At 71.7% G+C, this 55306-nt stretch carries 57 protein-coding genes (1 of these 57 cut by a window edge); 22 read left to right on the top strand and 35 right to left on the bottom strand.

Annotated elements, in window-relative coordinates; genetic code table 11:
• Nucleotides 1-17 precede the first annotated feature (17 nt).
• Both DEJ17_RS07880 and DEJ17_RS07885 read left to right on the top strand, forming a co-directional pair.
• Nucleotides 18-956: an aldo/keto reductase family oxidoreductase gene (locus DEJ17_RS07880; protein ID WP_110892862.1), complete on the top strand. Its 939-nt coding sequence runs from the start codon at nucleotides 18-20 to the stop codon at nucleotides 954-956.
• A 37-nt stretch (nucleotides 957-993) separates the two neighbouring features.
• Nucleotides 994-1521 carry a GNAT family N-acetyltransferase gene (locus tag DEJ17_RS07885; RefSeq protein ID WP_110892863.1) on the top strand — a complete coding sequence of 176 codons (528 nt, stop codon included), beginning with the start codon at nucleotides 994-996 and terminating at the stop codon, nucleotides 1519-1521.
• Nucleotides 1522-1633: 112 nt separating this feature from the next.
• Here the strand turns inward: DEJ17_RS07885 and DEJ17_RS07890 are convergent, their stop codons facing one another.
• From DEJ17_RS07890 to DEJ17_RS07910, 5 genes are all read right to left on the bottom strand, one after another.
• Entirely contained in the window at nucleotides 1634-1858 is a 225-nt protein-coding gene (locus DEJ17_RS07890) for a hypothetical protein (protein ID WP_110892864.1), read from the bottom strand.
• A gap of 52 nt (nucleotides 1859-1910) precedes the next feature.
• A complete protein-coding gene (locus tag DEJ17_RS07895; protein ID WP_146239665.1) occupies nucleotides 1911-2135 on the bottom strand; it encodes a hypothetical protein in 225 nt (74 codons plus the stop codon).
• Nucleotides 2136-2175: 40 nt separating this feature from the next.
• Entirely contained in the window at nucleotides 2176-5328 is a 3153-nt protein-coding gene (locus DEJ17_RS07900; RefSeq protein WP_258366718.1) for a GH92 family glycosyl hydrolase, read from the bottom strand.
• 85 nt (nucleotides 5329-5413) lie between these two features.
• Entirely contained in the window at nucleotides 5414-7024 is a 1611-nt protein-coding gene (locus DEJ17_RS07905) for a serine/threonine-protein kinase (protein WP_110892867.1), read from the bottom strand.
• A 132-nt stretch (nucleotides 7025-7156) separates the two neighbouring features.
• Entirely contained in the window at nucleotides 7157-7975 is an 819-nt protein-coding gene (locus DEJ17_RS07910) for a phosphatase PAP2 family protein (RefSeq protein WP_110892868.1), read from the bottom strand.
• A 77-nt stretch (nucleotides 7976-8052) separates the two neighbouring features.
• On the opposite strand from DEJ17_RS07910, the gene DEJ17_RS07915 reads away from it, so the two are divergent.
• Nucleotides 8053-8598, top strand: coding sequence for a cysteine hydrolase family protein (locus DEJ17_RS07915; RefSeq protein ID WP_110892869.1), 546 nt, complete (start codon nucleotides 8053-8055; stop codon nucleotides 8596-8598).
• 37 nt (nucleotides 8599-8635) lie between these two features.
• Here DEJ17_RS07915 and DEJ17_RS07920 read toward each other — a convergent pair whose 3' ends face one another.
• From DEJ17_RS07920 to DEJ17_RS07955, 8 genes are all read right to left on the bottom strand, one after another.
• A complete protein-coding gene (locus DEJ17_RS07920; protein WP_110892870.1) occupies nucleotides 8636-10321 on the bottom strand; it encodes a bifunctional 3'-5' exonuclease/DNA polymerase in 1686 nt (561 codons plus the stop codon).
• Nucleotides 10322-10375: 54 nt separating this feature from the next.
• On the bottom strand, nucleotides 10376-10570 hold the full coding sequence (locus DEJ17_RS07925; protein ID WP_017887924.1) for a hypothetical protein: 195 nt from the start codon (nucleotides 10568-10570) through the stop codon (nucleotides 10376-10378).
• 34 nt (nucleotides 10571-10604) lie between these two features.
• Nucleotides 10605-11378, bottom strand: coding sequence for a hypothetical protein (locus DEJ17_RS07930; RefSeq protein ID WP_110892871.1), 774 nt, complete (start codon nucleotides 11376-11378; stop codon nucleotides 10605-10607).
• Nucleotides 11375-12235 carry a carbohydrate ABC transporter permease gene (locus tag DEJ17_RS07935; RefSeq protein WP_250893249.1) on the bottom strand — a complete coding sequence of 287 codons (861 nt, stop codon included), beginning with the start codon at nucleotides 12233-12235 and terminating at the stop codon, nucleotides 11375-11377. Before DEJ17_RS07935 ends, DEJ17_RS07930 begins: the two co-directional genes overlap by 4 nt.
• Entirely contained in the window at nucleotides 12232-13209 is a 978-nt protein-coding gene (locus DEJ17_RS07940; protein WP_110892872.1) for a carbohydrate ABC transporter permease, read from the bottom strand. Before DEJ17_RS07940 ends, DEJ17_RS07935 begins: the two co-directional genes overlap by 4 nt.
• A gap of 9 nt (nucleotides 13210-13218) precedes the next feature.
• Nucleotides 13219-14544 (bottom strand): sugar ABC transporter substrate-binding protein, encoded by a 1326-nt coding sequence (locus tag DEJ17_RS07945; protein WP_110892873.1) that lies wholly within the window; start codon nucleotides 14542-14544, stop codon nucleotides 13219-13221.
• A 23-nt stretch (nucleotides 14545-14567) separates the two neighbouring features.
• Nucleotides 14568-15809: a Gfo/Idh/MocA family protein gene (locus DEJ17_RS07950; protein ID WP_110892874.1), complete on the bottom strand. Its 1242-nt coding sequence runs from the start codon at nucleotides 15807-15809 to the stop codon at nucleotides 14568-14570.
• Between the two features lie 147 nt (nucleotides 15810-15956).
• Nucleotides 15957-16745, bottom strand: a complete 789-nt coding sequence (locus DEJ17_RS07955; RefSeq protein WP_027466817.1) for a DeoR/GlpR family DNA-binding transcription regulator — start codon at nucleotides 16743-16745, stop codon at nucleotides 15957-15959.
• Nucleotides 16746-16878: 133 nt separating this feature from the next.
• Here DEJ17_RS07955 and DEJ17_RS07960 point away from each other — a divergent pair, with 133 nt between their 5' ends.
• The 5 genes from DEJ17_RS07960 to DEJ17_RS07980 are packed head-to-tail and all read left to right on the top strand — an operon-like array spanning nucleotide 16879 to nucleotide 21617.
• Entirely contained in the window at nucleotides 16879-17757 is an 879-nt protein-coding gene (locus DEJ17_RS07960; RefSeq protein WP_110892875.1) for an SIS domain-containing protein, read from the top strand.
• Nucleotides 17757-18668 carry an ROK family protein gene (locus DEJ17_RS07965; protein WP_110892876.1) on the top strand — a complete coding sequence of 304 codons (912 nt, stop codon included), beginning with the start codon at nucleotides 17757-17759 and terminating at the stop codon, nucleotides 18666-18668. The genes DEJ17_RS07960 and DEJ17_RS07965 overlap by 1 nt, the downstream gene beginning before the upstream one ends.
• Nucleotides 18665-19783, top strand: a complete 1119-nt coding sequence (nagA, locus tag DEJ17_RS07970) for an N-acetylglucosamine-6-phosphate deacetylase (protein ID WP_110892877.1) — start codon at nucleotides 18665-18667, stop codon at nucleotides 19781-19783. Before DEJ17_RS07965 ends, nagA begins: the two co-directional genes overlap by 4 nt.
• On the top strand, nucleotides 19780-20784 hold the full coding sequence (locus tag DEJ17_RS07975; RefSeq protein ID WP_110892878.1) for a 1-phosphofructokinase family hexose kinase: 1005 nt from the start codon (nucleotides 19780-19782) through the stop codon (nucleotides 20782-20784). The genes nagA and DEJ17_RS07975 overlap by 4 nt, the downstream gene beginning before the upstream one ends.
• Complete coding sequence (locus tag DEJ17_RS07980) at nucleotides 20781-21617, top strand: class II fructose-bisphosphate aldolase (RefSeq protein WP_110892879.1); 837 nt, start codon at nucleotides 20781-20783, stop codon at nucleotides 21615-21617. Before DEJ17_RS07975 ends, DEJ17_RS07980 begins: the two co-directional genes overlap by 4 nt.
• Nucleotides 21618-21649: 32 nt before the next feature.
• Here the strand turns inward: DEJ17_RS07980 and DEJ17_RS07985 are convergent, their stop codons facing one another.
• From DEJ17_RS07985 to DEJ17_RS07995, 3 genes are all read right to left on the bottom strand, one after another.
• Nucleotides 21650-23056 (bottom strand): L-serine ammonia-lyase, encoded by a 1407-nt coding sequence (locus DEJ17_RS07985; protein WP_110892880.1) that lies wholly within the window; start codon nucleotides 23054-23056, stop codon nucleotides 21650-21652.
• A gap of 78 nt (nucleotides 23057-23134) precedes the next feature.
• Nucleotides 23135-23329 carry a PspC domain-containing protein gene (locus DEJ17_RS07990; protein WP_110892881.1) on the bottom strand — a complete coding sequence of 65 codons (195 nt, stop codon included), beginning with the start codon at nucleotides 23327-23329 and terminating at the stop codon, nucleotides 23135-23137.
• Between the two features lie 98 nt (nucleotides 23330-23427).
• Nucleotides 23428-24354: an NADP-dependent oxidoreductase gene (locus DEJ17_RS07995; RefSeq protein ID WP_258366720.1), complete on the bottom strand. Its 927-nt coding sequence runs from the start codon at nucleotides 24352-24354 to the stop codon at nucleotides 23428-23430.
• Between the two features lie 95 nt (nucleotides 24355-24449).
• On the opposite strand from DEJ17_RS07995, the gene DEJ17_RS08000 reads away from it, so the two are divergent.
• The gene (locus DEJ17_RS08000; RefSeq protein ID WP_110892882.1) at nucleotides 24450-25268 is read left to right on the top strand and encodes a shikimate 5-dehydrogenase; all 819 of its coding nucleotides are present in this window, start codon (nucleotides 24450-24452) and stop codon (nucleotides 25266-25268) included.
• A gap of 75 nt (nucleotides 25269-25343) precedes the next feature.
• On the opposite strand, the gene DEJ17_RS08005 is transcribed toward DEJ17_RS08000, so the two are convergent.
• From DEJ17_RS08005 to DEJ17_RS08030, 6 genes are read right to left on the bottom strand one after another with little or no spacing between them, the layout of a single operon-like run.
• Complete coding sequence (locus DEJ17_RS08005; protein WP_027466826.1) at nucleotides 25344-25787, bottom strand: SRPBCC family protein; 444 nt, start codon at nucleotides 25785-25787, stop codon at nucleotides 25344-25346.
• A 5-nt stretch (nucleotides 25788-25792) separates the two neighbouring features.
• Nucleotides 25793-27238: an NAD(P)/FAD-dependent oxidoreductase gene (locus DEJ17_RS08010; RefSeq protein WP_110892883.1), complete on the bottom strand. Its 1446-nt coding sequence runs from the start codon at nucleotides 27236-27238 to the stop codon at nucleotides 25793-25795.
• A 39-nt stretch (nucleotides 27239-27277) separates the two neighbouring features.
• Nucleotides 27278-27946: a hypothetical protein gene (locus tag DEJ17_RS08015; RefSeq protein WP_027466829.1), complete on the bottom strand. Its 669-nt coding sequence runs from the start codon at nucleotides 27944-27946 to the stop codon at nucleotides 27278-27280.
• A gap of 54 nt (nucleotides 27947-28000) precedes the next feature.
• The gene (locus DEJ17_RS08020) at nucleotides 28001-28528 is read right to left on the bottom strand and encodes a GNAT family N-acetyltransferase (protein WP_181421103.1); all 528 of its coding nucleotides are present in this window, start codon (nucleotides 28526-28528) and stop codon (nucleotides 28001-28003) included.
• 26 nt (nucleotides 28529-28554) lie between these two features.
• Entirely contained in the window at nucleotides 28555-29832 is a 1278-nt protein-coding gene (locus DEJ17_RS08025; RefSeq protein WP_110892885.1) for an ABC transporter permease, read from the bottom strand.
• Complete coding sequence (locus DEJ17_RS08030) at nucleotides 29829-30557, bottom strand: ABC transporter ATP-binding protein (protein ID WP_110892951.1); 729 nt, start codon at nucleotides 30555-30557, stop codon at nucleotides 29829-29831. The genes DEJ17_RS08025 and DEJ17_RS08030 overlap by 4 nt, the downstream gene beginning before the upstream one ends.
• An 80-nt stretch (nucleotides 30558-30637) precedes the next feature.
• Here DEJ17_RS08030 and DEJ17_RS08035 point away from each other — a divergent pair, with 80 nt between their 5' ends.
• The gene (locus tag DEJ17_RS08035; RefSeq protein ID WP_110892886.1) at nucleotides 30638-31267 is read left to right on the top strand and encodes a TetR/AcrR family transcriptional regulator; all 630 of its coding nucleotides are present in this window, start codon (nucleotides 30638-30640) and stop codon (nucleotides 31265-31267) included.
• Nucleotides 31268-31348: 81 nt separating this feature from the next.
• Here the strand turns inward: DEJ17_RS08035 and DEJ17_RS08040 are convergent, their stop codons facing one another.
• The 8 genes from DEJ17_RS08040 to DEJ17_RS08075 all read right to left on the bottom strand — a co-directional run bounded on the left by DEJ17_RS08040 (nucleotide 31349) and on the right by DEJ17_RS08075 (nucleotide 38260).
• Nucleotides 31349-32374, bottom strand: coding sequence for a glycine betaine ABC transporter substrate-binding protein (locus tag DEJ17_RS08040; protein ID WP_110892887.1), 1026 nt, complete (start codon nucleotides 32372-32374; stop codon nucleotides 31349-31351).
• Nucleotides 32371-33135, bottom strand: a complete 765-nt coding sequence (locus DEJ17_RS08045) for an ABC transporter permease (RefSeq protein ID WP_110892888.1) — start codon at nucleotides 33133-33135, stop codon at nucleotides 32371-32373. Before DEJ17_RS08045 ends, DEJ17_RS08040 begins: the two co-directional genes overlap by 4 nt.
• Nucleotides 33132-34403, bottom strand: a complete 1272-nt coding sequence (locus DEJ17_RS08050; protein WP_110892889.1) for an ATP-binding cassette domain-containing protein — start codon at nucleotides 34401-34403, stop codon at nucleotides 33132-33134. The genes DEJ17_RS08045 and DEJ17_RS08050 overlap by 4 nt, the downstream gene beginning before the upstream one ends.
• A complete protein-coding gene (locus DEJ17_RS08055) occupies nucleotides 34390-35037 on the bottom strand; it encodes an ABC transporter permease (protein ID WP_110892890.1) in 648 nt (215 codons plus the stop codon). Before DEJ17_RS08055 ends, DEJ17_RS08050 begins: the two co-directional genes overlap by 14 nt.
• Before the next feature lie 208 nt (nucleotides 35038-35245).
• Nucleotides 35246-35950 (bottom strand): DinB family protein, encoded by a 705-nt coding sequence (locus DEJ17_RS08060; RefSeq protein WP_110892891.1) that lies wholly within the window; start codon nucleotides 35948-35950, stop codon nucleotides 35246-35248.
• Nucleotides 35947-36558, bottom strand: coding sequence for a hypothetical protein (locus DEJ17_RS17755; protein ID WP_181421104.1), 612 nt, complete (start codon nucleotides 36556-36558; stop codon nucleotides 35947-35949). The genes DEJ17_RS08060 and DEJ17_RS17755 overlap by 4 nt, the downstream gene beginning before the upstream one ends.
• A 58-nt stretch (nucleotides 36559-36616) precedes the next feature.
• Complete coding sequence (locus DEJ17_RS08070) at nucleotides 36617-37492, bottom strand: aminoglycoside phosphotransferase family protein (protein ID WP_110892892.1); 876 nt, start codon at nucleotides 37490-37492, stop codon at nucleotides 36617-36619.
• 117 nt (nucleotides 37493-37609) lie between these two features.
• Nucleotides 37610-38260 (bottom strand): ScbR family autoregulator-binding transcription factor, encoded by a 651-nt coding sequence (locus tag DEJ17_RS08075; RefSeq protein ID WP_110892893.1) that lies wholly within the window; start codon nucleotides 38258-38260, stop codon nucleotides 37610-37612.
• 90 nt (nucleotides 38261-38350) lie between these two features.
• Between DEJ17_RS08075 and DEJ17_RS08080 the strand changes: the two genes are divergently transcribed.
• On the top strand, nucleotides 38351-38794 hold the full coding sequence (locus DEJ17_RS08080; protein WP_110892894.1) for a disulfide bond formation protein B: 444 nt from the start codon (nucleotides 38351-38353) through the stop codon (nucleotides 38792-38794).
• Nucleotides 38795-38854: 60 nt separating this feature from the next.
• Here the strand turns inward: DEJ17_RS08080 and DEJ17_RS08085 are convergent, their stop codons facing one another.
• Together DEJ17_RS08085 and DEJ17_RS08090 are read right to left on the bottom strand one after the other, a co-directional pair.
• Nucleotides 38855-40012, bottom strand: a complete 1158-nt coding sequence (locus DEJ17_RS08085; protein WP_110892895.1) for a PP2C family protein-serine/threonine phosphatase — start codon at nucleotides 40010-40012, stop codon at nucleotides 38855-38857.
• On the bottom strand, nucleotides 40009-40785 hold the full coding sequence (locus tag DEJ17_RS08090) for a ThuA domain-containing protein (RefSeq protein WP_258366722.1): 777 nt from the start codon (nucleotides 40783-40785) through the stop codon (nucleotides 40009-40011). The genes DEJ17_RS08085 and DEJ17_RS08090 overlap by 4 nt, the downstream gene beginning before the upstream one ends.
• Before the next feature lie 141 nt (nucleotides 40786-40926).
• On the opposite strand from DEJ17_RS08090, the gene DEJ17_RS08095 reads away from it, so the two are divergent.
• Both DEJ17_RS08095 and DEJ17_RS08100 read left to right on the top strand, forming a co-directional pair.
• Nucleotides 40927-42366: a DUF4832 domain-containing protein gene (locus DEJ17_RS08095; RefSeq protein WP_110892896.1), complete on the top strand. Its 1440-nt coding sequence runs from the start codon at nucleotides 40927-40929 to the stop codon at nucleotides 42364-42366.
• A gap of 80 nt (nucleotides 42367-42446) precedes the next feature.
• Nucleotides 42447-42902, top strand: a complete 456-nt coding sequence (locus DEJ17_RS08100) for a DUF3817 domain-containing protein (RefSeq protein ID WP_110892897.1) — start codon at nucleotides 42447-42449, stop codon at nucleotides 42900-42902.
• 75 nt (nucleotides 42903-42977) lie between these two features.
• Here the strand turns inward: DEJ17_RS08100 and DEJ17_RS08105 are convergent, their stop codons facing one another.
• Nucleotides 42978-45188: an NADP-dependent isocitrate dehydrogenase gene (locus DEJ17_RS08105; RefSeq protein WP_110892898.1), complete on the bottom strand. Its 2211-nt coding sequence runs from the start codon at nucleotides 45186-45188 to the stop codon at nucleotides 42978-42980.
• A gap of 193 nt (nucleotides 45189-45381) precedes the next feature.
• On the opposite strand from DEJ17_RS08105, the gene DEJ17_RS08110 reads away from it, so the two are divergent.
• The gene (locus DEJ17_RS08110; RefSeq protein ID WP_110892899.1) at nucleotides 45382-45747 is read left to right on the top strand and encodes a hypothetical protein; all 366 of its coding nucleotides are present in this window, start codon (nucleotides 45382-45384) and stop codon (nucleotides 45745-45747) included.
• Nucleotides 45748-45774: 27 nt separating this feature from the next.
• Entirely contained in the window at nucleotides 45775-47466 is a 1692-nt protein-coding gene (locus DEJ17_RS08115) for a sodium:proton antiporter (protein ID WP_110892900.1), read from the top strand.
• A 17-nt stretch (nucleotides 47467-47483) separates the two neighbouring features.
• Here the strand turns inward: DEJ17_RS08115 and DEJ17_RS08120 are convergent, their stop codons facing one another.
• Nucleotides 47484-47978 (bottom strand): hypothetical protein, encoded by a 495-nt coding sequence (locus tag DEJ17_RS08120; RefSeq protein ID WP_110892901.1) that lies wholly within the window; start codon nucleotides 47976-47978, stop codon nucleotides 47484-47486.
• Between the two features lie 162 nt (nucleotides 47979-48140).
• Here DEJ17_RS08120 and DEJ17_RS08125 point away from each other — a divergent pair, with 162 nt between their 5' ends.
• The 5 genes from DEJ17_RS08125 to DEJ17_RS08145 all read left to right on the top strand — a co-directional run bounded on the left by DEJ17_RS08125 (nucleotide 48141) and on the right by DEJ17_RS08145 (nucleotide 53511).
• Nucleotides 48141-49286, top strand: a complete 1146-nt coding sequence (locus DEJ17_RS08125) for a M23 family metallopeptidase (protein ID WP_110892902.1) — start codon at nucleotides 48141-48143, stop codon at nucleotides 49284-49286.
• Between the two features lie 159 nt (nucleotides 49287-49445).
• A complete protein-coding gene (locus tag DEJ17_RS08130) occupies nucleotides 49446-50720 on the top strand; it encodes a hemolysin family protein (protein ID WP_110892903.1) in 1275 nt (424 codons plus the stop codon).
• 428 nt (nucleotides 50721-51148) lie between these two features.
• A complete protein-coding gene (locus DEJ17_RS08135) occupies nucleotides 51149-52060 on the top strand; it encodes a helix-turn-helix transcriptional regulator (RefSeq protein ID WP_110892904.1) in 912 nt (303 codons plus the stop codon).
• Between the two features lie 30 nt (nucleotides 52061-52090).
• Nucleotides 52091-52804, top strand: a complete 714-nt coding sequence (locus tag DEJ17_RS08140; RefSeq protein ID WP_110892905.1) for a class I SAM-dependent methyltransferase — start codon at nucleotides 52091-52093, stop codon at nucleotides 52802-52804.
• Between the two features lie 224 nt (nucleotides 52805-53028).
• Nucleotides 53029-53511 carry an FBP domain-containing protein gene (locus tag DEJ17_RS08145; protein ID WP_110892906.1) on the top strand — a complete coding sequence of 161 codons (483 nt, stop codon included), beginning with the start codon at nucleotides 53029-53031 and terminating at the stop codon, nucleotides 53509-53511.
• A gap of 163 nt (nucleotides 53512-53674) precedes the next feature.
• On the opposite strand, the gene DEJ17_RS08150 is transcribed toward DEJ17_RS08145, so the two are convergent.
• Entirely contained in the window at nucleotides 53675-54661 is a 987-nt protein-coding gene (locus tag DEJ17_RS08150; RefSeq protein ID WP_110892907.1) for an aldo/keto reductase, read from the bottom strand.
• Nucleotides 54662-54772: 111 nt separating this feature from the next.
• Between DEJ17_RS08150 and DEJ17_RS08155 the strand changes: the two genes are divergently transcribed.
• Together DEJ17_RS08155 and DEJ17_RS08160 are read left to right on the top strand one after the other, a co-directional pair.
• Nucleotides 54773-55009: a hypothetical protein gene (locus DEJ17_RS08155; protein ID WP_110892908.1), complete on the top strand. Its 237-nt coding sequence runs from the start codon at nucleotides 54773-54775 to the stop codon at nucleotides 55007-55009.
• A 123-nt stretch (nucleotides 55010-55132) separates the two neighbouring features.
• Nucleotides 55133-55306 carry the 5' end (the start) of an acyl-CoA thioesterase gene (locus tag DEJ17_RS08160; protein WP_110892909.1) on the top strand. Its footprint extends 372 nt past the window's final position, so only the first 174 of its 546 coding nucleotides appear in the window; the start codon lies at nucleotides 55133-55135; its stop codon lies beyond the right edge, outside the window.

Below are 55306 nucleotides of genomic sequence, written 5' to 3' on the forward strand. Positions count from 1 at the left end.
GCTGGCAGGATCGATGCGTGAAGACACTGGAGTTGCCACAGACAGACCTCACCGCCTCCGACGTCGTCGTCGGACTGATGCGGATCAACGACATGAGCGACGAGGACATCCGCTCGCTCTACAGCGCCTCGCGCGACGCGGGCGTGAACATGTTCGACCACGCCGCGGTCTACGGCGAGTGGCACGGCTGCGAGGAGCGCTTCGGCGCTGCCGTCACGCTGACGCCCGCGGAACGCGCCGAGATCGTGCTGCAGACCAAGGTCGGCATCCGGCCGACGCCGAAGGGCGCGTACTTCGACTTCTCGTACGAGCACATCCTCGAGTCCGTGCACGAGTCGCTCGAGGCACTGCAGACCGAGTACGTCGACGTCCTGCTGCTGCACCGCCCCGACGCCCTGGTCGAGCCGGAAGAGGTCGCCAAGGCCTTCGACGAGCTGCACGCCGCCGGAAAGGTGCACCACTTCGGCGTATCGAACCACACCCCCGGCCAGGTCGACCTGCTCAAGAAGCACGTCCGGCAGCCGCTCGCGTTCAACCAGGTGCAGCTGAGCATCACGCACGCCAACGTCATCTCGCAGGGCATCACGGCGAACATGGGTGGCCTCGACCAGTCGGTCGACCGCGACAACGACATCCTCAACTACTCGCGGATCAACGACATCACGCTGCAGGCCTGGTCGCCGTTCCAGAAGGGCTTCTTCGACGGCGTCTTCCTGGGCGACCGCGAGCAGTACGCCGAGCTGAACGACGTGCTCGAGGAGATCGCCGCCGCACACGGGGTCACCCCGACCGGCATCGCGGTCGCGTGGATCACCCGCCACCCCGCGCACTTCCAGGTCGTCCTCGGCACGACGAACCCGCAGCGCGTGCGGGACTCGGCGGCCGGCTCGGACGTGCAGTTGTCGCGCGAGGAGTGGTACCGCATCTTCACCGCTGCCGGACACACCGTTCCCTGAGCAGGAACGGCCCGGTCGGGTCGGGCAGGGTGGGGTCGTGCTCCACGACCTCGCCCTGCCCGTCCGTCTGTCCGCCCGCAGCGGCGAGGTGACGCTGCGGAACGCCACGGAAGCGGACCTCGACGCACTCATGGCGCTGTTGTCCGACGGCCCGATCAGCGCTGCACGTGGTGACGTCGCTGCACCGGAGGACCGCCCGCAGTACGCCGAGGCACTCCGTTCGATCTCGGACGACCCGGCGAACGCGCTGCTCGTCGCCGAGGACGCCGACGGGCGGCTCGTCGGGACGCTGCAACTCACCCGGATCCCCGGCATGGCTCGTCGTGGTGCCACCCGACTGCTCGTCGAGGCAGTGCGGGTCAGTAGTGCTCTGCGATCCGGCGGCATCGGGAGCGCCCTGATGCGCTGGGTGACCGACGTCGCTGCGCCAGCCCTCGGGACCCCACTCGTGCAGCTCACGTCCGACGCTGCACGGACCGATGCGCACCGGTTCTACGAGCGCCTCGGCTTCACCGGCTCGCACGTCGGGTTCAAGTACCGGGTCTCCGACCCTTCCGCGCGATGAGGTTCCTTCCCAGAACGCGTGCAATGCAAGGTGCTTTCGGGCATACCTGGTCAGAAGTTCCGACCAGGTATGCCCGATTCGACCAGGTACGCCCGAGACAGCCGGGCGCGCGCTAGTCGTCGGAGGCGGAACCAGCAGACCTCGGCGTCGGCACGTTCACGTCGACCGGCGACACCCCGGCGGGGTCGGCGGAGGCACCACGCACGACGTCGAACGAGATCCCGAGCATCGCCGGGTCCTCGTCGAGTTCGAGCCCGTCCTGACGGACCTGGTCCTCCGGGATTGCACGGCCACCAGACGGGTCCCACGAGTTCGCGATCGACATGCGCACGAGCATGCCCGAGCCCCTTGGCAATCGCCCAAGAAACCCCGGAGGACCTCCGGAACGGTCAGAGGTCGTCCGGGTGCAGCCGCTCACCGGCGTGCGGACGCCGGAACACCGGGCCGCCGCCGGCCTCGTCCTCGTCGTGGTGGCTGACGGGCGAGACGCTCGGGTCGGCGGAGTCGCCGCCGACGTCGGCGCCGCGGTCCTCCTCCACCTCGAGCTCGGACTCGTCACTGCCGTCCACGGGGATGGACCGGCCCTGCTGTTCGGGATCGAACGGTGCGCTCATCGACATGACCCGAGCATGCTCCCGCTCGGTGAACGCCGGGTCAACGCTGTCCGTCGGCCGCGATGAGCTCGAGCTGCGTCAGCGCCAGGTCGGTGCCGGCGGTGAACGTGAACGACGAACCCCCGCCGAGGATCCGGAACACCCGGGTCTGGCCGGCCCACGTGAACTCGGCCCCGTCGACCGCGGTGACGGCGTCGTCGAGGGCGACCTGCCACGAGTAGGACCCCGGCGATGCGACCGACACGGTGTACAGCGAGGCGGCGGGGCACGACACGTCGAAGGACACGGATTCCCCCACGGCGAGCGCCGTGACGGTGCGGCCGGCGTCGTCGGTGAGCGCCGAGGCTCCGACGGGCAGGACGTCCACCGGGGCGTCCCGGTAGCCGTGCACGTCGGAGGCCGAGACGGGACGGGTGTCCGACGCCCAGCCCTGCGGTTCGTCGGACAGCGTGAACTCGATCCGCGACGCGGCCACGACCACGCTGTGCGGGATGGTGACCGAGGTCCAGGGCGAGCCGTCGACCGTCACCGACGCGACGTACGCGCCTGCGGAACCGGGGGCGACCTCGATGACGGTCTCCGCGCCTCCCGACCGGTGCAGCACCGTCCTGCGGACCGACGGCGGCACGAGCACGTAGGTACCGGTCGACGGCGCCAGCGGGTACAGGCCGATGGTCGCGAAGACGTACCAGGCGCTCATCTCGCCGTTGTCCTCGTCGCCCGGGTAGCCCTGGCCGAGGTCGGACCCGACGAACAGGCGCTCGAGCGATTCGCGGACGATGCGGTGCGCGTCGTCGTGCCGCCCGGTGAACATCGGGAAGAACGGGATGTGGTGCGCCGGCTGGTTCGACAGCCCGAGCATGCCCATCCGGACGTCGCGGGCCTCGGTCATCTCGTGGATCGGGAACCCGTACGAGCCGGACCGTGCCAGGGAGCCGGTCTCGGGGGTCGCGAAGAACGCGTCGAGGGCCGCGTCGAACCGCTCCGGGCCGCCGTGCAGGTCGACGACGCCGGCGCCGTCGTGCGGCGCCGTGAACGCGGTGCCCCACGCGTTCGTCTCCGTGTAGTCGTCGCCCCAGTCGCGCGGGTCGAACTCGGTGCCGACCCGCCACGAGCCGTCCGGGTCGCGGCCGATGAAGAACCCGCGCTCGGAGTCGAAGACGTGCCGGTACTGCAGTGACCGGCGGGCGAACCACTCGGCCTCGGCCTCGTACCGGGACAGGTCGGCGGGCGTCCGCGCCCGCGACGCGAGCAGGCCCGCCATGACGGCCAGACCCCAGTCGTTGATCGCCGCGTCCAGGGTCCACGACATCCCCTCGTGGGTCACCGTGTCGACGTGGCCGCGGAAGGCACCCGGGAGGCTCCCCTTGCGTCCGACGCGCTCGTCACGCGGCGGGACGGTCGCGTTCCGCACCGCGCTCCGGTACGCCTCGGCCAGGTCGAAGCCGCGCACGCCCTTCACGGCGAGGTCGGCGAAGACGGTGTCGCTCGTGGTGCCGGTCATGCAGTCCTCGGCGCCGGGGGCACTCCAGCGGGGCGTCCACCCGCCGTCGTGGTGGTGCTCGACGAAGCCCTGCGCGAGCTCGCCCGCGGTCTCCGGGGTCAGGAGTCCGAGGAGCGGCCAGGCCGTGCGGTAGGTGTCCCAGAAGCCGTTCGTGGTGGTGAACGGGCCCTCGACGATCTCCGGCCCGGGCTCGTCGCGGATCGGTTCCGCCAGGACGTCGCCGTACGGGGAGCGGTGTCGCGGGGTGCCGGTCAGGGCGGTCTCCCCGGCACGGTTCGGGTAGAGGAAGAGCCGGTACAGGCCGGAGTACAGGCTCGTCAGCTGGTCGGGGGTGGCGCCGTCGAAGGACAGCGTCGCGAGCTTCTCGTTCCACAGTGCCTCGGCACGGGAGCACATGGCGTCGAACGAGCCGGCGTCGTCGAGGTTCGCGCGGGCGTCCTCGATCGAGACGGTCGAGATGCCGAGCAGGACGTCGACCGGGCCGCCCGTGCCCCCGGCCTCTCCCATGGACAGCCAGCCGCGCAGCTCGTGCTCACCGATCGTCGTGTGGTCGGCGGTGACCCCCTCGATCCGCAGGTGCACGTGGTGCGGTGGGGTGCCGGGGCGGTCGTCGAGGACGGCCTCGACGACGGCGGTGCCGTCGGTGACCGTCACGGAGACGTCGGACACCCGGCCGTGGTGGTCGAGCACGACGCTGCGGGTGCCGGTGAACCGGAACCCGAGGGCGAACTCCCCCGCGGTCAGCTCGGCGGTGACGGCGTGGTCGAGGGCGACGCGGTACCGGTGCGGGCCGTCCTGCTCGTCGTCGTGGTCGAACCCGAGCGCGCGGGCGGACCGGTCGACATCGGGGGTGTCGAGTGGCGAGGGCATCACCTGGAACACCCCGCGGTCGCCCATCCACGGCGACGGGATGTGACTCGTCGCGAAGGCTTGGATCGCCGGGCGGAGCCACCCCTGGTCGTCGAGCCGGTCGTGCTCCTGGTACGCGTACGGCCAGCGGTTGCTCGAGGCGTCCGTCATCGGCAGGCCGAACACCCCGCCGTGCGGGACCCCGACGAGCGGAGCGTTGTTGCCGCGGGAGAACCGGGAGGACGCCTGGGTGCCACGGGTCGTCCGGACGTGGCCGAGCGGGGTCGTCGGGGTCGGACGCGCGGGACCGATCCGGACGGCGTCGAGCCAGCCACGCAGTGCCGGACGCTCGCCGTCGGTGGCCGCAGCCGGCGCGTCGGAGCCGAGCCGGGCCTCCAGGCGGTCGACGACCAGCCCCGCGAACGGCGTGAGATCGACGGCACGGCGGTTCCACTGGTCCACCCACTGTTTGCGGGCCGCGTCCTGCGCGTCCGGGGTGACCGCGTCGCCGTACTGGTCGCGGACCGCGGCGTGGTCACGCAGCCGCGAGCCGTCGGTGAAGACGACGTCGAGGGCGAAGGCCGTGGCGTCCCAGAAGTGCGGCAGGTCTGCTTCCGTCGGTTCCGATGCCCCGTCGGGCAGGGTCCGCTCGGGGAACCAGACCCAGGAGAGCTCGTCGCCGGTGGCGATGGTGCGTCCGGTGAAGCCGGGGACGATCGCCCCGGCCACCGGCGCGCTCGCTGGTCGTTCGACGAGCCAGCCCTCTGCAGCCCCGAAGCCGACACCGTTCCGAGCGGCCACGGCCGTCGTCGGACCACCGCTCCGTTGCAGTTCTCGCACGGGACGAGCCTATTTGCTCCAGGGACTGGACGAAAACCCCGGCGTGTCAGTGCCGGTCGCCAGTGTTGGTCGTCAGTGTTGGTCGTCAGCCCTTGTTGTGTCCCGGGGCGCTGCCGGAATTGCCGGGGGCGGTGTCCGACGTGGTGTCGACCGCGCCGGTGTCGACCGCGCCGGTGCCGACCGCGCCGGTGCCGTCCGCGCCGGTGCCGTCCTGCGGCTCCTGCACCGGGTTCGAGGCCGGGGTGCTCGGCTCCGGGCCGACGGGCGGGTCCTGCGTGGGCTGCTCCGGCTCGGTCGGTTCGCTCGGCTGCTCGCTCGGTTCCTCGGCGGGCTGCGACGGCTGGGGCTGCTCCTGTGAGGGCTGCTGCTCGGCCGGTTCGCTCGGCTGCTGTTCCTCGCCCGGGCCCTCGGACGGCTGCTGCTCGGTCGGCGCAGTCGACGTGGTGTCCGTCGGGGCCGGTGTGCCGTCGTCGTCGCCGTTCAGTGCGAACACCGCGATGCCGATGCCGATGAGCACCAGGACGATCACGATGATCGCGGCGATGAGGGGCCCGCGCTTCTTCTTCTCCGGCTGGTCCCCCCGGACCGGGCGGGGCGCGACCGGCGGCGGGGTCGGCCCGCTCGGACCTGATGCGCCTCGGTCGTTCGCCTGGGCGCCGAGGACGGTCGTCGAGACGTCGTCGGCCGGGTTCGGGCGCTGGGTGTCCAGGACGCGGGTGGCGTCGTCGCCCGGGCGCGCGCCCCCGTTCGGCAGCTCGCTCGCCGGCATCGCCTGTGTCCGGTCGTCGGCGTTCGCCGCAGCGGCGGCACCAGCCGCGGCACCCGCTGCGCCGGCAGCCGCAGCGGTCACCGCACCGGGCATCCCGGGCAGGAGCTGCGTGGCGTTCGTCGGCTCGTCGCGGCCCAGGGCACGCAGGCGCTCGGCGGCCTCGGCCGCCGTCGGGCGCTCCGCCGGGTCCTGCGCGGTCATCACGTGCAGCAGGGTCCGCCAGGCCGTGGGCAGGTGCCGGTCGATCTCGGGCGAACGGGTGAGCCGGGCGGTGGCCGACTCGACGGCACTGCCCGGGAACGGCTGGCGGCCGGTCAGGCACTCGAGCAGCACGAGCCCGAGCGAGTAGACGTCGGCCTTGCCGGTGATCTCCTTCGCCAGGACCTGCTCCGGGGCCAGGTACGCGGCCGTCCCCATGACGGTCCCCGTCCCGGTCACGCGTGAGGCGTCACGGAGCAGGGCGATCCCGAAGTCGGCGAGCTTGACGTGCCGGCCGTCGCTCTCGAGCAGGACGTTCGCGGGCTTCACGTCACGGTGGACGATCCCCTGCGCGTGCACGGCGGCCAGGCCGTCGGCGACCTGCGCACCCAGCCGGGCGGCGGTCGCGGGGTCGAGCGGGCCCTCGCGCAGACGAGTCGCCAGGTCACTGCCCGGCACGAGTTCCATGACGAGGTAGGAGTCGCCGTCGACGTCGTCGAGTGCGGCGTCGTAGAGCGTGACGAGCTCGGGGGCGCGCAGCGTCGCGAGGGTCTGGATCTCCGCCTCGGCGCGGGCGCGCTCCCCGCGGTCGACCGGGCCGATGCGGAACACCTTGACCGCGACCTCGCGACCGAGCTGCTCGTCGACCGCCCGGTACACGGACGCCATGCCACCGTGTCCGAGCGTGCCCGTGACGCGGTACCTGCCGCCGAAGACCCGTTCTTCCATGCCCGGCAACCTACCGGTCGCGGCTGACGGCGCTCTGCCGTTCGGGGCGGGCGGGGGGCGGCGGGGCGGCCCGGGCAGCCGTCGGGTGAGCAGAAGACGTCGAGTGCCCGCGCGCGACCCGACGTCTTCTGCTCACGAAGTGATTCGGTCGACGTCCGGCGCAGGCTCGGCACCGTGGTGGAGCGCCGTCAGGTACAACCGGTGCGCCGTGACCACGAGGGCGAGCCAGGCGAGCCCGAGCGCCCACGCCGCCAGCACGTCGGTCAGCCAGTGGTGCCCGAGGAACACCCGCGACGCCCCGACCGACAGCACGAACAGGGTGCCCACGATGATCGACCACACCCGGGTGACGATGCGCGACTGCCGCAGGAGCAGCAGGTACACGATGGTGCCCACGATCACCGTGGAGTTGAGCGTGTGCCCCGACGGGAACGACGGCGACGTCTCGTACGGCGGCACCGCGTCGGACAGCGGCGGACGAGCGCGACCGATCAGGTCCTTGCCCGCGATCGTCATGAGCAGCGAACCACCGCTCGCGGCGACCAGGAGCACCAGTGGCGTCCACGCACGGCGCTGGATCGTGAAGCCGACCAGGAACCCGAGCGCGACGATCGGCATCCCGATCGTGCCGGCGATGTCGGTCCACCACGTGACGAGGGTGTCGGCCGTGGGTGATCGGAGCGTGAGGGCCCAGTCGAGGACGGGTCGGTCGAGCACCGCGACGTCGTCGGCTTCCCGGACGGCGTCGTAGACCTCGGAGGCGATCCACGTGGCGAGGACGGCGACGCCCAGACCGATGGCGAGGGTCAGCAGCAGCACCGGCATGGCGCCGAAGCGCTTGCCGAGCGCGGTCCACGCAGCGGCGACCCTGCGGCCGGCGCGGGAGCGCCAGCGGGTCAGGTCGACTTCGCCGACGGTGCGGTCGGCGGCGTCCCCGCGTTCGGTGTGCATCCGTCCACCCTGCCCGAAGCCGCCGGGAGCCGTCCCGGGCAGTGCAGCACGGCGCGCCACACTGCCACACTCACGTCATGGCTTCCTCGACCGCACTCGTCGTCATCGACCTGCAGGCGGGCGTCGTGCGTGACTGCTTCGACGCCCGAGGCGTCCTCGAGCGGACCGCGGTGCTCGTTGATCGGGCACGCGCGTCGGGCATCCCGGTCATCTGGGTGCAGGACCACGACGACTTCGCGGTCGGCTCACCGGAGTGGCAGCTCGCCGCTCCGCTCGAACGCGTCCCCGGGGAGCCGCTGGTCCGCAAGACGTACCGGGACTCGTTCGCGGACACGGATCTCGCCGACGTCCTCTCGGTGCTCCAGGTGCGGCACCTCGTCGTCGCCGGCGCCCAGAGTGACTACTGCGTGCGCACCACGACCCAGGCAGCAGCGGTACGCGGGTTCGACGTCACCCTGGTCTCCGACGCGCACACGACGACCGATGCCGAGCACGACGGCGTCGTCATCACCGGTGAGCAGATCGTCGCGCACACCAACATGTACTTCGCCGGGCTGCGCTACCCCGGCCAGCGCTTCGCGATCGCGCGGCACGACCGGGTGGAGTTCATCACCGCCGGGTGATCGCCACCGGGGGATCGCCGTTCAGCGACGACACGTTTCAGTCCTTCGCCTCCGAGTACGCCCCGACCACCCCGACCGACAGCGGGAACGTCACCGGGAAGTCCTGGAACAACAGCCGTCCGGCATCGACGGCGGCCTCCCGGATCTGCTCTGCCACCCACTCGGCATGCTCCGTCGGGGCGTGCACCACGATCTCGTCGTGCACGAAGAACACCAGGTGCGGCCCGTCCGTCACGGCTCCCGGGAACCGTGCGAGCAACCGCGAGCGCAGGGACCCCATCCACGCGAGTGCCCACTCGGCCGCGGTCCCCTGCACCACGAAGTTCCGGGTGAACCGCCCCCAGCTCCGGGCACGGGACTCGACCGCACGCTGCATCGCCGGGGTCCCCTCGACCGTGTACGCCTGGTTCCGGGCCTCGAACCACGAGTCCTCGGGCACCGGTGATGTCCGCCCGAGCAGCGTCGTCACCGGCTCGCCGCGCTCCCCCGCACGCGCGGCCCGTTCCACCATGTCGAGCGCCTGCGGGAACGCCCGGACCAGGCGTGGCACGAGCCGACCGCCCTCGCCCTGGGTCGCCCCGTACATCGCACCGAGCATCGCCACCTTCGCCTGCTGCCGGGTCTCGACCGCACCAGAGGCCACCACGCCGTCGTACAGGTCGCGCCCGTCGCCGGCCGCGGCCATCGCCCGGTCGCCGGACATCGCGGCGAGCACCCGGGGCTCCAGCTGCGCGGCGTCCGCCACGACGAGCTTCCACCCGGGGTCGGCGATGACCGCGCCGCGGATGCCCTTCGGCAGCTGCATCGCTCCCCCGCCGTCGGCCGCCCAGCGCCCGGTGACGACACCGCCGACGACGTACTTCGGGTGGAACCGTCCGTCGCGGATCCAGTCGTCGAGCCAGGTCCAGCCGTTGGCGGTGAGCAGTCGCGCCAGGCGCTTGTACTCGAGCAGCGGCTCGATGACGGGGTGCTCGATCTCCTGCAGCTCCCACTTCCGCGTGCTCGTGACCATCAGGCCGGCCCGGCGCAGCGACTTCAGGACGTCGGCGGGTGAGTCCGGGTTGAGACCGGGGTCGTCGAGGCGCTCGCGCACGACGGCGGCGATCTCCTCGAGGCGTCGCGGCCGCACCCCGTAGGGCACGCGCGGCCCGAGGGCGTCCTCGAGCAGCCGCTCGTGCACGTCGGCACGCCACGGCAGCCCGGCGTGCAGCATCTCGGCCGCCACGAGCGCACCGGCCGACTCCGCGGTGAGCAGCAGGCGGAGCGCACCGGGAGCGCTCGACCCCGCCACCGCGGCGAGCTGCGCCCGGAACTCCGCCACCGGGTCGACCTCGTCGTCGGGCGCGGAAGCGGTGAACAGGGCGTCGTCGAAGAGCTGGGCCTGCGTCGGCCGGACCACGCGGGGTTCGGCGACCGGGGCGTCCAGGGCGTCGGGCGGCGCTGCGGCGAGCGCGGATCCCCGTGCCGCGAGCGCGGCCCGCAGGACACGACGACCGAGGCGCAGGTCGACGCAGCGACCGACCCGACCACCAGCAGCGAGCACGGCCGGGTACCAGCGCGCGGTGTCGTCCCACACCCAGCGCACGCCCGGTGCGTCGTGCGCCGCGACGAAGGCCGGGAGGCCCGGCTCGTCCAGGCGGATCGGCTCGCCCCCGGCGGTCCCCGCGTCGGTCAGGGGCGTCGCGAGGACGCCGCCGTCGACGCGGCGGAGGACGAGGTGCACGACACGATCATGCCGTGCCCCACCGACCCCGGCGGACCAGGGCCGGAACGGGTGTCACTCGCCGGGTCGGACCGCCGCGGTGTCGGCGACGTCGATGCGGACGTCGCCGTCCTCGGCACGGGAGACCTCGACCCGCGGATCGGCGTCGTGCTCGTCGGATCCGGACATGCGGCGGAACGTGTCCTGCCGGCGTTCCTCGAACGTCATGTCGACGCCGTCGTCGAGGTGGTCGTGGTCGGGCTTCGTCATGCCGTGCACGGTACGCGGCCGCGGCTGCGGGCGGTCACGCGACCGGTGCCGTGCCGGTCCGCTCGGTCCAGTGCCCACCCCTCGCCCACCGGTCGAGCACGGCCGCGCGCAACCGGCCGGACGGTGCCGCGGACCGTGCGGTCGCCAGCGGCACCCCGAAGACGAACTTCGCGACGCTGGCGTCCCCCTCGGTCGCGTCGTGCTCCCCCGGCGGGACGAGACGGAAGCGCCGGGCGAAGCGCACGAGGTTGGCATCGGGACCGAGCGCGGCCGACAGCCCCGGGTCGAGCATCCACGAGCGGCACTGCCACCGGTCCGCAGCCAGCTGCGGCGCGAGGCCGCGCAGGACCTCTGGGGCGCGGGCGAGCGAGCGGTCACAGGCCACCGGGTCGAGCGGCCCGGTCTCCGGCACGTGCACACCCCAGGCCGGCGTGCCGTCCGCCAGGTGGTCGCCGAGTTCGAACTGGAGGCGCCCCACGGCCACCACACGCCCGGTCGCCACGGCGACGAGCCACTCCGCCCCGGTGCCGCGCAGCCCGTAACGCGCGAGCTTGCGGTCGACGTCGGCAACGGAGGCCTCGGCGAGCGCGCGCGGGAGGCCCCGCTCTGCGAGGGCGTCCGCGCTGTCCGGCACCGCGGCGCGGAGTGCCGCCACCAGCAGCGCGTCCCGCTCCGCGGACCCGGCGTCGGCGACGGTGGCGGCCAGTTCGGCCGCCACCGTCGCGGAGTCGTCCGGTGACCCCACGGCGGCGGCGAGGACCGCGACGGACGCGGAACGGGCCTCCGGGACGGGGGTCGCGGTGGTCACTTCAGACCGGACGACGCGAGCCCGTCCATCACCCGACGCTGCAGCACGACGAACATGATGAGGACCGGCGCCATCGCCATCAGGCTGGCGGCCATCAGCACCGGGTAGTCGATCGTGCGGTCACTCGACAGCGTCGCGAGGCCGGCGGCGAGCGGCATGTCCTCGGCGCGGGTGGAGACCACGAGCGGCCAGAGCAGCTCGTTCCACGACCACAGCACGGTCGTGATCGCGAGCACACTGATCGAGGGACGGGCCAGGGGCAGCATGATCCGCCAGAACGTCTGGAACGGGTTCGCGCCGTCCATCCGCGCTGCTTCTTCGAGCTCGGGCGGCATGTTCAGGAACGCGGTCCGCATCAGGAACGTGCCGAAGGCGCTGAACAGCCCGGGCGCGACGATCCCCATCAGGGTGTCGAGCCAGCCGAGCCCCTGCACGATCTGGTACTGCGAGATCAGGTAGACCTGCGAGGGCACGAGCAGGATCGACAGCACGATCGCGAGCAGAGCCGCCCGTCCGCGGAACCGCATCCGAGCGAAGGCGTACCCGGCGAGCGTGCACAGGACGATCTGCGCGAGCGTGCGGATGATGGTGACGTACACCGAGGTGCCGAGCTGGCTGAGGAACGGGAGTCGTTCGAAGACCTGGGCGTAGTTCTGCCACTGCAGCTCCCCCGGCCAGAAGACCGGCGTGACCGACTGCACCTGCGCGTTCGTGGACAGCGACATGATGATCTGCCACAGGAACGGGAACGCCATCGCGAACCCGCCGACGCCGAGCACGACGTGGATCCACCAGTGGCTGCCGCCGCGACGGCCGGGCCGGCGTGCCGCCCGAGGAGGTGTGACGGTGGCGGTCATCCCTGCACCCACTTCCGTTGGACACGGAACTGCACGAGCGTGACGATGCCGATGAGCAGGAAGATCACCATCGCGATCGCGGCCGCGAAGCCCTTGTCGTTGTCGATGAACCCGGCGCTGTAGAAGTAGAAGACGAGCGACATCGTCTTCGGGATCACCGGGTTGGTGCTGCCGAGGATCGCGTACAGCAGGTCGAACAGCTGGAAGCTCGAGATCGTCGTGACGATCACCACGAAGAAGATGCTCGGGCTGAGCAACGGCACGGTCACCGAGCGGAACTGCCGCCACCGGCTCGCGCCGTCGAGCTCCGCGGCCTCGTAGAGCTCCGGCGGGATGTCCTTGAGCCCGGCGCCGAGGATGATCATCGAGAACCCGAGGGACGACCAGAGGCCGACCAGGCTGACCGCGATCAGCGCGAAGCCGGGGGTCGAGATCCAGTACGGGCCGTCGATGCCGAAGTTCCCGAGGAACCAGTTCACGATGCCGTAGTCGCCGTTGTACATGATGCGCCAGACCAGGGCGATCGCCGCGGGCATGGCGACGTACGGCAGGAAGAAGAGCACCCGGTAGAACTGGGCGAACCGCAGCCCCGGGGTGTTCAGCAGGCTGGCGAGCCACACCGCGATCGGGATCCCGGCGAGGACGATCACGGTGTAGATCACCGTGTTGAGCAGCGACTGGTAGAGCTGCGGGTCACCGACGAGTCGGACGTAGTTGGCGACGCCGGTGAACGTGGCGCCCCCGAAGACGCCCCAGCTGGTGAACGAGTACCAGAACGTCTGGATGATCGGCCAGATGTAGAAGGAGCCGACGCCGACGAGCAACGGGAGCACGAAGAGCCACGGCCACCAGCCGTCGGTCCGTCGTGGCGCTCGGCCGCCGTCGGCTCGCGGCGCGGGGGCACCCCGCCCGGACGAACGTGTCGTCCGGGCGGGGGTGGCTGCGGCCGGGGGCCGCTCGGTGTTGATCGTCACGCGCGGGTCCTACTTTTCCTTGGCGAGGGCGGCGTCCATCTTCTGTGCGAGGTCCTCTGCCACCTGGTCGACGGGCTTCGACCCGTCGAAGGCGCTCGGCAGCAGGGTGGTCTCGAGGGTGTTCCAGGCGGCGGTGTTCTTCGACACCGGCAGCGGCTTCGCGTAGTCCACCGCGTCGAGGAACACCTGCAGGTCGGCGTCGGGCATCGTCTTCGTGAAGGCACTCTGCGTGCCCTCGTACGCCGGGATGACCGCGCCCATGTCGCCCTGCTGCTGCTGGGCCGTCTCGCCGGCGAGGTAGACCTGCAGCGCCTGGGCGGCTGCCTTGTCCTTGCTCGCCTCGGACACGACGTTCGAGACGCCGTGGATGACGGTCGCCTGCTCCTTGCCCTTCGGCAGCGGGTAGGCGACGACGTCCTTCTCCATCTCCGTGCCGGTCAGCGCGGAGCGGAACCAGCTGCCGCCCTGGTACATCGCGAGCTTGCCCGAGGTGAACCACTGGTCGGCCGTGGTGTCGGTGAGCTGCTTGATCGAGGGCGATGCCCCCGAGTCGATCAGGTCGGTCCAGAACTGCAGGCCGTCCTCGGAGGCCTTCGTGGCGTACTCGGACTCGGTGCCGTCCTCGTTCACGACGGATCCCCCGGCCTGCAGGATCGTGTTGTAGTACGTCGTCTGGCCGTCCATGCCGCCGGCTGCCCCGTAGGCGCCCTTCGCCTTCAGCTTCTCGGACAGCTCGGCGCCGGTCTGCTGGAAGTCGTCCCAGGTCCAGTCCTTGGACGGCAGGTCCATGCCGGCCTGCTCGAACAGTGACTTGTTGACCCAGACGCCGATGGTGTCGAAGTCCTTCGGCACGCCGTACTGGGTGTCGTCGTACGTGTACAGGTCGTTGAGTGCGCTCGAGTACTTCGACGCGTCGATGTCACCCGACTCGACCTCGCCGGTGATCGGCGCGAGCTTGCCGTTGGCCGCGTACAGCTGGAAGTTCGGCCCGTTCATCCAGAACAGGTCGGGCAGGGTGTTGCTCGAGCCCTGGGTCTGCAGCTTCGTCCAGTAGTTGGCGAACGGCGTGACGTCGACGCTCACCTTGATGTCCGGGTACTCCTCGTTGAAGCCCTTCAGGTTGGCCTTGATCGCCTTGACCTGGTTCTCGTCCCAGACGGCGTAGGTCAGCGAGGCCTTGGTGTCCTTCGGCGCGGCTTCGTAGTCGCCGCCGGAGCCGGACGCCCCGGACGACGAGGAGCAGCCGGCCAGGAGTGCGGCCGCGCCGAGGGCGGCGACGGCGCCGAGGAGGACGCGGCGCACGCCGGTTCCTCGGGTGGGGATGTGTGCGGTCATCGGGGTGTCCTTTCGCACGGCCGTCAGGAGCCGACAGTCTGGGCGGGATGCGGGGTGGAGGGGGTGGAGTGCGGGGCGTTCGAGGTGAAGTGCGCGATGGTCTCGGCCGGCAGTGGGGGGACGTCGATGGGGACGGACCCGTTGCGGAGCGAGCGCGTGGCCAGCGCGCCGGCGGCGACCGCGGCTCGGGCCGCGATCGGGGACAGCTCCGACGGTTCGCCGAACGCGACGGACCGCAGGAACTCGGTCATGGTGAGCAGGTCGGCATCGGCGTGGCCGTCCTCGACGCCGTCGATCGGGTACTCGCGGTCCCCCGCGGTGTCCCAGCCCCGGCGGTGCGTCCAGACCTTCACGACACCGCCACCGGTGTCGCCGATGTTCTCGAGGCGTCCCTCGGTGCCGATGACGGTGTAGTTCCGCCAGTAGTCCGGGGTGAAGTGGCACTGCTCGTAGCTGGCCTGCACCCCGTTGTCGAGCGTCATCATCACCATCGAGACGTCCTCGACGTCGACGACGGGGTTCAGCCCGGTCTGGGCGAGCGGCGGCCAGTTGTCGTGGGAGAACCAGTCCCCCATGAGCTCGCCGCTGCGGTCGCGTCGGTCGGTCACGTCGCCGTACACGGACAGCGACCCCATGCCGACGACCCGGGCGGTGTCGCCACCACCGAGCGCGTGGATGACGTCGAGGTCGTGGCTCGCCTTCTGCAGGAGCAGGGAGTTCACCTTGCTGCGGTCGGCGTGCCAGTCCTTGAAGTAGTAGTCACCGCCGTTGCCGACGAAGTGCCGGCACCAGACGGCCTTGACCTGGCCGATCTCGCCACGGGCCACGATCTCGCGCATCAGGCGGACGACGGCGGCGTGCCGGAAGTTGTGCCCGACGTACAGCGGCGTGCCGGTCTCCGCCGCGGTGTTCAGGACGGCGTCGGCGTCCTCGACCGTGATGGCCAGCGGCTTCTCGAGGTAGACGGCGATGCCCGCGCGGAGCAGGTCGATCGCGATCTCGGCGTGGGTCCAGTCCGGCGTGGTGACGATGGCCGCGTCGACGTGACCGGTGAGGTCACGGTGGTGTTCGACCACCAGGGCGTCCGGGTACTCGTCGTGCCCGCGCCGCCGACCGGCCGCGGTGACGTCCGCGACGGCCACGACGCGGGCCTGCAGCGACGGGTCGTCGGCCGTTGCCTCGGCCACGTGACGGGCGATGGCGGACCGCTGGCCCATCCCGATCACCGCGACGCGGAGTCCTGCGTTGTCAGCGCCCATGCTCATCGCTCCCTTGCGTGAATGTGACGCCCATGATGCCGAATCGATCATGAATGCACAATAGGCGCTCACGGATCGCTCACGCATCCGTGCCGGGGAGGGTTTTACACGATCGAAACGTCCGGACCGCTCCGGGGTGGCCGCAGGGGGCGCTCAGTCGGCGACGACGAGCTCCACGCCGGCGCTGGCCAGGTCAGCAGCGAACGAGGCCGGCACCGGCTGGTCGGTGACCAGGACGTCGATGCGGTCGAGCGGGCAGATCCGGGCGAAGGTCGACCGTTCGATCTTGGTCGAGTCGGCGACCACGACGACCCGTCGTCCGACCGAGGCGAAGTGGCGGCTGACCTCGGCCTCGCCCTCGTGCATGGTCGTCGCACCGTACTGGCCGGTGAGGCCGTCGACACCGAGCACCACGAGGTCGAGGGCGAACTCGTCGAGGGTGTCCCGGACGAGCGGCCCGACGAGCTCGTAGGACTGCCGCCGCGCCACGCCACCGGTGACCACGATCTTCACGTTGGCGCGCACGGACAGCTCGTACCCGACGTTCAGGGCGTTCGTCACGATCGTGATGCCGAACTCGCCGTCGGCGCGGATGAACCGCTCGCTCTTGCCGAGTTCACGCGCGACCTCGGTCGTGGTCGTCCCACCGTTGAGGCCGACGGTCTCCCCCGGCTGCACCAACCGGGCGGCCGCGCGGGCGATCGCGGTCTTGGCCTCGGCCTGCCGGGCGATCTTGTACTGCAGCGGGAGCTCGTACCCGGCCCCGAGTGCTGCCGCGCCCCCGTGCGTGCGCGTGACGAGCCGCTGGTCGGCGAGGGTCGCGAGGTCACGGCGGGCCGTCGCGGCGGAGATCCCGAGCAGCTCCCCGATCTCGGCGATCGACACGTTGCCGCGTTCGCTCACCAGTTCGAGCAGGGCGTTCAGCCGCTGTTGGGGGGTCATGACGGTCATCCTACGGCGTCACCACCGTCGCTCGGTGATCGGAAATGACGTTTTCCCCTTCCCTTGCGCACGATCGCTCGCTACGCTTCCTGATCATCGATCACCCGGATCGATCCGGACCCGGAAGGCTCCCATGACCGACACCTTCGTGAGCGCTGAACTGGCCTCGCAGCCGGAGACCTGGCGTGCAGCCGCCGCGCTCCTGCCGACCTTCGCCGACGCGCTCCCCCAGCCGGGCGAACGCGTGGCCGTGATCGGCTGCGGCACGAGCTGGTTCATCGCCATGAGCTACGCCGTCGCCCGTGAGCAGGCGGGCCTCGGCGTGACCGATGCCTTCGCCGGGTCCGAGTACCCCGCGTCCCGCGAGTACGACCGCGTGCTCATGATCAGCCGCTCGGGCACGACGACCGAGATCGTCGACCTGCTGCAGGCCCTGCCGTCGCAGCGGACCGTCCTGATCACGGCCGTCCCCGACAGCCCCGCCGCGGCCGTCGCCGACCAGGTGGTCGCCCTGCCGTTCGCCGACGAGCGCTCGGTCGTCCAGACCCGCTTCGCCACCACGACGCTCGCACTGCTGCGGGCGTCCATCGGTGACGACCTCGACGCCCTCGCAGCCCAGGCCGAGACCGCACTGACGGTGCCGATCGACGACCTGCTCGACGCCGAGCAGGTCTCGTTCGTCGGTCGCGGGCCCGCCGTCGGCCTGACGTTCGAAGCCGCGCTCAAGACGCGTGAGGCCGCGCAGTTCTGGGCCGAGTCCTACCCGGCGATGGACTACCGGCACGGCCCCATCGCGATCGCCCAGCCCGGCCGGCTGGTCTGGTCGCTCGGCGCGGCTCCCGAGGGCCTGGCCGACGAGGTCGCCGCCACCGGTGCCCGCTTCGTCCAGCACGACCTCGACCCGATCGCCGGACTCGTCGTCGTGCACCGGTTCGCCGTCGCCCTGGCCGAGGGACGCGGGCTCGACCCGGACAACCCCCGGTCGCTCACCCGGTCGGTCATCCTCACCTGATGGGTGGCGCAGGCGCGGTGCTCGGGGTCGACGTCGGCGGCACGGGCATCAAGACCCGGCTGACGACGGCCGACGGACTCGTCCTCGACGAGACTCGGGTACCGACGCCGCGCGACGACCCGGGCGCCGAGCGCCTCGCCGCCGTCGTCGCCGAACTGGCCGCACAGGCCACCCGACGGGCGCCGCTCGGAGCCATCGGGGTGGTGGCCCCCGGCGTCGTCGACGAGACCCGCGGCACCGTGGACCTGTCCGTCAACCTCGGGTGGCGCGACGTCCCGGTGCGTGACCTCGTCCGTGCCGAGCTCCTGCGTCACGGGATCGACGTGCCGCTCGCCTTCGGCCACGACGTCCGCGCCGGCGCCCTGGCCGAGGTCCGGGCCGGTGACCCGGCGCTCTCGCGGGGGTCGGTCTCGTTCGTGCCGGTCGGCACCGGGCTCGCGAGCGCCCTGGTGGTCGACGGCGTCGTCGTGTCCGGCGGTGGCTGGGCGGGGGAGATCGGGCAGGTCCGCATCCAGACCGGTCCGCACGCGGGCCACCGCGTCGAGGAGATCGCGTCCGCCGGGGGAGTCGCACGTCGTTCCGGCGCGCCGTCCGCTCACGCCGCCATGCTCCTGGTCCGCCAGGGCGACCCCGCTGCCCGTGCGGTCTGGGACGACTGCGTCGCGGTCCTGGCCGACGCGCTCGCCTGGACGACCGCGGTCGCCGGGGTCCACACCATCATCGTCGGCGGGGGACTCGCCGAGTCGGGGCCGCTGCTGCTCGACCCGCTGCGCGACGCCGTCACGGAGCGCCTGCAGGGCGTCCGTGTCCCCGTCGTCGTCCCCGCCCGGCACGGCGACGCAGCCGGCGCCATCGGAGCGGGGATCCTCGCACGCGCGCTGCTCGAGACCGAGACCGGGGTCCTGCTGTGACCACCCTCGTCCGGGCCCATCGCATCGTCACGGCCCAGGCAGACCTGCACGACGGCTGGCTCGTCATCGGTGACGACGACACCGTGCTGGCGACCGGCACCGGGTCCCCGATGCGCACGGACACCGCCGTCACCGTCGACGGCGCAGTCGTGCCCGGGTTCGTCGACCTGCACGCCCACGGCGCGCTCGGGCACGACTTCGCCGGGTGCTCCGCCGAGGACGCCCGTGCCGCCGCTGGGCACCACCGGTCACGGGGCACGACCACCCTGGTCGGGTCCATCGCCACGGGCGAGCGCGCGGACACCGTGGCGGCCCTCACCCGGCTCCGGCCGCTCGTCGCCGACGGCACGCTCGCCGGACTGCACCTGGAGGGGCCGTGGCTCGCGCCGGCCCGTCGCGGGGCGCACCGCGTCGACCTGCTGCACGCCCCGGACCCCGCCGAGGTCGACGCCTACTGCGACGCCGCGGGTGGCGCGATGCGGATCGTCACGCTCGCGCCGGAGCTCCCGGGTGCACTCGACGCCGTCGCCCGTTTCGTCGACGCCGGGGTCGTCGTCGCCATCGGCCACACCGACGCCACCGCCGAGCAGACCCGCCGCGCGATCGACGCCGGCGCCTCGCTCGTCACCCACCTGTTCAACGGGATGCCGCCGCTGCACCACCGTGCGCCCGGGCCCGTCGGGGTCGCGCTCTCCGATGACCGTGTGCTGCTCGAGTGCATCGTCGACGGCCACCACCTCGATCCCGTGACGGTCACCCTCGTGCAGCGCAGTGCTCCGGGCCGGATGGTCCTGGTCTCCGACGCCATGGCCGCGACCGGCTGCCCCGACGGTGCGTACACGGTGGCCGGATCAGCGGTGACCGTCCGCGACGGGCTCGCAGTGCTCGCCGACGGTTCGTCGCTCGCGGGCAGCACGATCACGGTCGCCGACGCCGTCCGCCGCGTGCTCGACGCAGGGACGGACCTGCCCGAGGTCGTCGCGGCATCCGCCGGGCGCGCGGCGCACCTGCTCGGGGCTCCGGCACCGCTCAGCGTGGGCGCCCGCGCCGACCTGGTCGTGCTCGACCCGGAGCGCGGCAGCGTCCGTGCCCTGCCGACGGCGGTGGTCGCATGATCCTCGTCGTCACCCCGAACCCGGCCGTCGACGTGACCTACCGGGTCGCCGAACAGCGCATCGGCGAGACCCAGCGCGTGCTCGGGGTCCAGCGGCGCCCCGGCGGCAAGGGCCTGAACGTCGGGCGGGTCCTCGCCTCCACCGGTGTCCGGACCCACGCCGTGCTGCCCCTCGGCGGTGACGGCGGTCACTGGATCGCCGGCACGCTCGACGACCTCGGGCTCGCCCACACCGACGTCGCCGTCCGTGGCGAGACCCGCACGACCGTGACGGTGGTGGACGACCTCGCCCACCCGACGATGTTCGGCGAGCCCGGACCCGTGCTCACCCCTGACGAATGGGACACGGTCACCGCATCGGTGGAGACAATGCTCGACGGCGATGTCGGCGATGTCGGCGGTGCCGCCGGTGCCGCCGGTGCCCCGCCCGCAGCTGCCCTGGTCGTGTCGGGCTCCCTGCCCCGCGACTCCGATCCCGACGTCGTCGCCCGCTGGGTCACCGCCGCTCGCCGCCGCGGTGTGCTCTCGGTGGTCGACTGCTCGGGCACGGCGCTGCTGGCGGCCGCCTCGGCCGGGGCGACGGTCTGCAAGCCCAACCGCGAGGAACTCCTCGAGGCCACGGGCACCGACGACGAGCGCTCGGGGGCACTCCGGCTCCTCGGACTCGGTGCGACGGTCGTCGTGGTGTCTCGCGGATCCGACGGCATCGCCGCCCACCTCTCCGAGCACGTGCTCGAGGTGCCGGCGGTCCCCGGGGTCTCGGGCAACCCGACCGGCGCGGGTGACGCAGCGACCGCTGGACTCGTGCGTGTCCTCGTCGACGCTCGCAGCGTCCCGGCCCCCGACGACGCCACCCTGCTCCGGGCGCTTCGATCCGCCGCCGCACACGGGGCCGCCGCCGTCCTCCAGCCGGTGGCCGGCGCCGTCGACCCGGCAGACGTCGACCGCTTCCTGTCCACCCCGCCCGCTCCCGCACACGACCGAACCAGGACCCCCGCATGATCACCGACCTCGCCCTCACCGGCCTGCTCGACACCGCCCGCACGGCACGCCGCGGGGTCGGCGCGTTCAACGTGGTGCTGCTCGAGCACGCCGAGGCGATCGTCTCCGGCGCCGAGCTGGCAGGGCTGCCGGTCATCCTGCAGATCAGCGAGAACTGCGTCCGGTACCACGGCGGCCTCGCACCGATCACGACCGCGACACAGGCGGTCGCACGTGCTGCCGACGTCGAGGTCCTCGTGCACCTCGACCACATCGAGGACCCCGAGCTGGTCGCGGCCGGCGTCGACCTGGGCGTCGACTCGGTCATGTACGACGGGTCACACCTGGACTTCGCGGCCAACGTGACCGCGACCCGGGAGCTCGCCGCTCGGTGTCACGCCGCGGGTGTCGCGATCGAGGCCGAGCTCGGCGAGGTCGGCGGCAAGGACGGCGTGCACGCACCCGGCGTCCGGACCGATCCGACCGATGCCGCCGCGTTCGTGGCCGACACCGGGGTCGATGCCCTGGCGGTCGCGGTGGGGACGTCGCACGCGATGCAGACCCGCGAAGCCTCCGTGGACCGCGACCTCGTCGAGCGCCTCCGCGCCGCGGTGCCCGTGCCGCTCGTGCTGCACGGTTCCTCCGGCCTGTCCGATGACGAACTCCGCGGAGCCGTGCACGCGGGGATGACGAAGATCAACATCTCGACGCACCTGAACGGCCTGTTCACCCGTGCGCTCCGCACCGTGCTCGACGAGCGGCCGGACGTCGTCGACCCGCGCAGGTACGTGTCAGCGGGCCGGGACGCGATCGCCACCGAGACAGCGCGGCTGCTGACGCTCCTGCACGCCTGACGAGCAAGCACGCGGAACAGCGACCGCGACGGTCAGCAGAGCGGGACGTTCACCGCGAGCCCGCCCATCGCGGTCTCCTTGTACTTCGACGACATGTCCGCCCCGGTCTGCCGCATCGTCTCGACGACCTGGTCGAGCGACACGTGGTGCACCCCGTCGCCGCGCAGGGCCATCCGGGCGGCGTTGATCGCCTTGTTCGCCGCGATCGCGTTCCGCTCGATGCACGGGATCTGCACCAGGCCGCCGATCGGGTCGCAGGTCAGCCCGAGGTTGTGCTCCATCGCGATCTCGGCGGCGTTCTCGACCTGCTCCGGCGTGCCCCCGAGGACCTCGGCGAGCCCCGCTGCCGCCATCGACGCCGCGGATCCGACCTCGCCCTGGCAGCCGACCTCGGCGCCGGAGATCGACGCCCGTTCCTTGTAGATCGACCCGATCGCCCCGGCGGTGAGCAGGAACCGCACGACGGCGTCGTCGCGTTCGGCGGCGGGGGCGTCGGCGACCGTGGGCACGTAGGTGAGCGCGTAGTACAGCACGGCGGGGATGATGCCGGCTGCGCCGTTCGTCGGGGCGGTGACGACGCGGCCGCCGGTGGCGTTCTCCTCGTTGACCGCCATGGCGACGAGGTTCACCCACTCCATCGCGAAGAGCGGGTCGTGGTCGGGGTCCTCGCGGGTGAGCTGCTCGTGCCAGGTGGCTGCGCGTCGGCGGACGTCGAGCCCACCGGGCAGGCACCCGCCCCTGCGGACGGACCGGTCGACGCACGACTCCATCACGCCGTGGATGCCCAGCAGTCCGGACCGGATCTCGGCGTCCGTCCGGGTGACCGCCTCGTTCGCCAGGGCGACGCCGCTGATGGGCAGGCCTGAACCGGCACACGCGGCGAGCAGCTCGGCGCCGCTCGAGAACGGGTAGGGGACGGCGTCGTCGACCGGGATCGCGGCACCGGCGACGGCAGCCGACGCGTCCGCAGCGGGCTCGGCCGCCTCGTCCCGTGCGATGAACCCGCCACCGATCGAGTAGTAGGTCTCGTCGGCCAGATCGGTCCCGTCGGCGTCACGGGCGCGCAGCCGCATGGCGTTCGGGTGCCGGGGCAGCATCGTCAGGGGGTGCAGGACGATGTCGGCAAGGCGGAACGGCACGCTCGCACCGCCGTCGAGCCGCAGGACACCGTCGCGTTCCAGTGTCTCGAGCGCGAGGACCATGGCATCGGGGTCGACGGTCTCCGGGTGCGACCCCATGAGCCCGGCGACGACGGCACCGAGCGTGCCGTGGCCCTGCCCGGTCGACGCGAGGGACCCGTACAGGTCGACCACCACGGACGCGACGGGCAGGCCACGGACGAGGGCGGCGAACTCGGCACCGGCCCGCATCGGGCCGACGGTGTGCGAGCTCGAGGGGCCGACACCGACGCTGAACAGATCGAAGACGGAGACCGGCACGCCGCCACACTAACCCGTCCGGACGGACCGGTGCTCAGCGCCGGGGCTCGGACCCCTCAGCGCGGCGACCCCGACCGCTCAGCGTCGCCGACCACCCTCGGGCGGCATCACGAACCACAGCACGACGTACGTGATCCACAGCGGCCCGGGGAAGAAGCTCAGGATGACCCAGACCACCCGGACCAGGGTGCGGGACAGGTTGAAGCGGTCGGCGAGACCGGCGCAGACGCCAGCCAGCAGACGACCGTTGCGGGGACGGGAGAGTGTGCTCATGGCGACGACGCTACGCAACGCCGCCGGTCCAGCGCATCCGGGACGCACCCCGACTGTGGTGGGGGAAACCCCCGGATCGGCCCTGAGCGGTCAGGGGGTCAGGGGATGAGGACGATCTTGCCGCGTGTGTGGCCCTGCTCGAGCTCCTCGAAGGCGTCCTGCACGCGGTCGAGCGGGTAGGTCGCGGCGACGGGTACCTCGATCGCGCCGTTCGCGACCTCGAGTGCGAGCGCCCCGAGGATCTCCGGGTCGGCGGTGTCCGCGCTGCCCGAGGCCTTCGCCCCGACCTCGGCGGCCTCGTCGAACGCGATGATCGTCTCGATGCGGTCGACCGGCACCCCGAGGGCGATGCCGAGCCGGACGTACTCCGCGCCGTGGGTGTCGATCACGGCGTCGATGCCGTTCGTCGCGAGTTCGGTGATGCGCTCCTGCAGCCCGTCGCCGTACGCGACCGGCCGTGCACGCTTGGAACGGAGCCACTCGTGGTTCGCCTCGGACGCGATGGCGATGACGTCGATGCCCTCGTTCGCGAGCAGCTGGGTGACGAAGCCGCCGACCCCGCCGGCGGCACCGGACACCACGACGGTCTCGCCCGGACGCGGGTCGACCGCACGCACGGCTGCGGCCGCGGTCGTCGCGACGACGTCGAGGCCACCCGCCACGGTCCAGTCGAGCAGGCGTGGCTTCTGGACGACCTGGACGGGCGGCACGGAGACGTACTCGGCCTGGCTCGCGCGGTCCCACGACCAGCCGATGACCTCTTCGCCCTCGTCGACGCCGTCCACCTCGGCCCCGACGGCCACCACGATGCCGGCGAAGTCGGTGCCCTGCCCGGACGGCAGGTCGCCGCCGAACGCACCCTGGCGGATCGCCGACTCACCGGGGTTGATGCCGGCGGCGCGGACGCGGACGAGCACCCGCCCGGGCGTCACCTCGGGAACGGGCACCTCGGCGACGTGCAGGACCGATCGGTCACCCCACTCGTCGAAGCGGACAGCGCGCATGGTCTCCGGGATCTCAGTCATCGGCACCGACGCTACCCCGGAGCGCGGCACCCGGTCTGGGTGGACCGCTCCATCGCTGCGAGGACGCGAAAGGGAGAGAGTGCGAGACTGAAGGTATGCCCATCCTGAACAAGGACATGCAGGTCTGCATGTCGCTGGCCGCGCGACCGAGCAACATCGGAACGCGGTTCCACAACTTCCTGTACGACGAGCTCGGCCTCAATTTCCTGTACAAGGCGTTCACCACGACCGATCTGCCCGGCGCCGTCGCCGGCATCCGTGCGCTCGGGATCCGTGGTTGCTCGGTCTCGATGCCCTTCAAGGAGGCGATCATCCCGCTCGTCGACCACATCGAGGAGTCCGCCGCCGCCATCCAGTCGGTCAACACGGTCGTGAACGACGACGGCGTGCTCACGGCGTCGAACACCGACTACGAGGCGATCGCCGCACTGCTCGGCTCGCATGACGTCGACCCGACCTCGCGCGTCCTGCTCCGCGGCTCGGGCGGGATGGCGAAGGCGGTCACGGCGGCCTTCCGCGGCGCCGGGTTCGAGCAGCTGACGGTCGTCGCCCGCAACGAACAGACCGGTCCGGCCCTCGCGTCGCAGTACGGCTACGAGTGGATCGCCGATGAGCGCGAAGCGGGGGAGACCGACCTGGTCGTCAACGTCACCCCGCTCGGCATGCGCGGCGACCAGCAGGACGCACTCGCGTTCGCGCCGGAACGGATCGAGGCGGCGCACACCGTCTTCGACGTGGTCGCGTTCCCGTCGGAGACCCCGCTCGTCCGTGCGGGGCGCGATGCCGGCAAGCACGTCATCACCGGCGCCGAGGTCATCGCCCTGCAGGCGGCGCGCCAGTTCGAGCGGTACACGGGCGTCGCCCTGACGGACGACCAGGTGGCGCGCGCCAGCGAGTTCTCGCGCGCCGAGTAGTCGACGCTCCCAGAGGGCGGACGGGAGGCCCGTGGCGACGCCGCCACGGGCCTCCCGTCCGTCTCGCGGGACGTCTCAGGCGTTCGCCGCGCGCCCGACGGCCACCCACTCGAGGCGGCGGAGGGTCTCGCGGTTGCGGATCCAGATGAGCGGCTGCATGAGGAAGTCGGGCACGTACGAGCCCGGGCCGGCCACCGCGTTCTCGGTGATCGTGACCTTGCTGCCGTGCCGGTGCGGTTCGACCGTCAGCTCGACGCGGGCCTCGCCGATGGGCCAGCCCTTCGGCTGGATGACCATGCGGTGCGGCGGCTCCCACACCAGCGACGTGGTGACGTCGTTGATGACGATCGGCCACGCACCGAACGAGTGGTGCAGGTGGGTGCCCACCTGCGGCCAGCCGGACTCCTCCTTGCGCATGCGCGAGGCCCCGACCACCCAGGTCGTGTAGAGCCAGCCGTCACCGAGCACGTCGAAGACGGCTTCGGGACGGCAGTGCAGGATGCGGACGTTCTTCGCCATGGTGATCAGCCTTCCGGGGTGAGATCGACGTCCTCCGGCAAGCCGAAGGTGTGCCGGAGTGCGCTCTTCGCGGCATGCCAACCGGCCATGCCGTGCACGCCGGGGCCCGGCGCGGACGACTCCGAGCAGAGGTACATGCCGCCGCCCATCCGCCACGGGTCGCTGGACAGGACCGGGCGCTTGACGAGCTGCCAGAAGCTGGCGGCACCAGCGGCGATGTCGCCGCCGACGTAGTTCGGGTTGTACTCGCCCATCTGCACCGCGGTGCGGGAGCTCGACGAAAGGATCGTGTCGCGGAACCCCGGCGCGAACCGCTCGATCTGGCGGGTGACGGCCTCGGTCGGGTCGACGTCCGACCCCGCCGGGACGTGCGCGTAGGCCCAGAAGACGTGCTTGCCCTTCGGGGCGCGGGTGGGGTCCACCACCGTCGGCTCCGCGCCGAGCACGTACGGGCGCTCGGCGTGCTGGCCGTTCGCGACGGCACGTTCGGCGGCCGCGATCTCCTGGCGGGTCCCACCGATGTGCACGGTCCCGGCCTTCCGCAGCGATTCGTTGGTCCACGGCACCGGGTCGGACAGCGCGAAGTCGACCTTCGCCGCCGCGTTGCCGAACCGGAAGCGACGCAGTGCCCCACGCTTCGGGGTCGGGATCTGCTTGCCCGCGATCCGGAGCATGCCCGGCACGCTGGTGTCGAACAGCACCGCCTTCGCCGGGGTGAGGTCACCGAGCGACCGGACCTCCTGCCCCGTGACGATGCGGCCGCCGTGCGCGACGAGGTCGGCCGCGAGCGCGTCGACGATCGCCTGACTGCCGCCGATCGGCACCGGCCAGCCGCGGGCGTGCGCGTAGGAGCCGAGCGACAGTGCCGCCGCCGCGGTGGACAGGGACGGCAGGTGCTGGATCGAGTGCGCCGCGACGCCGGACACCATCGCCGGGGCGGCGTCGCCGCGGAAGCGCAGGTTCCACGCGGCGGTGCCCTGCTCGAGCGCCCGCAGGCCGAAGCGCAGGACCGTCAGGGGGTGCCGCGGCACGTGCAGGAGCGCGTCGGTCGCGAAGTCGGCGACCTGGTCGGCGTTCTCCGACAGCGGGGCCATCAGCTGCTGGAAGGCCGCCCCGTCCACCCCGAGCTCGGCGGCGGTGCGGTCGAGGTCCCGGTAGGCGATGCCGGCGCGGCCGCCGTCGAGCGGGTGGCCGTACTGCACCTCGGGCAGACGGAGTTCGATGCGGTCCTCCATCCGGAACAACCGGAAGAACTCGGACTGCAGGGCCATCGGGTGCACGGCGGAGCAGACGTCGTGCAGGAAGCCGGGCAGGGTGAGCTCGGCCGTCCGGGCGCCGCCGCCGATCGTGTCGTTCCGTTCGACGACCTCGACCGACAGTCCGGCGCGTGCGAGCGTCACCGCTGCCGCGAGCCCGTTCGGTCCCGCTCCGACGACCACCGCATCAACCATGCACCGAGCCTAGGGACTCGTGACTGCGTGTGGTGTCGGTCAGGTGCGCGAGGTGTCGGGATCGGCCGGGTCGGACTCGTCCTGGTCGCCGTCGGCGTCGTCCGGCTCGTCGGCGTCGACCGGGGTCGAGCCGACCGGGTGCTCGGCGAGCAACTCGGCGAAGTCCTCGTCGAGCATCTGCTGCAGTCGGTCGTCGCGGCCGATCTCGTAGTCGTCCGCGGGGCGCTGCGCCCAACCGAGGCGTCCGACGACGGTGGTGCCGATGTCGTCCCAGGCGCGGGCCCTCGCGGCGAGCACGATGCCGTCGACGAAGTGCTGGTCGTCGCGCCGCTTGTCGAGCATGGTGGCGAGCTGCTCGTACGTGGCCTCGCGCATCCGGAGCTTCAGGTCGTCGCCCCGCCGGTAGTCGTGCTGGTGGCGGGAACGGCCCTTCTGCTTGCTCGAGGTGGAGCGGATCTCCCGCATGCGTGCGGCGTCGCCCCGCTGTTCCTCGGCCATGCGGTGGAGTTCCTCGCGCGTGGCCTCGGCGATGAGCGCGTGGTCGAAGTACCCCTGGTCACGCAGGGCGTTCGTGATGATGCGGTTGGCCACCGCGATGGTGACGGCGGCCTTCGCGATGAGGAAGCCCTCGTCGACCGCCCGCTTCAGTTCGACCTGGCTGATGGGTCGATCGCGCACGTCGGGGTTGCGTCGTCCGAACAAGGCCATGCTCCGACGATACCGGCGACCGGTGTCGGTCGGCCTGCACGAGGGCGGCGGACGTCAGAGCAGCAGGCCGTACACCGCGACGTCGACCCGCTCGGGCCCGAGCGGCAGCGCGCCCCGCAGGGTCCCCTCGTGCGTGAAGCCGAGCCGCTCGGCGAGACCACGGCTCCGGACGTTGGCGACCGCCGTCCGGATCTCCATCCGTGCCACGCCGCGTGCCCGGGCGACCCCCGTCAACACGGTGGCGGCCCGCCGGGCAACACCCCGGCCCTCCTGTCCGGCGTCCACCCAGTAGCCGAGCGATGCCTGCCCCAGGTACGGATCGAAGGTCAGTGAAGCGACCCCGACCACCGCGTCGTCCTGGCGGATGACGCAGGGCAGCGCACGGTCCATCGCGTACTGCCCGAGCAGCCGCTCGGTGTGCAGGGCGATGGCGTCGCGGGTCTGCGGATCCCACGCCCAGGGCTCGGCGGCCCGCAGACGATCGGTGTTGGCGCGGACGAGCGCGAGCACCGCGTCGACCGTCGTCAGGTCGCGCAGCGTCAGCGTGTAGCCGTCCCCGAGGTCGCGTCCGAACGTCGTCACCGTTCCGACACTAGGCACACCCACCTTCACTCGTAGCGGAGCGCCTCGATCGGGTTCTGTCGAGCGGCTCGACGCGCTGGCAGGGTGCCCGCCAGGAACGCGATGAACATCACGACGAGGATGATCGTGGCGACCGAGCTCGGTGCGAACTGCATGATCTGCAGCCCCGGCAGGTCCTTCAGGAGCGTGCCGGCCAGGACGTTCGAGATCCCGGTGCCGAGCAGGATCGCGACCCCGGCTCCGATGGCGCTGCCGAGGAACCCGATGAAGACGGCTTCGAGCGAGAACAGCGTGTAGACCTTGCCGCCGCCCATGCCCATCGCCTTCATCAGGCCGATCTCGCGGGTGCGCTCCTGCACGCTCATGAGCAGGGTGTTGATGATGCCGAAGCCGGCGGCGACGAGCGCGATCACGGCGAAGGCGTTCAGGACCCCGACGATGCCGCTGATCACCGTCTGGAACTGGCCGAGCTGGTCCTGGATCGTCTGGCCGAGGAACCCGTCGTCGGCCAGGGACTTCTTGACCGTGGTGACGGAGGCGTCGGCGTCGAGCGTCGCGGTGGCGCTGGCGTAGGACGTCGCGATCGAGTCGGGCTTGCCGATCTCCTGCGCGGCCTGCATGGCGTCGGTCAGCGCGGCGTTCGCCCCGGCACCGCTGCCGAACAGCGACTCGTTCTGCACGCCCACGACCGTGGCGGTGAGGGTGTGTGCCTTGCCCTGGTAGTCGTCGACGGCGATCGTGAGCTCCTTGCCGACGGCGGCGGAGGCGCTGCCGAGTCCCATGTTCTTCAGGTAGTCGGTCGGCAGCATCACCTGGTTGGCGTCGGTCTCGTCGTCGAGCTGCCTGCCGCTCGCCAGGTCGGCGTCGAGCTCGCCGGCGTTGGCCGTGAGCGACACGACGTACTTGCCCTGGTCCCCGTACTCGGCGTACTTCGGCGCAAGGGCGACCGCCGGGCGGAGGCTCGTGATGCCGTCGGTCTTCTCGATGGCGTCGACGTCGGACTGCGAGAGGTACGAGAACGACGCCGGGCCGCGGTCGACGCTCTGACCGGACGCCTCGGGGTCGTACTTCGCCGGGCCGCTGTCGGTCGAGGTGGAGTCCACGGCCTTCGTGACGACCAGGGTGCCGTCGTCTCCGATCGAGGAGACCTGGCTGTCGATGTAGTTGCCGACGCCCGTGCCGATGGCCGAGGTGAGGGTGATCGTGAAGGCGCCGATGAAGATCGCGATGACGGTCAGGGTCGTGCGCAGCTTCGAGCGGAAGGTGTTCGAGACCGCGGTGCGCAGGAGGTCGAGGAAGTTCATGCGGAGTGCCTTCCGTGCGTGCCGGACGCGTCGACCGCGTCGTCGGATCCGCCGACGATCAAGCCGTCGCGGACGTTGACGCTGCGGTCGCAGCGTGCGGCGAGCTCTTCGTCGTGCGTGACCACGACGAGCGTGATCCCCCGCTCGCGCTGCAGCCCGAACAGCATGTCCTCGACCACCTGCCCGGTGTTCGTGTCGAGGTTGCCAGTCGGCTCGTCGGCGAAGATCACGCTCGGCTCTCCGACCAGCGCCCGGGCGATGACCACGCGTTGCTTCTGGCCGCCGGACAGGTCGTTCGCGTCGTTCTTCGCCTTGTCGGCCAACCCGAGCGCATCGAGCGCCGCCATGCCCCGGCGCTTCCGCTCGGCTCCGGAGACACCGGCGATCTTGAGCGGGAGCACGACGTTGTCGAGCACCGAGGTCTTCGGCGTCAGGAAGAACTGCTGGAACACGAACCCGAAGGTGCTGTTCCGGGTGCGGTTGACCTGCCGCGCACCGAGCGTCGCCGCGTCGGTGCCGTCGAGCAGCACCTGTCCGGCCGACGGCTTGTCGAGCAGTGCGAGCAGGTGCATCAGCGTCGACTTGCCGGAGCCGGACTTGCCGACGATCGCCAGGCTCTCGCCCTGGTGCACGGCCAGCGACACCCCCTTGAGCGCGTCGAACCGCGTCGCGCCGCGGCCGTAGGTCCTGGCGAGGTCACGGGCCTCGAGCACGGGAGTGGTCATGAGTTCACCGTAGTGTCCGATGCACGACTGCAAGTTTGCGTTTGCTGTAGATCATGTGACGCTCCGGTTACAGTCGGGCCATGCCCGACTCCGCGACGCCGTCAGAACTCGGTCTCCGTGACCGCAAGCGCATCGAGACCCGCAACCGCATCGCCGAGGCCGCTCGGTCCCTGGCCCTCGAGCAGGGCGTCGACGGCACCACGATCGAGCAGATCGCCGCACGTGCTGACGTCTCCCCGCGGACGTTCTTCAACTACTTCGAGAGCAAGGAGGACGCGGTCCTCGGGCACACCGAGCTCGACCTCGAACCCGCCACCCTCGAGGCGCACCTGGCGGCCGTCGCGGGAGAGCCGGCGGCGCAGGCCGTCGTGGACCTGGCGTTCCTGGTGTTCGGATCGTCGTTCGGCGACGAGCACGAACGGCTCGAGCGCAAGGCCGTCATCGTGCGGTTCCCGCAGCTGATGCGTCGGCAGGTCACGCGGATGACCACGGTCGCCGAGGCGATGACCGGCGCGGTGCGCACCGTCCTGGAGCGCGACCCGGCCTGGGGGCCGGAGGCCGCGACCCCGCAGGCAGCCGAGATGCTGCTCGGCATGTGCATGACGGGCTTGCGGAGCTCGGCTCGGCACGAGGGGTCCGACCCGGAGCAGGTCCGGGCGGCGGTGGTCGCGTCGATCCGCGACACGGCGGCCCGCATCGCCGCGGCCTGAGACGCGACCACTGACGGACGGGAGGCCCGTGGCGGGGTCACCACGGGCCTCCCGTCCGTCAGATGGGTGCGTCGAGAACGGTCAGGGCTTCGTGGTGAAGCCCTCCTTGACCATCCAGTCGAAGGCGACGTCGGCCGGCTCACGCCCCTCGACGTCGACCTGACGGTTCAGCTCCTGCAGCACGGCGTCCGTGAGCTTCGGCGAGATCTGGTCGTAGACCCCCTCGAGCTGCGGGTACTCCTTCAGCGTCTCCGAGTCGATGACGGGGGCGACGTTGTACGCCGGGAAGAAGCCCTCGTCGTCGTCGAGCACCGTCAGCCCGAGCGACTTGATGCGGCCGTCGGTGGTGAAGACCTCACCGAAGTTGCACTTGCCGCGGTCGGTGGCCGTGTAGACCGTACCGGTGTCGAGGATGCTGACGTTGCGGCTCGGCACCCCGTTCGACCCCGAACCACCGAGCTCCAGACCGTACTTCTTGAGCATCGGCTTGAAGCCGTCGGCACGGGAGTTGAACTCCGACTCGACGCAGAAGGTGCGCTGGTCGACCGGCAGCTTGGTGATGTCGGAGAGCGTCTTGACGTCCCCGAGTTCCTTGACGGCCTCGTCGCGGACGGCGAAGGCGTAGGTGTTGTTCATCGGCGCCGGCTCAAGCCAGGTCAGCCCGTTGCCGGCGTCCTCCTTCTTCACCGCCGTCCACTGCTCGGTCTTGTCCGGGATCCCCTCCGCGTGGCCCATGAAGGTCAGCCAGGCGGTGCCGGTGTACTCGTACGTGAAGTCGGCCGCGTGCGAGGTCATCAGCTCACGGACCGCGACGCTGCCGGGCACGTTCGTCTCGTCGGTGACGTCGAACCCGGCGGCCTTGGCGGCGAGCACGGCGATCTTGCCGAGCACGAGCTGCTCGGTGAAGTTCTTCGACGTCACGGTGATGTGGGCGCCGGCCGGCAGGTCGTCGATGCGCTGGATCGAGCCGGCGCCGGCCTCGGGCACGAACGACGTTGCGGGCTGCAGGCCGCACCCGGTCAGGACGAGGGCGGTGGCACCGGCGACGAACGCGGCGGCTCCGACCCGGGTGCGGGTGCGGCGGGTGCTGCGGGTGCGGCGGCTCATCGGAGTCCCTTCGGTCGTGCGACCGTCTCGACCACGCGGCCGAGCCAGTCGATGGAGAGGGCGAGCAGGGCGACGAGCAGGGCCCCGGCGACGAGCACCTTCGGCAGGAACAGCGTCACACCCGTCGTGATCAGCAGACCGAGTCCGCCCGCACCGACGAAGGTCGCCAGGCTCGCCGTGCCGACGAGCAGCACGAGGGCGGTCCGGATGCCCGAGAGCATCACCGGTACCGCGAGCGGCAGTTCGACGCGCATCAGCACGCTGAAGGCGCTCATGCCCATGCCGCGACCGGCCTCGACCAGGCGGTCGTCGACGCTCTGCACGCCGATCATGGTGTTCCGGAGCACCGGCAGGATCGCGTAGAGCACGAGCGCGATGACGGCGGAGGAGCTGTTCAGGCCGAGCCAGGCGGCGAGCAGCACGATGAGGCCGACGGCCGGGGCCGCCTGCCCGAAGTTCGCGACGGCGAGCACGTACGGGCTCGCCCGGCGCAGCGGCCCGCGGGTCAGCACGACGCCCAGCGGGATGCCGATCACGAGCACCAGGACCGTCGACTGCAGGGTCAGCACGAGGTGCTGGCCGGTCAGGGCCAGGATGTCCGCCGGGTTGAGCGTCGTGCGCTCCGTCGGGGTCAGGTCCGCCGTCGCGAGCCACACCGCGAAGCCGGCCAGGACGACCAGGATCGCGATCGGCTGGAACAGCAGGCCCTTCCACGAGGTGCTCGCACCGGTGGCCGGACCGGCGACGGCGACTGCGCTCACAGGTCTTCTCCGGTGGGCATCGCCGACACCGGTGACGACGGCATGGTCTCGATCGGGTTCGTGTTCGTGCCGACCGGCGTGTAGGCCTGGTCTCCGGCGGCGGTCGCGCGGGAGCGGGTGATCGCCTCCATCACGGTCTCGACGGTGATGACCCCGCGGAACGCGTCACGACGACCGGTGACGAGTGCGGCGCCGGCGCTCGAGACGAGCATGGTGTCGAGCGCGTCGTTGAGGGTCGCTGCCTCGCCCACGACGGGCAGGCCGGGCTCGACACCGTCGGGGATGCGCTCGAGACGCTCGAGCTGGCGGCGCGACGGCCACCCGATCGGACGCTGGCGGTGGTCGACGACGACGGCGTGCTGGTGCCCCCCGGCCTCGTTCATCCGCTGCAGCACTGCCTTGACCTCTTCGCCGGGCGAGCACGTCACCGCCGACTCGACCTCGACGTCGCGCACGCGGTTCAGCGTGAGCTGCTTCAGGCCGGCACCGGAACCGATGAAGTTCTCGACGAACTCGTTCGCCGGCTCGGCCAGGATCCGCTCCGGGGTGTCGTACTGCACGATGTGGGCGCCCTCGGTGAAGATGACGATCCAGTCGCCGAGCTTCACGGCCTCGTCGAAGTCGTGCGTGACGATGACGATCGTCTTGTGCAGCTCCTCCTGGATGCGCAGCAGCTCGTCCTGCAGGCGCTGGCGGGTGATCGGGTCGACGGCGCCGAACGGCTCGTCCATGAGCAGGACGGGCGGGTCCGCCGCGAGCGCACGGGCCACACCGACGCGCTGCTGCTGCCCACCGGAGAGTTCACGGGGGAACCGGTCGCGGTAGGTGTCGGGGTCGAGCGAGACCAGGTCGAGCAGCTCGTCGACGCGCGCCGCGATCTTCTCCTTCGACCAGCCGAGCATCTTCGGCACGATCGCGATGTTCGCCGCGACGGTCATGTGCGGGAAGAGACCGCCGGCCTGGATCACGTAGCCCATGCGGCGGCGCAGCTCGTCACCGTCGATGCCGGTCACGTCGTCGTCCCCGACGACGATCCGGCCCTGGGTGGGCTCGATCAGGCGGTTGATCATCTTGAGGGTCGTCGTCTTGCCGCAGCCGGACGGGCCGACGAGCATGACGATCTTGCCGGCCGGGATCTCGAGCGTGATGCCGTCGACGGCGGGCTTCGACTGCCCGGGGTACCGCTTGGTGACCTCGTCGAGCAGGATGCTGCGCCCGGTGACGTCCCCGTCGGGCGCGGTGGTGGTGGCGGAGTCAATGCTGGACACGGATACCTCTCGAGATGGTCAGGCGGCCGAGGCCGATGAGGAGCAGGTCGAGGACCAGGGCGAGCAGGACGACGCCGACCACCCCGACCACGACGGAGAACAGGGCGTTGGCGCCGCCGAGGCGGGACAGCCCGGAGAAGATGAAGCCGCCGAGCCCGGGGCCGAGCGCGTACGCGGCGATGGCGGCGATGCCCATCACCATCTGCGCGGACACGCGGACCCCGCTCAGGATGATCGGCCAGGCCATCGGCAGTTCGACCTGCACCAGGGTGCGGAACCGGCTCATGCCGATGCCGCGCGCCGACTCGACGACGGTGGGCGGGATCTCGGCGAGACCGACGACCGCGTTGCGCAGGATCGGCAGGGCGGCGAAGAAGACGACCGTCACGACCGACGGCAGGACGCCGAAGCCGAGCGGGACGATGAGCAGACCGATGACCGCGAAGGACGGCAGGGTGAGGCCGATGGCGGACACCCCGTTCGCGACGGAGGTCAAGCGCGGGCTGCGGTAGACGAGTGTGGCGAGCACCACGGCGATGACCGTGGCGAGGACGACGCACTGGACGACCAGTGAGAAGTGCTGCCACGATGCGAACCAGATCTGGCTCCATCGCTCCACGACGTACTGGAACACGGGTGGGCGCTCCCCTTCCGGTCGGCTGAACTGCCCACAGATCGGGGCACGAGCTCGGCCAAAGCTACGCAGCAGCTGCACCCGTTGTACAACGCACACTGCGGTGGACGGCCGTTTCCCTCACATTTGCTCGGGGAGTAACCCCAGGTCAGAGCCTGGTCACCGGCCGAACCCTGGGAGAACGGTAACGATCGGTCTGCGTGCTCGGCTATGCGTCGAGGTCGCGCAAGCCGGATCGCTCCGCGATGTCGACGAGCTGCTCACGCCACCGGACCCATTCCTCCGGCGACTTGTCGGCCAGGTTGCCGTCACCGTCGCCAGCCAGGCCGTCGAGCATCTCGCGCACGATGTCGGCGTGACCCGCGTGCCGGGCGGTCTCGTACGCCATGTGCACCAGGATCCGGTGCAGCGTGACGTCCCGGTGCCCCTCCGGCCACCACGGCACGGTGCCGGTCGCGGTGAGGTCGAGGGCATCGATCGTGGCGTCGGCGTGGGCGGCACTGCGGTGGTGGAAGGCCACGACGTCAGCCATCGTCTCGTCGAGCGTGGCGTACATGTCCTCGCCGTCCTCTGACTCGAGCCAGGCGGGCGGATCCGGCAGCGGCCGCCCGAACACCTCGCCGAAGTAGCCGGCCTGCACCCCGGCGACGTGCTTCACCAACCCGAGGACGTTCGTGCCCGTCGGCGTCACCGGCCATCGGGCCTGCCGCTCCGCGAGCCCGTCGAGCTTGGCCAGCAGGGCTGCCCGGTGCTTCTGCAGGTACCGGTGCAGCGTCTGCTTCACCGCGGCGTCGGCAGCCGCGCGGTCGGGGTTCGGCGCGGACCCCTCGTCCGACAGCAGTGCGTTGCCGCTCGCCGCCAGCGTGCTGGTGCTCGCGGGGTGCACCTCGGGGACCGCGTCGACGTCGCTCATGCCCCCGATCGTGCCACCCGGAGCTCCTGCAGGCGCGTCGACTCCTGCACGGCGACCCGTTCGGCCGTCAGCAACAGGCCGGCGACCTCGGCACCGGTGCGGACGGGGGCGTCGTTCCAGCTCGTCAGGTCGCGAACGCGCCCCATCCGGATGTCCGGCGCGGGGCACCACAGCACGGGCTCGCCCTCGTCGCGGGCCAGGGCGTGCCAGACGACGTCGAGCGCGTGCTGGACCCGCGGCGCGTGCACCGCGTGGGGCCCACCGGCGGCGGACACGACCGCGCCGACCAGGCAGGCTCCGACGAGCGGCCGGCCCTGCACGTCCATCGCAGCCGCGCTGGAGGCCTTCCGCACGCGGCCGTGCTCATCGAGGTAGGCGAACCAGGCCTGCTGGATCCAGCCTCGCTCCACGACGGCACGGGCGTCGGAGAGCAGGTGGACGAGTTCGCCGAGTTCGCGCACCCGGTCGTCGACCCGTCGGGCGCGGGCGGCGGCGCGGTGGTCGGACAGGCGGTCGAGCAGGCCGCGGAGACCGCGTCGCTCGGATCGGACGGGGGCGGGGGAGGCGTCGGTGGCGACGTCGTGCTGGACGCGGAGCTCGAGGGTCATGGCGGCCCCTCCGATCGGCTGTGCACGGATGGTGCGGTCACGATAGCCCCGCGGGGACTCAGTCGTCCAGCACCGCGTCGATGCTCCGTCGCGCGACGCTCCGGAAGGCGCGTTCGTCGGCGGTCGCCAGCGCGGACGCGAGCGCGACCACCCACCCGCGTGCGCGCAGCCAGGTGGCCTCCGAGGCTGTGACGCGCGCGCGGAACGCCCGACGCCCAGGCCGATCGAGCGTCAGCCAGGCGGTGGCGAGGTCGACGGCTGGGTCGCCCGCGGTGACGTCCCCGAAGTCGATCACGGCCGACAGGCGCTCGACACCGTCCGGCGAGTCGACGAGCAGGTTGAAGGGGTGCAGGTCGCCGTGCACCCAGACGGGAGGCCCGGCGTGCGCGGGCACGGCCGCTGCGGTCCGCCACAGCGTGGCCAGCTCTCCGGCCCGGTGCACGTCGTGGTCGTCGAGTCGCGCCAGCACGGCCTCGCTCCGCGACGCGAGCGGCACCGCACGGAAGGGGTTCGCCGGGGCGTCGTCCGGGGCGGGGACGTGCAGGAGCCCGACGAACGCGGCGAGCGCCTCGGCGACGGGGGCCCCGACCGTCCGCGCACCGATCGCCGTGCCGGGCAGCCACGGCACGATGCTCCACGACCACGGGTAGCCGATGGTGGGGTGGCCGGTGCGGACCGGGGCCGGTACGGGGACGACCGATCCGACCCGGGCGGCGATGTCCGGCAGCCAGCGCTGTTCGTGCTCGACGAGGCGTGCGGCCAGTTCCCGTCGGGGGACCCGCACGGCCAGGTCGTCGCCCAGGCGCAGCACGACGTTGTCCCAGCCGTTCGCGACGACCTCGAGCGGCAGCCCGGCCAGGTCGGGGTGCTGGTCGCGCAGCAGGGACCGGACGAGCGGGACGTCGACGTCGACCTCGGCAGCGGGTGTGGGCACGGCGTCAGGCTAGTGGGCCGCCGGACACACGCCCACGAACTGGGGCCGGTGGTGGGACGGCCTTCTCGGTAGTCTCGGAGAACGAGGTGACGTGGGTGTTCCCTGGGGGGACCCGCGTCACTCCGGGGCGATGAGCGCGACGAGCCGCGGGATCTCCGGACGCAGCCGTTCGGTGACGAACGCGTCCAGCAGGACCGTCCAGAGTTCCCGCAGGCCCGCGAACAGGTCGGCCCGACGGGTCATCACGTCCGAAACGGTCTGCACGCCGGTGTAGGCACGGACGACGACCCGGCCGACCAGCTCCGGGTCCCACCGTGGGTCGATCTCGCCCGCGTCGACGGCCTGCCGCGCGAACCCGGCGACCACCGTGGTCCAGTCGGTGTACGGGTCCTGCCGGTCGACGTCGCTCGCGGCCACGTCGGTCGACAGCCGGACACCGGCGCTGACGACCACCTCGGTCGTCATCTGCACGGCCAGCCCCTGCGCCAACCACACGATCCACTCGAGCGGCGTCGTCCCCTTCGCCACCGCGGCCTCGCCGTAGCGTCGGGAGATCGCGTGCTGCTCGGCGATCACGGCGCCCGCCATGTCGGCCTTCGACGTGAAGTGGAAGTACAGCGCGCCCTTGGTCATCCCGATGCGTTCGGCGATGCCGTCCATCGAGGCGCCGACGTACCCGCGTTCGTCGAACTCCGCGGCCGCGCCCTCGATGATCGCCGTGCGGGTCGCGAGCGACCGCTGCTGCCGGGTCGGTCGGTCCTGCGCCATGGGGTCCGATCGTAGTCAGCGCACGTTGCCGCTGGGGCCCACTGGCCGCATTCGGCAGGCGTTCGGCCGGGTGCCCTACGGTCGGTCGCCATGGACGGATGGCGGAACCCTGCGCGCTGGGCACGGACGGGGCGGTGGCTGCTGCTGCCGATCGCGGTGCTGGACTGGGTCGCGCTCGCGCCGCAGACCATCGTGGTGCTCGCGTTCCTGATCGCCGTCGTCGGCCTCGCCGGCATGGCAGCGGCCCTCGTGGTGCACATGCTCCGTCGGTCCCGCGGGGCGATGGCCGCCCTCGGGGTCGTGCTGCTGCTCGGCGGCCTCGTGGTGTTCGGCCTCGACCCGTTCCCGGGCTCCTTCCCGCTCATCGACCCGTGGTGGCCGGAGTCGATCACGCAGCCGCAGCACGTCGGCAGCGCGTACTGGCAGCTCGCCGGCCTGGGCATCGAGCTGGCCGGGTTCGCCCTGCTCGCCACGCTGCTCGTGGTCGCGCTGACCGGCACACCGCGCCCCCGGCAGGACCGCTTCCGCTCCTGATCCACCGCGGGCAGCACGTCGTGCTCCGACAGCGCGTCGCCGCACGCCGCGGGCACGCACTCAGCGGCGGGTGAGCACCACCAGGGTGGCGTCGACGGCCCCTGCCGTGGGCATGAGCGCACGGACGCGCTCGATGACGCCGGCTCCGTCCGGCTCGACACGCACCAGGTCGGCGAGGTCGTCCAGGTGGCGGAGCCCGTCCAGCGTCAGGACACCCTGGGTGCAGATCGCCAGCCGGTCACCGGGCTCGAGGTCGAGCACGCCGGGCGACCGGGGGATCGACTCCGGCTGCAGCCCGAGCGGCAGGTCGAGCGGGTGCAGGACGCGCGCGGGGCCGTCGGCGGGGACGAGCACCGCGAGCCCGTGTCCGGCGTCGCCGAAGTCGACGTGACCCGTCGTCGGGTCGAGCCGCAGGTGGAAGAGCGAGCCGACGGCGTCCGCAGCCGACAGGTCGGCGGTGACCTGCGCCTCCAGGCCGACGATGGCGTCCGCCATGTCGGTGCCGGTCCGCGCCGCCACCGCACCGCGGACCGCGGCGGCGAGCAGGCCCGACGCCGGTCCGGCGGCGCTCACGCGGCCGACGGTCACGTGCAGGGCGCCGTCCGGCGCGACGCGCCAGTCGGCGACGTCACCCCCGCCGTCGTCGTGCTGGGCGACCAGGACGTCGAGGTCGTGCCCTGGGACCTCGACCGGGTCGGGCACCAGGCCGTCGAGCACCCGACGCACCCGTCCGCGGTCGATGGCGACGCCGAGCTCCCGCTCCGCCCACCGGGCCAGGACCTGCAGCAGGCCGACGTCCTCCGGCGAGAACGTGCGCGGCACGGCGTCCATCAGGCACAGCGTGCCCACCCGGGTCCCGTCGGCCATGGTCAACGGTGCGCCGGCGTAGAACCGGATGCCGTGCTCCGCCACCGCCGCGGTGTCGGCGAACCTGGCGTCGAGCGACGCGTCGGGGATCACCATCGGTTCGCGGGTGAGCACCGTCGACGCGCAGAACTGCTCGCTGGCGGGGACGCTCGATCCCTGGTGCCAGCCGAAGGTCGACTGCGTGGTGACGAGGTCGTGGTGGACGAGGTTGAGGAAGGTCAACGGGACGTCGAACGCCTCGTGGGCCATGCGGGTGATGCGATCGAAGCGCTCCTCGGGTCCTGATCCCAAGATGGCGAGTGCCTCGATCACCGCGGTGCGTCTGTCCGCACCGTCGAGATGGTTGGTCACCCGACCTGTCTACCCCCATCGTCGGACAGGAACCAGTCCCGCGGGTGGGGGTCGGCGGTCAGCTCGCGGCGCTCGGACACCGGGGCGGCCCAAGCGGCGGCGTTCGAGAGCACGCGCTGGATGTCCGGGTGGTGGTAGACGGGGTACTCCTGGTCACCCGGCGAGAAGTAGAAGACCTTGCCGAGCCCCCGGTGGTAGGCGACCCCGGAGCGGAAGACCTCGCCACCGGCGAAGGTCGACAGGAACACCTCTTCGTCGGGGCGCGGGATGTCGAAGTACTCCCCGTACATCTCCTGCCGGTCGATGACGATCGGGTGCGGGACCCCGGCGGCGATCGGGTGCTCGGGCGCGACGGTCCAGACGAGTTCGCGCTCGCCGTCGTTCCGCCACTTCAGCGAGCACGTCGTGCCCATCAGGCGCTTGAACGGTTTCGAGTAGTGACCGGAGTGCAGCACCACCAGGCCCATGCCGGCGTGCACGGCGTCGACGACCAGGTCGACGACGGCGTCGCTCACCTCGTCGTGGGCGGCGTGCCCCCACCAGAACAGCACGTCCGTGGTGGCCAGGCGTTCGGCGGTGATGCCGTGGTCGGGTTCCTGCAGGGTGGCAGTGGAGACGTCGGCCCCGGGCTGCAGCTGCCGGAGTGCCTCGGCGATCACGGCGTGCATGCCGTCGGGGTATTGCCCGACGACCGTCGCGTCACCGCGGGTCTCGTGCACGTTCTCGTTCCAGACGACGATGTTCAGGGGACGGTTCTCGGTCGACGGCGACATGGAACCAACGCTACCCGTGATCGGATTGCGAAGACCCTGGCGTTTTCTGATCGTTTGTTCTAGCTTCAGATCACAATCGCGCAGGACGGCGGCGCCAGGGGGCGCCGATCACCGTCCGCGCCGAGGACAGGGGCTCGTCCGATGCAGCACCGCACCATCACCACCGTCGCGCTCGCGACGGTGCTCGCACTCGCCGTACCGACCGCCGCATGGGCATCGCCCACCGGCCATCACAAGAAACAGACCACGACCAGTTCGACCGTGACCTACGCGGCGAGCGACGCCGTCATCCCGAACCCCTCGCGCGGGTTCGACCACACCACCGAGACGCACTACCGCGCCGACGGCACCGGGTACACGCCGCTCGACGCCGCGACGCTCCGCGGCTACCGCGCCGAGGGGGTCACCCAGATCGTCCGGGTGTTCTACATGGAGGCGTTCGCCCAGCAGCAGCGCCTCAGTCCGGCCTGGCTGCGGCTCGTGCAGCGCGACTACGACACCGCACGTGCGGCAGGGGTGGGCGTGATCACCCGATTCGCGTACGTGCAGGGCGGCGCGTACCCGTACTCGGCGCCCTACGGCGACGCCGACCTGCCGACCGTGCTCGCGCACATCCAGCAGCTCACCCCGACGCTCCGCCGGAACGCCGACGTCATCCCGACCCTGCAGCAGGGGTTCATCGGGCTCTGGGGCGAGGGCTACTACACCGACCACTTCGCCAGCGACCCGGCGAACCCGGGCGTGCTGACCGAGGCCGACAAGGACGCCCGACGGCAGGTCCTGCAAGCCGAACTCGCGGCCCTGCCGTCCAGCCGCTCGGTCCAGGTCCGCACGATGCAGATGAAGCAGGACGCACTCCGCACGCCGTCCGGCACGGCCGGGGCGCTCACCCCGGAGCAGGCGCACGACGGGTCGGCAGCGTCGCGCATAGGGCACCACAACGACTGCTTCCTCGCCTCGCCGGACGACTTCGGCACGTTCCTGAGCGACCCGCTGTCACTCGACCAGGACTACCTGGCCGCCGAGTCGCGGTACGTCCCCGTCGGTGGCGAGACCTGCGCCGTGAACGCGCCGCGGTCCGAGTACCCGTCCGCCTCGGCCGAGATGGCGAAGTACCACTACAGCTACCTCAACCTGGACTACAACAAGGACGTCCTGGCGACCTGGGGCGCGGACGGCGTGGCCGACGCCGCGAAGAAGCTCGGCTACCGCTTCACGATGACCTCGAGCACCGTCACCACCGGTCGCACGCCGTCGGTCGCGGTGTCGGTGCGGAACGACGGCTGGGCGGCGCCGTACAACAGCCGCCCGGTGCAGCTCGTGCTGACCGACGGGCACCGCCGGGTCACCGTGCCGGTGCGCGCCGACGCGTCGTCGTGGCAGCCGGGCCGGACCGTGACCGTCCGGGCGTCGCTCGCACACCTGCCGAAGGGCCGCTGGGACGTCGCCCTCGGCCTGCCGGCGCCCGAACGCTCGGTGGCGTCGAACCCGTCCTTCGCGATCCAGACGGCGAACACCGGCACGTGGGACGCACGCGCCGGCGTGAACCGCCTGGGCCAGACGGTGGTCGTGCGGCACTGACCCGACGTCGAGGGTGCCCCGGGTCGATCCGCCCGGGGCGCCCTGCTGTCTGTCAAGCAGGGTCCGCCACGATGGTGGCCATGACCCCACGCTCCCTGTTCCGCGCCGCCGCGGTCGCCGAACTCGTGACCTGGACCCTGCTGATCATCGGGATGGTGCTCAAGTACGGCCTGGACGCCGGCGACTGGGGCGTCCGCATCGGCGGCGGCGTGCACGGCTTCGTGTTCCTGGCGTACCTGGTGGTCACGACGGTCGTCGCCGTGAACCAGCGGTGGTCGTTCGGGGCACTCGTGCTCGGCTGGGCCAGTGCCGTCGTGCCGTACGCGACGGTGCCGTTCGAGGTCGCGGTCGCCCGCCGCGGCATGCTCGAGGGATCGTGGCGCCGTTCGCCGGACGCCCACTCGGGCTTCTGGGACCGCCTGCTGTTCTTCGTGGTGCGTCGCCCCGCGGTGGCCGCCGGCATCGGGGTCGTGGCCGTCGCCCTGGTCTTCACCGGGCTGCTGGCCGTCGGCCCGCCCGTGCCGTCCCGCGGCTGACGCCACGCGCTTCCCCCGTGTCACTTCGTGAGCAGGAATGGTCGGGTTTCGTGGTGCGGACGCGACCATTGCTGCTCACGAAGCGCGGCCGTGGTCGCGACCACACACGGACGGGCGCATGACCGCGCTCGTCTTGGCGTCATCGGGGCGGTAGTAGCCGCCGATGTCCGCCGGGTGGCCCTGCACCGAGACGAGCTCGTCGACGATGGTGTGCTCCTGCTCACCGAGCTTCGCCGCGAGGTCCGCGAACGACGCCGCGAGCTCGGTGTCCTGGGTCTGCGCCGCGAGCTCTTCGGCCCAGTACTTCGCCAGGTAGAAGTGGCTGCCGCGGTTGTCGATCGAGCCGAGCTTCCGACCAGGGGACTTGTCCTGCTCGAGGAACGTCCCGGTGGCACGGTCGAGGGTCTCGCCCAGGATCTTCGCCCGCTCGTTGCCCGTCACACCGGCGAGGTGCTCGAGGCTGACCGCCAGTGCGAGGAACTCGCCCAGGCTGTCCCAGCGCAGGTAGTTCTGCTGCACGAGCTGCTGCACGTGCTTCGGCGCGGAACCACCGGCACCGGTCTCGAACAGGCCGCCACCGCCCAGCAGCGGGACGACGGAGAGCATCTTCGCCGAGGTGCCGAGCTCCATGATCGGGAACAGGTCGGTCAGGTAGTCGCGCAGGACGTTGCCCGTGACCGAGATGGTGTCCTCGCCGCGGCGGATCCGCTCGAGTGAGAAACGCATGGCGTCCTCGGGCGCGAGGATCTCGATCCGCAGGCCCTCGGTGTCGTGCTCGCCGAGGTACTGACGGACCAGCCCGATGAGGTTCGCGTCGTGGGCGCGGGTCTCGTCGAGCCAGAACACTGCGGGCGTCGAGGAGGCACGCGCGCGGGTGACGGCGAGCTTCACCCAGTCGCGGATGGCGACGTCCTTGGTCTGGCAGGCGCGCCAGATGTCGCCGGGCTCGACGTCGTGCTCGATGACGACGTCACCCGAGGCGGTCGTGACGCGGACCACACCGGCGCCGGGGAGCTCGAAGGTCTTGTCGTGCGAGCCGTACTCCTCGGCCTTCTGCGCCATCAGGCCGACGTTGGGCACGGAGCCCATCGTCGACGGGTCGAAGGCGCCGTGGGCGCGGCAGTCGTCGAGCACGGCCTGGTAGATGCCGGCGTAGCTCGAGTCGGGGATGACGGCGAGGGTGTCGTGCTCGTCGCCGTCCGGGCCCCACATGTGGCCGGAGGTGCGGATCATCGCGGGCATCGAGGCGTCGACGATGACGTCGCTCGGCACGTGCAGGTTCGTGATGCCCTTGTCCGAGTCGACCATGGCGAGCTCGGGGCCGTCGGCGATGCCCTGCTTGAAGGCACGCTCGATCTCGGCGCCGTTCGGCAGCGCACCGAGGCCGGCGAGGATCGAGCCGAGGCCGTCGTTCGGGGTCAGGCCTGCGGCGGCGAGGTCGGCGCCGTAGCGCTCGAACACCGACGGGAAGAACGCCTTGATGACGTGCCCGAAGATGATCGGGTCCGAGATCTTCATCATCGTGGCCTTGAGGTGCACGGAGAACAGGACGTCCTCGGCGGCGGCGCGCTCGATCTGCTCCCGCAGGAACGTCTCGAGGGCGGCCACGTGCAGCACGGTGCCGTCGACGACCTCGCCCTGCAGCACGGGGATCGACTGCTTGAGGACCTGCTCGGTGCCGTCCTCGGCCACGAAGGTGATCGTCAGGACGTCGTCGGCGGGGGCGATCCAGGACTTCTCGTTCGACCGGAAGTCGTCGACGCCCATGGTGCTGACGTTCGTCTTCGAGTCACGCGACCAGGCGCCCATGCGGTGCGGGTGCTTGCGGGCGTAGTTCTTGACGGACAGGGGTGCGCGGCGGTCGGAGTTGCCCTCGCGCAGCACCGGGTTCACGGCGCTGCCCTGGACGCGGCCGTAGCGGGCGCGGACGTCGCGCTGCTCGTCGGTCGTGGCCTCGTCCGGGTAGTCGGGCAGGTCGTAGCCCTGCGCCTGCAGTTCCCCGATCGCGACCTTGAGCTGTGGGATCGACGCCGAGATGTTCGGCAGCTTGATGATGTTCGCCTCGGGGGTCTTCGCCAGGTCGCCGAGCTCGGCGAGGGCGTCGTCCAGGCGCTGCTCGTCGGTGAGCCGCTCCGGGAACTGGGCGATGATCCGGCCGGCGAGCGAGATGTCGCGGGTCTCGACGTCGACACCCGCGGTGCCGGCGAAGGCCTGGATGACCGGGAGGAAGGAGTGGGTGGCGAGGAACGGCGCCTCGTCCGTGAGGGTGTAGATGATCTTGGCCATGCTGGCGGGTACTCCCTTGTTCGACCGTCGGTACGTCCACGGTACTCGTGGCGCAGGATGTCTCGACATCAAGATACATGCCCCCTGCCTCCGCGCGGCAGATGCTCGGTCGACACCCTGGAGGCGCACTGTCGACACATAGGAACGGTGCGTGGACTGGTCTCCCGCAGCACCAGAGCGAGGGAGAGCGCGCATGACCACCACACGGCAGACCCCGGACGACTTCGGCTGGACCGCGGAGGACCTGCGGTCCGCCTACGCCTCGGACGGTAGCGGCCCGTACCGGTACGCGCCGGACGGCTCCGGCCCGTTCTCGTACGACCCCGACGGCTCCGGCCCCTGGCTCGTCGGCCCTGAGCCCCGACGGAGCGCCAAGCGGTTCGCGCCGCGTCAGCGTGGCAGCCGATCGCGGTTGCAGCGGATCGGGACGGCCTGCACAGCCGGTGGGCTGGCGCTCGTGCTCGCCGTCGGCAGCGTCTCCGTCGTCGCGCACACCGCTCCTCCACACCCGTCGGTGCAGGCGAGCGCCGTCCACAGTTCTGAACCCGACGGAGCCTGATCCGGCCGGTGGTGCCACCCTGGACCGGTGACCGAACTCCTCGTCGTGGGCGTCATCGCCCTGATCGCCATCGCGGGCGCGGCCGTGCTCGGCCCCCGCATCGGGATCGCGGCACCGCTCGTGCTCGTCGTCATCGGCATCGTCGCGAGCCTGATGCCCTTCATCCCCCACGTGGAGATCGAACCGGAGTGGATCCTCGCCGGGGTCCTGCCGCCGCTGCTGTACTCGTCGGCGGTGTCGATGCCGTCGATGAACTTCCGGCGCGAGTTCGGCGCGATCAGTGGCCTGTCGGTCCTGCTCGTCGTCGCGTCGAGCCTGGTGCTCGGGCTGTTCTTCGCCTGGGTGATCCCGGGCCTCGGCTTCTGGTGGGGCATCGCCCTCGGCGCGATCGTCAGCCCGACCGACGCCGTCGCCACCTCGATCGTCAAGCAGACCTCGGTGTCACGCCGGGCGATCTCGATCCTCGACGGCGAATCGCTGCTCAACGACGCCACCGCGCTCGTGCTCCTGCGCACCGCCATCGTCGCCGCTGCCGCGTCGTTCTCGTTCTGGGGGGCGCTCGGCGACTTCGCGGGCGCCGTGGCAATCGCTGTCGTCATCGGGTGGTTCGTCGGCTGGCTGAACGTGTTCGTCCGCGCGCGCGTGCCGAGTGCAGCGGTGAACACGGCGCTGTCCTTCGCGGTGCCGTTCGTCGCGGGGGTCCCGACCGAGCACTTCGGCGGGTCAGGACTCGTGGCCGCCGTCGTCGCGGGCCTGTTCACCGGGATCGTCGGGCCGCGCAAGCTCCCGCCGGGGCATCGGCTGTCGGACGCCCAGAACTGGCGGACCATCGAACTCGTGCTCGAGGGCGCGGTGTTCCTGACGATGGGACTCGAGCTCGCGACCATCCTCGGCGACGTGCAGGACGAGCACACAGGTGTCGGACCGGCCCTCCTCATCGCCGTCGGAGCCCTCGTGCTCACCGTGCTCGTGCGGGCCGCGTACGTCGTGCCGCTCCTGCTCGGCCTGTCCGCGAGCGCCAAGCGCGGCGAGCGGATGCAGGAGCGCTTCGCCGAGATGCACGCTGGCGACCGCGACGCGATGAGCGAGGTGATCCGCGAGCACCGGCCGGGCAACCGCGCCCCCTCGCAACGAGAGCTCGACCGGTTCACGACGCGCGTCCGCCGCACCCTGGCGCACATCGCGTACTACACGAAGGCGCCGCTGGGCTGGCGCGAGGGCACCGCCGTGGTCTGGGCGGGGATGCGCGGGGCCGTGACCGTCGCAGCTGCGCAGACCCTGCCCGAGGACACCCCGCAGCGATCGCTCCTGGTGTTCGTCGCCTTCGCGGTCGCACTGCTGTCCCTGGTGGTCCAGGGCGGCACGATCGGTCCCCTGCTCCGACGCATCGCCGCCCCCGCACCGGACACCGCCGCGAAGGACACCGAGGAACGACAGCGCCTGCTCGAGCTCATGCGCAGCGCGGCCGAACAGGTACCGCGCACCGGTGGACAGCCCCCGGCCTCACGCGAAGAACTCGAGGCGGCGGACCCGGCCGAGCTCCGCGCCTGGATGGGGCGCGAGAAGGCGCGGCGTCTCGCGGTCCTCCAGGCGCAGCGCTCCGCGATCCTCGACGCCCGCGACGACGGCACGTTCGACGCCGAGGTGCTCGAGTCGATGCTGCAGAACCTGGACGCCGAGCAGATCGCCCTCGAACTGCGGGGCGCACCGACCCGGTGACCTGCTCCGCGGGCGGCTCAGTCGCCGATCGAGACACGGAACACCCGGACGCCGGCGGCACGGAGCCCGGCGAGCCCGAGCCGCATGCGCAGGGGCCGGAAGGGCCGGCGGAACCCGGACGGCGCCGACGCGGCATCGATCTGGTGCAGGACCTCGGCGGTCAGAGTCCGCTCGAGCTTCGGCGCGAGCCGTGTCACCCCGGAGACCGTGACGACGATGCGGACGGCGTGCGGCGCGAGCATCGGCGCGATGAGCTCGGCAGCCGCCTGCGCCCGGTGGAACGCGGGGTCGTCACCGGGGCGACGGATCGCGATGACGGCCAGCGCGGCATCCCACGTCTCCTCGGGGTCCGGCAGGTCGTCGACCCCGATGACCCGCATCCGCGCGGCGTCGATCCCGGCGCGCACCGACGCGGCCCGGAGCACGGGCAGGAGTTCCTGGGTTCCGGCCAGCACGACGTCGGCCGAAGCCAGGTCGACCGTTCCGTACCGCTCACGCGGCGATCGGGCCATGGTGCGGGTCCTTCCGTCGCTCTCCCCTGACCGTACCGATCGGCGGGGCTCGGGGGACGCCGCAGCCCACGGTGATCAGGGGCCTCCCAGCGCACTCGGTAACGAAAAGATCACGGAAGGCCCTGTACAAAGCGACAGAGTCGTGCAGAATGGTGGGCGGCCATGACGACTGCACCCGAACTCGACCAGCACCCGGAGACCCCGGTGGTGCACCTGTCCCGTCGCGCTGCCCTCGAGGCCGAGCGCGCAGCAGCCCGCGGGTCGCAGCGTCGCAGCAAGGCAGCTCCGGTCGCCAAGGTCGCGAAGGTCGCCGAGCCCGATACGGCAGCTCCGGCCGCGAAGGCCTCCAAGCCCGAGAAGCCGGCCAGGGCAGCGAAGGTCGCCAAGCCGGCAAAGGCCGCGAAGCCCGCCAAGGCGCCGAAGGCCGCGAAGCCCGTCCTCGTCGCGACCGCGTCCTCGACCACCGAGCCGGCCGGCCGCCGCTCCGCAGCCGCACGCGCCACCACCGAGCACGTCGACGACCGCATCCAGCGCGTCGTCCGTCGCCCCGCACCCAAGGTGACCCGCGTCGCCAGCGCACCCCGGGCCTCCCGGTCGGCCCGCGCCGGTCGCATCACGCTCACCAGTGCCGCCGCCGCCATCGCGATGTTCGCCGCGTCGGCGATGCCCGCCCACGCCAGCGCCGGTACCTCGATGGCCACCTCGACCATCGCGCCGATCGTGCGCACCCAGGACTACGCCGTGACCCAGGCGGTCACGGCCGCCGGGTTCGACCGCGACGGGTTCACCGTCGGTGGTGGCTCGACCGTCACCACGAAGACGGCTGGTTCCGCCGACACCGCGGCGACCGTCGGTGGCGCCGTCTCGTTCGGCGGCGCGGTCCGCTCGCCGTTCCCCGGCCCCGTGCAGATGAGCTCCGGCTTCGGCTACCGCTCGGCACCGTGCGGTGCGTGCTCGTCCCTGCACCAGGGTCTCGACTTCACCCCGGGCATGGGCACGCCGATCGGCGCCGTGGCCGCTGGCAAGGTCCGGGTCTCGGGCACGTACTTCTCGTACGGCAACGCGGTCATCATCGACCACGTGATCGACGGTCGCCAGGTGTCCACGCTCTACGGTCACATGATCCCGGGCTCGTCGCCGCTCAAGGTCGGTGACACCGTCGCTGCGGGTCAGTTCATCGGGCTCGTCGGGTCGTCCGGCGTCTCGACCGGTGCGCACCTGCACCTCGAGGTCCTGATGGACGGCGTCACGCCGATTGACCCGAAGGCGTGGCTCGAAGCCCGCATCGGTCGCTCGCTCACCCTGTAGCGACCGACTCCCGCAGGGCCCGTCCCGGATCGACGCAGAACCCACAGCCGCTGCCGAGCGGCAGCACGGTGATGTCCCAGTTGTCCTGTGCAGACTCACAGGCATGGACGATCACCACAGACCGCCCGCCCGTCGTCGATCCGAGGCGGCTGCCCGCTGATGGGTGCCGACACCTGGATCGCCTTCGGGCTCGTCATCCTCTTCGTGCTCGTCGGCGGGGTCTTCGCGGCCGCCGAGATCGCACTCGTCTCCCTCCGCGAATCCCAGCTGCAGCAGCTCGAACGCCGTGGGCCCCGCGGGATGCGGGTCGCGGAGCTCGGACGTGACCCGAACCGGTTCCTGTCCGCGGTGCAGATCGGTGTGACCGTCGCCGGGTTCTTCTCCGCTGCGTACGGGGCTTCCTCGATCGCACCCGACGTCGCACCGCTGTTCCAGGGACTCGGCCTCGAGCAGGGCTCCGCCGAAGCCGTCGCACTGGTGCTCATGACGCTCGTCATCGCGTACCTGTCGCTCGTGTTCGGCGAGCTCGTGCCGAAGCGCCTCGCCCTGCAGCGTGCCGAGGGCTTCTCGATGGCCGTCGCCCCCACCCTGGAGCGCTTCGCGGTGCTGATGCGGCCGGTGATCTGGCTCCTCTCGAAGTCCACCAACACCGTCGTGCGACTGCTCGGCGGAGATCCGAACGCCCGCAGCGAGTCGATGAGCACCGAGGAGCTCCGCGGCCTGGTCGACGAGCACGCCGGCGTCGACGAGCAAGGACGCCGGATCGCCCGCAGTGCCCTGGACGCCGGTGACCGCATCCTGCGGGAGTCGATGCGCCCCTGGTACGACGTGTCGACGCTGGACGCAGGACTCTCCGTCGCCGAGGCCACCGACCAGGCCATCGCCGCCGGCCACACCCGGTACCTCGTGACCTCCGGCGGACGTGACGAGGTCCAGGGCTTCGTGCACCTCCGCGACCTGCTGCGTCCGGTCGACCCCGCGGCCCCGGTCGCCACACTCGTCCGGCCGGTGCTCGCCCTGCCCGAGACGAAGTCGCTGTCGAGCGCGATCGCGGACATGCGAACCGACGGACACCAGATCGCCCTGGTGGTCGACGAGTACGGCGGCAGCGCGGGCATGGTCACGCTCGAGGCGCTGCTCGAGGACCTCGTCGGCCGCATCCGCGACGAGTGGGACACGACGGAGCACGACGAGTCCGTGCTCGCGCACGACGGCGTCGACGGAGCCACCGTGCTCGAGGACCTGGCTGCGGACGGCGGCCCCGTCCTGCCGGACGGCGACTACGAGACCGTGGGTGGGCTCGTGCAGGTGCAGCTGGACCGCGTGCCCGAGGTCGGTGACGTCGTGCTGATCGGCGGCCACCGCCTCGAGGTGACCGCCATGGACGGTCACCGCGTCGCGCGGGTGCGCATCGGAGCCGACGCCGCACCCTGAGCGCGGGACGGGGCGGGGGAAGCCCGTGGCGGCAGGCGGTCGCAACACCCCGCGGGGCGCCGGCGAGCGGTCACAGGCCGTCGCCTGCGGCGCCACCAACCGACAGGTTGCGACCACCCGGCGGGCGGCACGCGACGTGTCGTGACCGGTCGGGCACGGCCGGTCACGCAACGGAACGCGACCAGACGCGGGACGGGAGGCGCGTGGCGGGGCCGCCCCGCGCCTCCCGTCCGCTCCGGGCGGTCGCAACACCCCGCGGGGTGCCGGACGAGCGGTCACGGGCCGTCGCCTGCGGCGCCACCAACCGACAGGTCGCGACCACCCGGCGGGCGGCACGCGACGTGTCGTGACCAGTCAGCGACAGCCGGTGGCCCCGCCGCGGCCCTGCCGCCTGCCGGACGCACGGCCCGGGCACGTACGCTCGTCGCATGGGTATCGACGTGCGCAACGAGATCCGCGACTTCCTGTCCTCCAGGCGGGCGCGGCTCACCCCCGAGCAGGTCGGCATGCCGTCGTTCGGCGGCGGGGTCCGACGCGTGCCCGGGCTGCGTCGGCACGAGGTCGCCATGCTCGCCGGCGTCAGCGTCGACTACTACACGCGGCTCGAGCGCGGCTCGCTCAAGGGTGTCTCGGACAGCGTGCTCGAGGGCCTGGCGAGCGCCCTGCAGCTCGACGAGGACGAGCGAGCGCACCTGTGGGACCTCACGCGCCTGGCGAACTCCGGCGCGAAGGTCATGCACCGGAACGTGCCCACCCGCGTGCGCCCCGGCGTGCAGCGGCTGCTCGACGCCATCACCGGCGCACCGGCCTGGGTGCGGAACGAGCGCGGGGACGTCGTCGCGACGAACGAGCTCGGCCGCGCCCTGTACGCACCGCTGTTCGCCGGTCCCGGACGCCCGGTGAACACCGCACGCTTCACGTTCCTCGACCCGGCCGCCCGCCAGTTCTTCCCGGACTGGGCGCAGACCGCGAAGGACGCCGTGGCCGTGCTCCGGACCGCCGCGGTGTCGAACCCCTGCGAGCCGGGGCTCATCACGCTCGTGGGTGAGCTCTCCACCCGGAGCGAGGAGTTCCGCGGCTGGTGGGCCGCCCACGACGTCCGGATGCAGCGCACCGGCAAGAAGCGCATCGACCACCCGATCGTGGGGGAGCTCCGGCTGTCCTACGAGGCGCTCGACCTGGTCGCCGACCCCGGCCTGACGCTGTTCTCGTACTCGGCCGAACCGGGCAGCGAGTCCGAGCGGTCGCTCACGCTGCTCGGCAGCTGGGCCGCGACGGAGCGGGCCGAGCAGTACGCGGCCCTGCGCGAGTCGGAGTCCGAGTCCGAGTCGGTCGACTGACCCGGCCCCGCGGGTTCGTAGGGTGGGGACGTGACGAGGACGACGGACGGCTCAGCAGGGGATGTGGACCACCGGCAGCACCGCCGGCCCGAACCCGCGTTCGCCCGCGCGGTCGCGAAGGCCCTCGGAGACGCCCGGACCGTGCTCGACATCGCTGCCGCTGCCGGTGCCGGTGCCGGCTCGTACGCGCCGACCGACCGCGAGGTGACCACCGTGGAACCCGCCGGAGACCTGCCCTTCGCCGGCGACACCTTCGACGCCGCGATGACGACCTTCTCGCTGCACGAGTGGGACGACCTCGAGCGCGGGCTCGCCGAGGTTCGTCGGGTGACCCGGGGTCCGATCGTGGTCCTGACGTTCGACCCCGACCGCATCGAGCGCTCCTGGCTCGCCGAGTACGCGCCCGAGGTGCTGGTGGCCGAGGCCCGTCGCCATCCAGCACTGCAGCGGATGGCCGACGCACTGCGGGACGACACCGTGACGAGCACCGCGTTGCCGATCCCGTTCACGTGCGTCGACGGGTTCACCGAGGCGTACTACGCCCGACCCGAGCGACTGCTCGACCCCGGTGTGCGCCAGGCGGACCCGGCGTGGGGCCTGGTCGACGAGTTCACCGTCCGGCGGTCGGTGGCAGCGCTCCGGGCCGCGCTGGAGTCGGGGGAGTGGGACCGGCGGCACGGGTCGTTGCGGATCCGCCCGACGTACGAGGGCTCGGTCGTCCTGGTCACGGCGACGCCGAACTGACCGCGGGCGAACACCGCGGCCGCGCTGACGGGTTCGGGCTTGACACCCGGACGTAGGCTGGTCGGGTGAGCTTCCAGGAGGTGGTCGGCGCCCGTAGCGCCGGCATCAGGGCGTGAGGCCCTCGGTCGTGCCCTCGGGTGCGGCCGCCCTCGTCGAACCCTGACCTCCTCCGCCCGGTGCGGTGTGCGTCCGCACGCCCCGGGCCTGTACGAAAGCGATCACCCATGCTCCCCATCGTGGAGAAGACCCTCCGCACGTCCTTCGTCAACGCCTCCCGGAAAGAGGTGTCCGACCTCACGCTGCCCGCCGACTTCTTGACCCTCGACTGGGACGCGCTCGACTACCTCGGCTGGCGCGACCCGAAGATCGGCCGGCGGGCGTACGCAGTCGTGCCGACCCTGGACGGCGAGCTGATCGGGATCCTGTTCCGGCAGGCCGAGGCGTCGTCCCGCTCCCGTGCACAGTGCTCGTGGTGCCAGGACGTCAAGCTGCCGAACGACGTCTCGTTCTACAGCGCCAAGCGGTCCGGGCCGGCCGGACGCAACGGCAACACCGTCGGCACCCTGGTCTGCCAGGACTTCCAGTGCTCGCGGAACGTCCGGAAGCTTCCACCGCCCGCGTACGAGGGCTACGACGTCGAGGCAGCGCGCCTCCGGCGCATCGAGGACCTGCAGGTCCGGGCCGCGTCCTTCGCCGCCGAGGTCTGAGACGCCGGCGTCCTCGGAAGACGCCGCCGAGTCAGCGAGACGCCGCCGGGTTCGGGGGCGCCTCGCGCTGACGCCGGCGTCTCGCGTCCGCAAACGCGACTGACGACGGACTGGAGGCCCGTGACGGATCCGCACCGGGCCTCCATGCCGTCAGGTGGTGCGTCTACCGACCGATGGTCGACATGTCGGGGTAGCGGTCACCGGTCGGGACCGGCAGCGCCGACAGGCGCGACAGCTGGTCCGCGGTGAGGGTCAGGTCGGCTGCGCCGACGTTCTCCTCGAGGCGGGAGACCCGCTTCGTGCCGGGGATCGGGACGATGTCGTCGCCCTGGGCCAGCAGCCAGGCGAGCGACACCTGCGCCGGGGTGGCCCCGGCCTCGGTCGCGATCTCCTTGACCGCGTCGACGATGCGCATGTTCTGCGCGAACGCCTCCTGCTGGAAGCGCGGGTTCGCCAGGCGGAAGTCGTCGGAGTCCAGGTCGGACGGCTTCGTGATGGCACCCGTCAGGAACCCGCGGCCGAGCGGCGAGTACGGCACCAGGCCGATGCCGAGCTCGCGCAGGGTGTCGAGCACGTCGCCCTCGGGGTCCCGCGTCCACAGCGAGTACTCGCTCTGCAGCGCGGTGATCGGGTGGACGGCGTGGGCCTTCCGGATCGTCGCGGCGCTCGCCTCGGAGAGGCCGATGTGCCGGATCTTGCCCTCCTGCACGAAGCCGGCGAGCTGGCCGATGACGTCCTCGATCGGGACGGCCGGGTCGACGCGGTGCTGGTAGTAGAGGTCGATGTGGTCGGTGCCGAGGCGACGGAGAGAGCCTTCGAGGGCCTCGCGGACGGACTCGGGCGCGGAGCTGATGCCGCGGCCCGTGGCGGGGGTCTCCTCACCGGCGGTGTGGGTGATGAGGCCGAACTTCGTCGCGATGACGACGTCGTCGCGACGGCCCTCGAGCGCGCGGCGCAGCAGTTCCTCGTTCGTGTAGGGGCCGTACGCCTCGGCGGTGTCGAACAGGGTGACGCCGAGGTCGATCGCGCGGTGGATGGTGCGGATCGACTCGTCGTCGTCGGTGCCGGCGCCCGTGTAGAAGGCGCTCATGCCCATGGTTCCGAGGCCGACGGGTCCGACCTCGAGGTCTGCGAGCTTGCGTGTCTGCATGCTGCAGGTCTACTCCCGGTCCCCGGGGCGGCGGGAGGCACTGGCTGTACCCGCCTCCGCACCACTAGGCTGCGAGCGACGGGGCAGACGCCCCGGGCTCGGGGGAGTGTCATGGTCGTCATCTGGATCGTCATCGCCGTGGTCGTCGTGCTCGGCACCCTGCTCGTCGTGCTCGAGGTGCAGAACCGCCGTCGGCGGCGGGCGCTCGAAGACCTCGAGGACTTCTCCGACCCCACCGCCGGGTCACGTGCCATGGTCGAGGCCGACGCCGCTCGATCGACGGCCGAAGGGGTGTCGAGGACCGCGCACCCGGGTGGCAGCGCCTCCAGCGGGATGTTCTCCGGCTGACCCACCCGGCCGCTCGGGCGGTTGTCGGAAGCAGCGGATCCGCGGTGACCCGGACTGCCCGCGCTTCGTGAGGTTCCTCCAAGGTGCTCGCACGAGTACTCCGCGCACTGGTGTGATCGACCCGTGAACCTGTACTTCCGACTGCTCCTGCTGCAGCTGCGCACCCGTCTGCGCGCTCGGGTCGGTGGACGCCGCCGGGCGTCGCTCTGGGACGAGGTACGGACGCCGTTCCGGGTGGTCCCGACCGACCTGGACCCGCTGCGCCACGTCAACAACGGCAAGTACCTGTCGATGCTC

This window comes from Curtobacterium sp. MCSS17_011 (assembly GCF_003224275.1).
Taxonomy (GTDB): domain Bacteria; phylum Actinomycetota; class Actinomycetes; order Actinomycetales; family Microbacteriaceae; genus Curtobacterium.

Bases quoted from the DNA above. Each gene is read 5' to 3' on its own strand.
- DEJ17_RS07990 (WP_110892881.1), bottom strand. From the start codon at position 23,329: ATGAGCACACTCTCCCGTCCCCGCAACGGTCGTCTGCTGGCTGGCGTC.
- DEJ17_RS08120 (WP_110892901.1), bottom strand. From the start codon at position 47,978: ATGGCCCGATCGCCGCGTGAGCGGTACGGAACGGTCGACCTGGCTTCG.
- DEJ17_RS08015 (WP_027466829.1), bottom strand. From the start codon at position 27,946: ATGGCCTTGTTCGGACGACGCAACCCCGACGTGCGCGATCGACCCATC.
- DEJ17_RS07975 (WP_110892878.1), top strand. From the start codon at position 19,780: ATGATCCTCGTCGTCACCCCGAACCCGGCCGTCGACGTGACCTACCGG.
- DEJ17_RS08145 (WP_110892906.1), top strand. From the start codon at position 53,029: ATGCTCCCCATCGTGGAGAAGACCCTCCGCACGTCCTTCGTCAACGCC.
- DEJ17_RS07915 (WP_110892869.1), top strand. From the start codon at position 8,053: ATGGCTTCCTCGACCGCACTCGTCGTCATCGACCTGCAGGCGGGCGTC.
- DEJ17_RS07945 (WP_110892873.1), bottom strand. From the start codon at position 14,544: ATGACCGCACACATCCCCACCCGAGGAACCGGCGTGCGCCGCGTCCTC.
- DEJ17_RS07925 (WP_017887924.1), bottom strand. From the start codon at position 10,570: ATGACGAAGCCCGACCACGACCACCTCGACGACGGCGTCGACATGACG.
- DEJ17_RS07955 (WP_027466817.1), bottom strand. From the start codon at position 16,745: ATGACCCCCCAACAGCGGCTGAACGCCCTGCTCGAACTGGTGAGCGAA.
- DEJ17_RS08150 (WP_110892907.1), bottom strand. From the start codon at position 54,661: ATGCAGACACGCAAGCTCGCAGACCTCGAGGTCGGACCCGTCGGCCTC.
- DEJ17_RS07935 (WP_250893249.1), bottom strand. From the start codon at position 12,235: ATGACCGCCACCGTCACACCTCCTCGGGCGGCACGCCGGCCCGGCCGT.
- DEJ17_RS08135 (WP_110892904.1), top strand. From the start codon at position 51,149: ATGGGTATCGACGTGCGCAACGAGATCCGCGACTTCCTGTCCTCCAGG.
- DEJ17_RS08000 (WP_110892882.1), top strand. From the start codon at position 24,450: ATGCCCATCCTGAACAAGGACATGCAGGTCTGCATGTCGCTGGCCGCG.
- DEJ17_RS17755 (WP_181421104.1), bottom strand. From the start codon at position 36,558: ATGACCCTCGAGCTCCGCGTCCAGCACGACGTCGCCACCGACGCCTCC.
- DEJ17_RS08030 (WP_110892951.1), bottom strand. From the start codon at position 30,557: ATGACCACTCCCGTGCTCGAGGCCCGTGACCTCGCCAGGACCTACGGC.
- DEJ17_RS08110 (WP_110892899.1), top strand. From the start codon at position 45,382: ATGACCACCACACGGCAGACCCCGGACGACTTCGGCTGGACCGCGGAG.
- DEJ17_RS07905 (WP_110892867.1), bottom strand. From the start codon at position 7,024: ATGGAAGAACGGGTCTTCGGCGGCAGGTACCGCGTCACGGGCACGCTC.
- DEJ17_RS08090 (WP_258366722.1), bottom strand. From the start codon at position 40,785: ATGTCGCCGTCGACCGAGAACCGTCCCCTGAACATCGTCGTCTGGAAC.
- DEJ17_RS08060 (WP_110892891.1), bottom strand. From the start codon at position 35,950: ATGAGCGACGTCGACGCGGTCCCCGAGGTGCACCCCGCGAGCACCAGC.
- DEJ17_RS08125 (WP_110892902.1), top strand. From the start codon at position 48,141: ATGACGACTGCACCCGAACTCGACCAGCACCCGGAGACCCCGGTGGTG.
- DEJ17_RS07910 (WP_110892868.1), bottom strand. From the start codon at position 7,975: ATGCACACCGAACGCGGGGACGCCGCCGACCGCACCGTCGGCGAAGTC.
- DEJ17_RS07965 (WP_110892876.1), top strand. From the start codon at position 17,757: ATGGGTGGCGCAGGCGCGGTGCTCGGGGTCGACGTCGGCGGCACGGGC.
- DEJ17_RS08095 (WP_110892896.1), top strand. From the start codon at position 40,927: ATGCAGCACCGCACCATCACCACCGTCGCGCTCGCGACGGTGCTCGCA.
- DEJ17_RS08010 (WP_110892883.1), bottom strand. From the start codon at position 27,238: ATGGTTGATGCGGTGGTCGTCGGAGCGGGACCGAACGGGCTCGCGGCA.
- DEJ17_RS07895 (WP_146239665.1), bottom strand. From the start codon at position 2,135: ATGAGCGCACCGTTCGATCCCGAACAGCAGGGCCGGTCCATCCCCGTG.
- DEJ17_RS08100 (WP_110892897.1), top strand. From the start codon at position 42,447: ATGACCCCACGCTCCCTGTTCCGCGCCGCCGCGGTCGCCGAACTCGTG.
- DEJ17_RS08035 (WP_110892886.1), top strand. From the start codon at position 30,638: ATGCCCGACTCCGCGACGCCGTCAGAACTCGGTCTCCGTGACCGCAAG.
- DEJ17_RS08040 (WP_110892887.1), bottom strand. From the start codon at position 32,374: ATGAGCCGCCGCACCCGCAGCACCCGCCGCACCCGCACCCGGGTCGGA.
- DEJ17_RS08025 (WP_110892885.1), bottom strand. From the start codon at position 29,832: ATGAACTTCCTCGACCTCCTGCGCACCGCGGTCTCGAACACCTTCCGC.
- DEJ17_RS07980 (WP_110892879.1), top strand. From the start codon at position 20,781: ATGATCACCGACCTCGCCCTCACCGGCCTGCTCGACACCGCCCGCACG.
- DEJ17_RS07960 (WP_110892875.1), top strand. From the start codon at position 16,879: ATGACCGACACCTTCGTGAGCGCTGAACTGGCCTCGCAGCCGGAGACC.
- DEJ17_RS08155 (WP_110892908.1), top strand. From the start codon at position 54,773: ATGGTCGTCATCTGGATCGTCATCGCCGTGGTCGTCGTGCTCGGCACC.
- DEJ17_RS07950 (WP_110892874.1), bottom strand. From the start codon at position 15,809: ATGAGCATGGGCGCTGACAACGCAGGACTCCGCGTCGCGGTGATCGGG.
- DEJ17_RS07890 (WP_110892864.1), bottom strand. From the start codon at position 1,858: ATGCTCGTGCGCATGTCGATCGCGAACTCGTGGGACCCGTCTGGTGGC.
- DEJ17_RS08105 (WP_110892898.1), bottom strand. From the start codon at position 45,188: ATGGCCAAGATCATCTACACCCTCACGGACGAGGCGCCGTTCCTCGCC.
- DEJ17_RS07995 (WP_258366720.1), bottom strand. From the start codon at position 24,354: ATGACTGAGATCCCGGAGACCATGCGCGCTGTCCGCTTCGACGAGTGG.
- DEJ17_RS08080 (WP_110892894.1), top strand. From the start codon at position 38,351: ATGGACGGATGGCGGAACCCTGCGCGCTGGGCACGGACGGGGCGGTGG.
- DEJ17_RS08075 (WP_110892893.1), bottom strand. From the start codon at position 38,260: ATGGCGCAGGACCGACCGACCCGGCAGCAGCGGTCGCTCGCGACCCGC.
- DEJ17_RS08130 (WP_110892903.1), top strand. From the start codon at position 49,446: ATGGGTGCCGACACCTGGATCGCCTTCGGGCTCGTCATCCTCTTCGTG.
- DEJ17_RS08005 (WP_027466826.1), bottom strand. From the start codon at position 25,787: ATGGCGAAGAACGTCCGCATCCTGCACTGCCGTCCCGAAGCCGTCTTC.